The sequence below is a fragment of the Nocardia gamkensis NBRC 108242 genome (assembly GCF_001612985.1).
Lineage (GTDB): Bacteria > Actinomycetota > Actinomycetes > Mycobacteriales > Mycobacteriaceae > Nocardia > Nocardia gamkensis.
Map to the genome: position 1 here is coordinate 1 of NZ_BDBM01000037.1, position 57,671 is coordinate 57,671.

47 protein-coding genes (1 of these 47 running past the window's edge) are annotated in these 57,671 nt (G+C 67.6%); 18 read left to right on the forward strand and 29 right to left on the reverse strand.

What is annotated here, in order from left to right; all coding sequences use genetic code 11:
- Positions 1-47: 47 nt before the first annotated feature.
- A complete protein-coding gene (locus NG1_RS25725; protein WP_062974937.1) occupies positions 48-1,037 on the reverse strand; it encodes an alpha/beta hydrolase in 990 nt (329 codons plus the stop codon).
- A gap of 229 nt (positions 1,038-1,266) precedes the next feature.
- Between NG1_RS25725 and rfbA the strand changes: the two genes are divergently transcribed.
- Together rfbA and NG1_RS25735 are read left to right on the forward strand one after the other, a co-directional pair.
- Positions 1,267-2,139 (forward strand): glucose-1-phosphate thymidylyltransferase RfbA, encoded by an 873-nt coding sequence (rfbA, locus tag NG1_RS25730; RefSeq protein ID WP_062974939.1) that lies wholly within the window; start codon positions 1,267-1,269, stop codon positions 2,137-2,139.
- Between the two features lie 2 nt (positions 2,140-2,141).
- Positions 2,142-2,690, forward strand: coding sequence for a dTDP-4-dehydrorhamnose 3,5-epimerase family protein (locus NG1_RS25735; RefSeq protein ID WP_040864275.1), 549 nt, complete (start codon positions 2,142-2,144; stop codon positions 2,688-2,690).
- Positions 2,691-2,854: 164 nt separating this feature from the next.
- Here the strand turns inward: NG1_RS25735 and NG1_RS25740 are convergent, their stop codons facing one another.
- Positions 2,855-4,321, reverse strand: coding sequence for an MFS transporter (locus tag NG1_RS25740; RefSeq protein ID WP_062974940.1), 1,467 nt, complete (start codon positions 4,319-4,321; stop codon positions 2,855-2,857).
- Positions 4,322-4,406: 85 nt separating this feature from the next.
- Between NG1_RS25740 and NG1_RS25745 the strand changes: the two genes are divergently transcribed.
- Positions 4,407-4,835, forward strand: a complete 429-nt coding sequence (locus NG1_RS25745; protein WP_062974942.1) for a MarR family winged helix-turn-helix transcriptional regulator — start codon at positions 4,407-4,409, stop codon at positions 4,833-4,835.
- 20 nt (positions 4,836-4,855) lie between these two features.
- Here the strand turns inward: NG1_RS25745 and NG1_RS25750 are convergent, their stop codons facing one another.
- Together NG1_RS25750 and NG1_RS25755 are read right to left on the reverse strand one after the other, a co-directional pair.
- The gene (locus NG1_RS25750; protein WP_245660052.1) at positions 4,856-5,698 is read right to left on the reverse strand and encodes a helix-turn-helix domain-containing protein; all 843 of its coding nucleotides are present in this window, start codon (positions 5,696-5,698) and stop codon (positions 4,856-4,858) included.
- 241 nt (positions 5,699-5,939) lie between these two features.
- Positions 5,940-6,518, reverse strand: a complete 579-nt coding sequence (locus NG1_RS25755) for a DUF4282 domain-containing protein (RefSeq protein WP_062974946.1) — start codon at positions 6,516-6,518, stop codon at positions 5,940-5,942.
- Between the two features lie 292 nt (positions 6,519-6,810).
- Between NG1_RS25755 and NG1_RS25760 the strand changes: the two genes are divergently transcribed.
- The 3 genes from NG1_RS25760 to NG1_RS25770 all read left to right on the forward strand — a co-directional run bounded on the left by NG1_RS25760 (position 6,811) and on the right by NG1_RS25770 (position 10,584).
- A complete protein-coding gene (locus NG1_RS25760; RefSeq protein ID WP_245548778.1) occupies positions 6,811-7,329 on the forward strand; it encodes a hypothetical protein in 519 nt (172 codons plus the stop codon).
- A 203-nt stretch (positions 7,330-7,532) separates the two neighbouring features.
- Positions 7,533-9,719: a molybdopterin-dependent oxidoreductase gene (locus tag NG1_RS25765; protein ID WP_062974948.1), complete on the forward strand. Its 2,187-nt coding sequence runs from the start codon at positions 7,533-7,535 to the stop codon at positions 9,717-9,719.
- Between the two features lie 232 nt (positions 9,720-9,951).
- Positions 9,952-10,584 (forward strand): pyridoxamine 5'-phosphate oxidase family protein, encoded by a 633-nt coding sequence (locus tag NG1_RS25770; RefSeq protein WP_062974995.1) that lies wholly within the window; start codon positions 9,952-9,954, stop codon positions 10,582-10,584.
- Here the strand turns inward: NG1_RS25770 and NG1_RS25775 are convergent.
- Genes NG1_RS25775 through NG1_RS25785 form a run of 3 tightly spaced genes read right to left on the reverse strand, consistent with a single transcriptional unit; the run spans position 10,571 to position 12,059 of the window.
- Positions 10,571-11,494, reverse strand: a complete 924-nt coding sequence (locus NG1_RS25775; RefSeq protein WP_369691026.1) for an SAM-dependent methyltransferase — start codon at positions 11,492-11,494, stop codon at positions 10,571-10,573. The genes NG1_RS25770 and NG1_RS25775 overlap by 14 nt on opposite strands.
- Positions 11,428-11,634, reverse strand: a complete 207-nt coding sequence (locus tag NG1_RS37550; protein ID WP_062974952.1) for a hypothetical protein — start codon at positions 11,632-11,634, stop codon at positions 11,428-11,430. Before NG1_RS37550 ends, NG1_RS25775 begins: the two co-directional genes overlap by 67 nt.
- Complete coding sequence (locus NG1_RS25785; RefSeq protein ID WP_245660053.1) at positions 11,634-12,059, reverse strand: DNA-directed RNA polymerase subunit beta; 426 nt, start codon at positions 12,057-12,059, stop codon at positions 11,634-11,636. The genes NG1_RS37550 and NG1_RS25785 overlap by 1 nt, the downstream gene beginning before the upstream one ends.
- A 388-nt stretch (positions 12,060-12,447) precedes the next feature.
- Here NG1_RS25785 and NG1_RS25790 point away from each other — a divergent pair, with 388 nt between their 5' ends.
- On the forward strand, positions 12,448-13,341 hold the full coding sequence (locus NG1_RS25790; protein ID WP_063910435.1) for a helix-turn-helix domain-containing protein: 894 nt from the start codon (positions 12,448-12,450) through the stop codon (positions 13,339-13,341).
- On the forward strand, positions 13,338-13,544 hold the full coding sequence (locus NG1_RS25795; RefSeq protein WP_062974956.1) for a DUF397 domain-containing protein: 207 nt from the start codon (positions 13,338-13,340) through the stop codon (positions 13,542-13,544). Before NG1_RS25790 ends, NG1_RS25795 begins: the two co-directional genes overlap by 4 nt.
- Before the next feature lie 262 nt (positions 13,545-13,806).
- On the opposite strand, the gene NG1_RS25800 is transcribed toward NG1_RS25795, so the two are convergent.
- The 3 genes from NG1_RS25800 to NG1_RS35895 all read right to left on the reverse strand — a co-directional run bounded on the left by NG1_RS25800 (position 13,807) and on the right by NG1_RS35895 (position 16,019).
- The gene (locus tag NG1_RS25800; protein ID WP_062974958.1) at positions 13,807-14,430 is read right to left on the reverse strand and encodes an NAD(P)-dependent oxidoreductase; all 624 of its coding nucleotides are present in this window, start codon (positions 14,428-14,430) and stop codon (positions 13,807-13,809) included.
- A gap of 234 nt (positions 14,431-14,664) precedes the next feature.
- Positions 14,665-15,480 (reverse strand): SDR family NAD(P)-dependent oxidoreductase, encoded by an 816-nt coding sequence (locus NG1_RS25805; protein ID WP_369691025.1) that lies wholly within the window; start codon positions 15,478-15,480, stop codon positions 14,665-14,667.
- A complete protein-coding gene (locus NG1_RS35895) occupies positions 15,381-16,019 on the reverse strand; it encodes an SgcJ/EcaC family oxidoreductase (protein WP_084499189.1) in 639 nt (212 codons plus the stop codon). The genes NG1_RS25805 and NG1_RS35895 overlap by 100 nt, the downstream gene beginning before the upstream one ends.
- A gap of 456 nt (positions 16,020-16,475) precedes the next feature.
- On the opposite strand from NG1_RS35895, the gene eccB reads away from it, so the two are divergent.
- Complete coding sequence (gene eccB, locus NG1_RS25815; RefSeq protein ID WP_062974962.1) at positions 16,476-17,954, forward strand: type VII secretion protein EccB; 1,479 nt, start codon at positions 16,476-16,478, stop codon at positions 17,952-17,954.
- Between the two features lie 702 nt (positions 17,955-18,656).
- Here eccB and NG1_RS38875 read toward each other — a convergent pair.
- The 7 genes from NG1_RS38875 to NG1_RS25845 all read right to left on the reverse strand — a co-directional run bounded on the left by NG1_RS38875 (position 18,657) and on the right by NG1_RS25845 (position 25,168).
- Positions 18,657-19,004 carry a tyrosine-type recombinase/integrase gene (locus NG1_RS38875; RefSeq protein ID WP_281218324.1) on the reverse strand — a complete coding sequence of 116 codons (348 nt, stop codon included), beginning with the start codon at positions 19,002-19,004 and terminating at the stop codon, positions 18,657-18,659.
- 765 nt (positions 19,005-19,769) lie between these two features.
- Positions 19,770-20,285 carry a hypothetical protein gene (locus tag NG1_RS25825; RefSeq protein WP_062974965.1) on the reverse strand — a complete coding sequence of 172 codons (516 nt, stop codon included), beginning with the start codon at positions 20,283-20,285 and terminating at the stop codon, positions 19,770-19,772.
- 286 nt (positions 20,286-20,571) lie between these two features.
- Positions 20,572-21,195, reverse strand: coding sequence for a DUF3558 domain-containing protein (locus NG1_RS25830; RefSeq protein ID WP_168434192.1), 624 nt, complete (start codon positions 21,193-21,195; stop codon positions 20,572-20,574).
- 23 nt (positions 21,196-21,218) lie between these two features.
- Positions 21,219-21,686 carry a hypothetical protein gene (locus tag NG1_RS35905; RefSeq protein ID WP_245660054.1) on the reverse strand — a complete coding sequence of 156 codons (468 nt, stop codon included), beginning with the start codon at positions 21,684-21,686 and terminating at the stop codon, positions 21,219-21,221.
- Between the two features lie 17 nt (positions 21,687-21,703).
- On the reverse strand, positions 21,704-22,951 hold the full coding sequence (locus NG1_RS25835) for a hypothetical protein (RefSeq protein ID WP_062974969.1): 1,248 nt from the start codon (positions 22,949-22,951) through the stop codon (positions 21,704-21,706).
- 15 nt (positions 22,952-22,966) lie between these two features.
- Positions 22,967-23,794, reverse strand: a complete 828-nt coding sequence (locus tag NG1_RS25840; RefSeq protein ID WP_062974971.1) for a DUF8017 domain-containing protein — start codon at positions 23,792-23,794, stop codon at positions 22,967-22,969.
- A gap of 390 nt (positions 23,795-24,184) precedes the next feature.
- Complete coding sequence (locus tag NG1_RS25845; protein WP_168434191.1) at positions 24,185-25,168, reverse strand: AraC family transcriptional regulator; 984 nt, start codon at positions 25,166-25,168, stop codon at positions 24,185-24,187.
- Between the two features lie 217 nt (positions 25,169-25,385).
- On the opposite strand from NG1_RS25845, the gene NG1_RS25850 reads away from it, so the two are divergent.
- On the forward strand, positions 25,386-26,213 hold the full coding sequence (locus NG1_RS25850) for an alpha/beta fold hydrolase (protein WP_062974975.1): 828 nt from the start codon (positions 25,386-25,388) through the stop codon (positions 26,211-26,213).
- On the opposite strand, the gene NG1_RS25855 is transcribed toward NG1_RS25850, so the two are convergent.
- Positions 26,214-26,669 (reverse strand): GtrA family protein, encoded by a 456-nt coding sequence (locus tag NG1_RS25855; RefSeq protein WP_245660055.1) that lies wholly within the window; start codon positions 26,667-26,669, stop codon positions 26,214-26,216.
- A gap of 118 nt (positions 26,670-26,787) precedes the next feature.
- Here NG1_RS25855 and dprE1 point away from each other — a divergent pair, with 118 nt between their 5' ends.
- The 5 genes from dprE1 to NG1_RS25880 all read left to right on the forward strand — a co-directional run bounded on the left by dprE1 (position 26,788) and on the right by NG1_RS25880 (position 36,556).
- On the forward strand, positions 26,788-28,275 hold the full coding sequence (gene dprE1 / locus NG1_RS25860) for a decaprenylphosphoryl-beta-D-ribose oxidase (RefSeq protein WP_245660056.1): 1,488 nt from the start codon (positions 26,788-26,790) through the stop codon (positions 28,273-28,275).
- Positions 28,272-29,033, forward strand: coding sequence for a decaprenylphospho-beta-D-erythro-pentofuranosid-2-ulose 2-reductase (gene dprE2, locus NG1_RS25865; protein ID WP_040864261.1), 762 nt, complete (start codon positions 28,272-28,274; stop codon positions 29,031-29,033). The genes dprE1 and dprE2 overlap by 4 nt, the downstream gene beginning before the upstream one ends.
- 210 nt (positions 29,034-29,243) lie before the next feature.
- Positions 29,244-31,199 (forward strand): galactan 5-O-arabinofuranosyltransferase, encoded by a 1,956-nt coding sequence (locus NG1_RS25870; protein ID WP_062974977.1) that lies wholly within the window; start codon positions 29,244-29,246, stop codon positions 31,197-31,199.
- Positions 31,200-31,397: 198 nt separating this feature from the next.
- Entirely contained in the window at positions 31,398-33,164 is a 1,767-nt protein-coding gene (locus NG1_RS25875) for a DUF6541 family protein (protein ID WP_062974999.1), read from the forward strand.
- Positions 33,165-33,208: 44 nt separating this feature from the next.
- Entirely contained in the window at positions 33,209-36,556 is a 3,348-nt protein-coding gene (locus NG1_RS25880; RefSeq protein WP_062974979.1) for an arabinosyltransferase domain-containing protein, read from the forward strand.
- Between the two features lie 59 nt (positions 36,557-36,615).
- On the opposite strand, the gene NG1_RS25885 is transcribed toward NG1_RS25880, so the two are convergent.
- Positions 36,616-37,548 carry an NADP-dependent oxidoreductase gene (locus NG1_RS25885; RefSeq protein ID WP_062974980.1) on the reverse strand — a complete coding sequence of 311 codons (933 nt, stop codon included), beginning with the start codon at positions 37,546-37,548 and terminating at the stop codon, positions 36,616-36,618.
- A 99-nt stretch (positions 37,549-37,647) separates the two neighbouring features.
- Between NG1_RS25885 and NG1_RS25890 the strand changes: the two genes are divergently transcribed.
- On the forward strand, positions 37,648-38,049 hold the full coding sequence (locus NG1_RS25890) for a winged helix-turn-helix transcriptional regulator (protein ID WP_062974982.1): 402 nt from the start codon (positions 37,648-37,650) through the stop codon (positions 38,047-38,049).
- A gap of 85 nt (positions 38,050-38,134) precedes the next feature.
- Positions 38,135-38,293, forward strand: a complete 159-nt coding sequence (locus tag NG1_RS37555) for a hypothetical protein (protein ID WP_168434190.1) — start codon at positions 38,135-38,137, stop codon at positions 38,291-38,293.
- Positions 38,294-38,371: 78 nt separating this feature from the next.
- Here the strand turns inward: NG1_RS37555 and NG1_RS25895 are convergent, their stop codons facing one another.
- On the reverse strand, positions 38,372-38,959 hold the full coding sequence (locus tag NG1_RS25895) for a Uma2 family endonuclease (RefSeq protein WP_062974984.1): 588 nt from the start codon (positions 38,957-38,959) through the stop codon (positions 38,372-38,374).
- A 334-nt stretch (positions 38,960-39,293) separates the two neighbouring features.
- On the reverse strand, positions 39,294-42,659 hold the full coding sequence (locus NG1_RS25900; protein ID WP_062974986.1) for an arabinosyltransferase domain-containing protein: 3,366 nt from the start codon (positions 42,657-42,659) through the stop codon (positions 39,294-39,296).
- Positions 42,660-42,843: 184 nt separating this feature from the next.
- Between NG1_RS25900 and NG1_RS25905 the strand changes: the two genes are divergently transcribed.
- Positions 42,844-43,341: a peptidylprolyl isomerase gene (locus NG1_RS25905; RefSeq protein WP_062974988.1), complete on the forward strand. Its 498-nt coding sequence runs from the start codon at positions 42,844-42,846 to the stop codon at positions 43,339-43,341.
- A gap of 68 nt (positions 43,342-43,409) precedes the next feature.
- On the opposite strand, the gene NG1_RS25910 is transcribed toward NG1_RS25905, so the two are convergent.
- The 8 genes from NG1_RS25910 to NG1_RS25945 form a co-directional block, all read right to left on the reverse strand.
- Positions 43,410-44,954, reverse strand: a complete 1,545-nt coding sequence (locus NG1_RS25910; RefSeq protein WP_040864253.1) for an acyl-CoA carboxylase subunit beta — start codon at positions 44,952-44,954, stop codon at positions 43,410-43,412.
- Positions 44,951-50,182 (reverse strand): polyketide synthase Pks13, encoded by a 5,232-nt coding sequence (gene pks13, locus NG1_RS25915; protein ID WP_062975001.1) that lies wholly within the window; start codon positions 50,180-50,182, stop codon positions 44,951-44,953. Before pks13 ends, NG1_RS25910 begins: the two co-directional genes overlap by 4 nt.
- Before the next feature lie 221 nt (positions 50,183-50,403).
- Positions 50,404-52,317 carry a long-chain-fatty-acid--AMP ligase FadD32 gene (gene fadD32, locus NG1_RS25920; protein ID WP_062974990.1) on the reverse strand — a complete coding sequence of 638 codons (1,914 nt, stop codon included), beginning with the start codon at positions 52,315-52,317 and terminating at the stop codon, positions 50,404-50,406.
- Positions 52,318-52,506: 189 nt separating this feature from the next.
- Positions 52,507-53,550, reverse strand: a complete 1,044-nt coding sequence (locus NG1_RS25925) for an LLM class F420-dependent oxidoreductase (RefSeq protein ID WP_083863172.1) — start codon at positions 53,548-53,550, stop codon at positions 52,507-52,509.
- A gap of 170 nt (positions 53,551-53,720) precedes the next feature.
- Positions 53,721-54,656 (reverse strand): cutinase family protein, encoded by a 936-nt coding sequence (locus NG1_RS25930; RefSeq protein ID WP_062975003.1) that lies wholly within the window; start codon positions 54,654-54,656, stop codon positions 53,721-53,723.
- A gap of 47 nt (positions 54,657-54,703) precedes the next feature.
- Entirely contained in the window at positions 54,704-55,228 is a 525-nt protein-coding gene (locus NG1_RS25935; RefSeq protein WP_062974992.1) for a DUF732 domain-containing protein, read from the reverse strand.
- A 125-nt stretch (positions 55,229-55,353) separates the two neighbouring features.
- Positions 55,354-57,153, reverse strand: coding sequence for an alpha/beta hydrolase-fold protein (locus NG1_RS25940; protein WP_062974994.1), 1,800 nt, complete (start codon positions 57,151-57,153; stop codon positions 55,354-55,356).
- Positions 57,154-57,375: 222 nt separating this feature from the next.
- On the reverse strand, positions 57,376-57,671 hold the end of the coding sequence (locus tag NG1_RS25945) for an alpha/beta hydrolase (RefSeq protein ID WP_245548770.1). The gene runs 745 nt beyond the window's last position; the window shows 296 of its 1,041 coding nt (coding positions 746-1,041); its start codon lies off the right edge, out of view — the gene reads right to left on this strand; the stop codon is at positions 57,376-57,378.

Genomic DNA, 57,671 nt, shown 5'->3' on the forward strand with positions numbered 1-57,671 from the left:
GTCCCGTCTGAAACGCGGGGCGAGGCTCGCCTGGAAAGGCCGGGCGGTCAAGCCGTCCGTGCCTGCTGGTCGTCCTCGATGCGGGCCCGCACGAACCGCGAGACCCGCGCCAGCGCCGCCCTGCTCTCCGGCAGGCCCGGCGCGATGCTCATGAAGGCGTGCACCTGGCCGCGCCACAGTTCCAGCGCGTTCGGCACGCCCGCCGCGGTGAGCCGCTGTGCCATCAATTCGGAGTCGAAGCGCAGCACCTCGTCCTCGGCGGCGATCAGCAGCACGGGGGGCAGCGCGGACAGCACCGCGTTGACCGGCGACAGACTCGGATCCAGCGCCCCGTCGATCTCGGCGCCGATGCGCACCACCGCTTCCAGCGCCGACAGCGGGATATACGGATCCCGCGTCACATTCACATAGTCGCGCTTCGCCCCGTAGTCCAGGTCGAGCAGCGGGCTCAAGCCGACCAACCCGGCGGGCACGGGCAGACCCGAGTCCAAGGCGAGCAGCGCGGTCGCGAAGGTGAGGTATCCGCCCGCCGAGTCGCCCGCGAAGATGATCCGCCCCGGATCGGCGCCGTGCCGCAGCAGCCAGCGATACGCGGCCAGGCAGTCGCGCACCGAGTCGGTGATCCGCGTGCCGGGCAGTTGGCGGTACTCGACGTTGATCACGGGCAGACCGGTACGGCGGGCCAGGCTGGCCGCGACCGGGCGGTGGCTGCGGGTACTGCAGATCGCGAAGCCGCCGCCGTGCATATAGAGCACCGCGCCGTGGCGCAGCGCGCGCGACGCACCGGCCGGGCGGATGATCTCCAGGCGGATACCGTGCAGCGACACCTGCTCCCGATCGATGCCTTGCGGCCGAGGACGCAACCGCGCCAGCCCCTCCACGGTGGCGGCGCCGAGAGGAATGGTCGTCCTGGTGACCGGGAAGGTTCGCAGCACCGGCCGGACCACGCCCATACAGGTGGCCAGCAGCAGCCGCGATTGCGCGCTGGGGCCCTTCGGATTCATCACCACGCCGGGCTCGCCGTCTCTGGTCGCCATCGCGCACCTACCTCACAACTGGTGCGCCGAATCACGACCGGACCGAGGTCGCCCAGGCGAGCTGTCGGCGCTGACATCTCACGCGGTGTCTTTTCAGAACACCATGCGCATCGTGACCTACGCAACAGAATCGCTCGATCCGCACCGGTGGCGAAACAACCGTGACCGAATCGAGGACTACTCGGAACCTCACCGAATCCCGGCGTCGTGAAACTGGCAGACTCCATGCATGCGCGGAATCATCTTGGCGGGCGGCACCGGCTCCCGGTTGCACCCGATCACGCGCGGGGTGAGCAAGCAGCTGGTCCCGGTCTACGACAAACCCATGGTCTACTACCCCCTTTCCACGCTCATGCTCGCGGGGATCAGGGACATCCTGGTGATCACGACACCCGATGACGCCGCGGCGTTCCGGCGGCTGCTCGGCGACGGCACGCAGTTCGGCCTGTCGCTCGGCTACGTGGTCCAGCCCGAGCCGGACGGCCTGGCCAGGGCCTTCGTCCTCGGCGCCGACCATATCGGCGCGGATTGCGCCGCACTGGTGCTCGGCGACAACATCTTTCACGGCCCCGGCCTCGGCACCAGCCTGAATCGCTTCCACGGGATCGACGGCGGCGCGGTGTTCGCCTACTGGGTCTCCGATCCCACCGCCTACGGCGTGGTGGAGTTCACCGAGGGGCGGGCGGTGTCCATCGAGGAGAAGCCCAAGACGCCACGGTCGAACTACGCCATTCCGGGCCTGTACTTCTACGACAACGACGTGGTGGAGATCGCCCGGTCGCTGCGTCCCTCCGCGCGCGGCGAATACGAGATCACCGACATCAATCGCGCCTACCTGGAACAGGATCGCCTGAGCGTGGACGTACTCGCCCGCGGCACCGCGTGGCTGGACACCGGCACCTTCGATTCCCTGCTGGACGCGGCCAATTACGTGCGCACCATCGAAGAGCGGCAGGGGCTCAAGATCGGCGTCCCCGAAGAGGTGGCCTGGCGGATGGGCCTCATCGACGACGAGCAGCTGTGCCGACTGGCCGAACCGATGATCCGCTCCGGTTACGGCCGCTACCTGCTCGATCTGCTCGAACGCGGACGGGACTGGTGAGCATGGAGTTCCGGGAGCTCGCGGTGCCGGGAGCGTGGGTGGTCACGCCTCGCCAGCACGGCGACGATCGCGGCATGTTCCTCGAGGGCTTCAAGGCCTCGGAGTTCGAGAAGGCGACCGGGCGACCGTTCGACCTGCGGCAGGTGAACTGCTCGGTGTCGGCGGCCGGGGTGCTGCGCGGCATCCACTACACCGAGGACCCGCCGGGCCAGGCCAAGTACGTGACCTGCGTGCGCGGCGCGTTCCTCGACGTGGTAGTCGACCTGCGCCCCGGCTCGCCGACCTACGGTCGCTGGGACAGCGTGCTGCTCGACGACGTCGACCGGCGCTCGGTGTTCCTGTCCGAGGGACTCGGCCACGCGATCCTGTCGCTGGAGGACGGATCGACCGTCACCTACCTGTGCTCACTGGAGTACCAGCCGGAGTTCGACCACGACATGGACGCGTTCGATCCGACGCTGGGCATCGAATGGCCGCGCGTGGGGCGGGACGGCAGCGAACTCACCTTCGTCCGTTCGGCGAAAGATACTGCGGCCCCGCCGTTCTCCTGATCCGCGCGAAGAAGCGACGCCTGCCCTGACCGCGCGGTGCAGGACAGGCGCACGACGAGCGCAGGACGACGCAGCCGGTCCGAGGCTGGAGAGAAAGGCGACCTCCGCAACGCCGAGCGCCGCCACCCGGCGCGGGTGACGGCGCGATGCGGCCGGTACAGCGGTCAGGCCACGAGTTCCAGTTCCTTCGACTCGTCCACCACCCGCTCCCGGCCCCGGAACCGCGGCGCGAAGGCGAGCAGGGCGACGAGCGCGCCGACGGCGGACACGCCCGCGGCGAACTCCAGACCGGGACGGTAGGTGTCGAGCATCCCGGCGGCCGAGATGTCGGCGTGTGCGCCGGAGGAGATGATCGCGGTGGTCACCGCGAGCACGATGGCCGCGCCGACCTGCATGGAGGTTTGCAGCACGCCGGCCGCGAGACCCTGCTCCTCGTCCTCGATGCCGTTGGTGGCCTGGATGTTGATGGCGGGGAAGCCCACCCAGCCGATGCCGATGAGCAGCACCGCGGGCAGCAGCATCGTCAGGTAGGAGGGGGCGGTGTCCAGCCGCAGGAACAGCAGGTAACCGACGGCCATCACGACCATGGTCACCGCGATCACCGGCCCGGTGCCGAAACGATCCACGAGCTTGTCGGAGAAGAACGCCGACAGCACCACCAGCAGACCGACCGGCAGCAGCGCCATCGCCAGCTTCAGCGGGGACCAGTCGAGGGTGTCCTGCATGTACAGGGTCACGATGAACTGCCAGCTGAAGTAGGAGCCCGCCACCGCGACGATCGCGAGACTGGCGCGGACCAGCGAGGACTTGCGCAGGATGCCGAGACGCACCAGCGGGTAGCGCACTCGCTTCTCCACCGCGACGAACCCGGCGAACAGCGCGACGACCGCGAGGAACGAGCCGATGGTGCGTGCCGACGCCCAACCGGCTTCCGGCGCGGCCACCACGGTGTAGACCAGCAGCAGCATGGCGGTGGTGGACAGCAGCGCACCCAGCAGGTCGTGTCCGCCTTCCTCGGCGGGCTTGTCCTTGGGCACCAGCACGTACGCCGAGACCAGCGCGGCGAGCGCGATCGGCACCGGCAGCAGGAAGGTCCAGCGCCAGCCGACGCCGGTCATCAGGCCGCCGAACAGCAGGCCCATGGAGTAGCCGCCCGCGCCGAACACCGTGTAGATGGACAGCGCCTTGTTCCGGGCGGGGCCCTCGGCGAAGTTCGTGGTGATGATGGACAAGCCGGTCGGCGCGGTGAACGCGGCGGCGAGGCCCTTGACGAAGCGGGTGAGGATCAGCAGCGGACCCGAGCTGACCAGACCGCCGGCCAGCGACGCGACCGCGAAGACCGCGAGGGCGATCAGGAAGACCTTGCGGCGCCCGAGCAGGTCGGCGGTGCGGCCGCCGAGCAGCAGCAGCCCGCCGTAGCCGAGCACGTAACCGCTGACCAGCCATTGCAGGGTCGAGGTGGACAGATCGAGTTCCGCGCCGATGGACGGCAGGGCGACACCGATCATCGAAACGTCGAGGCCGTCGAGGAACAACACGATGCACAGCGTGATCAGCATGCCCCAGAGCCGGGCTGACCATCTGGCCGGATCGGTCGCCTGAGCGGCCGAGAGCGTCGCTGGTGAAGTCATGCGGGGAACATTACATGCGCGTGCATTAAATGCCAACACATTTAATGCGGTTGCATACACTCGCCGTGCCCACTAAGATGGGGCCATGTCGAAGCCGACCACCGTGAGCACAGTCCGGCGCGCTCCCGCGCAGGCCGGGCTGGTCGCCGAGTGGCGCGAGCTGCTCGACCGGCACGCGGCGGTGAGTTGCGCACTCGAGAAGGCGCTGCAGAACGGGCATCACATCGGGCTCAGCGAATTCGAGACGCTGGACCGGCTGGTCGACGCGAACTGCGGCGACTACCGCATGAGCGACCTGGCCAACGACATCTACCTCAGTCAGAGCGCGCTCTCGCGGGCCGTGGCCCGGCTGGAGCGCGACGGTCTCGTCCAGCGCACCATGTGCGCGCAAGACCGCCGCGCGGTGTTCGTGTGCCTCACCGAGAAGGGCCGCGAGGTCTACGAGCAGGCCCTGCCCACCCACCGGGAGGTCTTGAGCGACACCTGGGACATGCCGGGGCCGCCGAAGTGCTGATCAGCGCCGGATAGGCCTGGTCAGAGCGATTTCCGGGCGTCGTCGATGCGTGCTCGCGCGTCGACCGCCGTCGCCTCGATGCTCGCGAAGGCCGCCCGGAAGCGTGCGATCTCCTGTTCCTTGTCCACGTAGACCGGCCCGGCGAACGCCTCCAGGTAGACCACGGGCGGTTCGGACGGCTCGCCGGAGCGCACCTCGGGGAACTCCAGCAGCACGAACCGGCCCGACGTCATGCCGTCGTGGTAACCGCACTCGGTGGGCACCACCCGGAGCCGGACGTTCGGCAGTTCGGTCATGCGCAGCAGGTGGTCGAGCTGCCCTGCGGTTATCTCCGGGTCGCCGATGCGCCGCCGCAGGACGGCCTCATCGATCAGCGCGTCCAGCCGCAGCGGCGCGTCGGCGCGGGTGACCAGCGCCTGCCTGGCCTGCCGCAACCGCAGCCTGCGGTCGATCTCGCCGGCGGACAACTCCGGGCGCGCCGCCGTGAACACCGCGCGGGTGTAGCCCTCGGTCTGGAGCAGTCCGGGGACGAGCTCGTTCTCGTAGGTGAACAGCCGGGTGGCCGCCTCTTCCAGCCCGATGTAGACGTCGAAGCCCTCCGGGATCACGTCACCGTAGGCGGTCCACCAGCCTTTGGCCTTCGTGTCGCGCGCCAGCGCGCGCAGCGGTTCGAGCAGGTCGGGCGGCGCGCCGTAGACCTTGCACATCGCCTCGACATCGAGACCACGCAGCGAGGTCTGGCCGGTCTCGATCCGCCAGATCTTCGCCTCCGACCACTCCAGCTGCTGCGCGGCCACCCGCGTGGTCATCCCGGCACGGGTGCGCAGATCGCGCAAGTGCCTGCCGAGCTGCCGTCGCGGCATCGTCGATCCGGTCGTTCCCTGTGGTAAAGCCATGCTTCCCCCCTGTCCAGCCGCACACTGCCCGCACCGCGCGTTCGCGCGGTCTGCGGCGCGGCGCGCCCTCTCCGGAGACCCGTGGTGGATGTGCCGGGTATCCGAACAGCATTGTTGACAGTGAAACTCACAGCGGTCACGGCGCGCGTCTCAGCCAGGCCGATGGCTTCCGCGAGTCAAACCACTTCCGCACGCCGCGTTTTCGTCCCTACCTGCGCGGGTTGCGCTTGCGGAAGCGCCAGAACTGCACTGCTCGAACGTCTTCGGACAACTGGTTGACCGGCTCGGCCACGTCCGACAACGCCTGGAACAGGTCGTCGGCCAGCTCGCTGATGTGCTCCACCCTCGTCGCCAGGCGCGCGGCGTTCACAAGGAACTCGAGCATCAAGCGGACGGCGGCCGCGATGGTGAGGCCGAGCGGGACGCCCAGCAGCGCGGCGAGCACGCCGAGCGCCGCGGACACCCGCCACGCCGCCACCGTCAGCGTGATCGGCACAGCGAAGGCGAACACCAGCCCCAGGATGTAGGCCAGCGGCAGAAGCGTGCGGGTGGCCGGGCGGTGGAACTGCACATCGAGCAGGGCGCGCGCGGCGGCGGCGCTCCACTGTGCGAACGCGCGGGGGCTGCGGAACGGCTCGGCGGGTTCCTCTTCGTCGGACGCGGCCCCGGCGAGCCGCTTGGCCGCCGACTCCTTCCACGTGAGCCAGCGCGACTCGGCCTCGTACTCCTCGACGTCCGCGGTTTCGCGGTCCGCGGGCGATCCGGCGCCGTGGGGTTCGTCACTCATGCCGAGAATCCTCCTTGCCCGGGCCGCTCCGATCCAGCCGGAAACGCCCGCCACCGGTATGTTTTCGCACCCGCGACTCCCGGGGGGTCATCCACAGCGACCTCCCAGCTCCGGCGCAGCGAGCGGCCAGGTCCGGGGTCGAAAGTAGCTGCGTGGCAACCATGGCGAGCCACCTCGGGATGCCCGGCGAGACACGTACGAACCTCTCGGAAATGAGACGTAGGCGACACTCCGGAAATTTTCTCGAAGAACGCGTAACGCCCATGGCGGCCCCAGCCGATACGACCCATGAATGCAGGACCCAAAGATCTACCGGGGAATGGAGAAGACAGTGCGCACCACGTTTCCGACTTCCGTCACGGCGGCCGAACTGACCGCCGCTGCGCAGGACTACAACCAGCGCGGGTGGACGGTCGCCGAAACGGCCAACGGTCTGAGCCTGATCACCGACGACGACCTGTCCGGCATCGAGGTCACCGGCGAACTGGCCGGCGAGGTCCGCCGCTTCCTGCGCGCGAACAACCTGTCCGGCGCGGTGATCGAGATCCCGGGCCCGGAGCGTCGCGAGATCCACCTGGTCACCGGCGTCCGCAAGGCCGCGATGGCGTTGCAGGCGCTGCGCGAGGCCGGGGCCACCGTGTACACCGACGGCGCCGGCATCCCGCTGCCGCCCACCCAGCTCTCGGCCGGCTCGGCCTGCTGGGGCGTCGCGCCCGCCGAGGCCCGTTGGGTGCCGCCGGTCGTCGCCCTCGCCGCAGCCGTGCGCGCCGCCACCTCCGCGCGCCGCACCAAGCTGACCATCGCCTGCTGACCATCGTCTGCTGAGCAACGCCTCCCTGATCGGATGAACCTGCTGATCGCGGGCCGGGGCCGCGCTACCCGGCCGGTTTGCGACCGGTATCCGTCCTGACGCTCCGGATCCCCACCCCGGAGCGCCGCCGGGTACCGGTCGTTTGGCGTTGCCGATATCGAGCGTTCTCTTTTCAGTTCCACCGCCGGGCGACAAGATGGGGTATGGCCCCGATCACGCAAGCGCGCAATCTGCTGCGGACCTGCCCACTCTGTGAGGCGGTCTGCGGCTTGGACATCACCCTGGACGCCGACGACCACGTCACCTCGGTCCGCGGCGACCGCAGCGATCCCTTCAGCAAGGGCTTCATCTGCCCCAAGGGAGCCAGCTTCGGCCATCTCGACGAGGACCCGGACCGGGTGACCGAACCGCTGATCCGCGACCGCGCGACCGGCGCCTGGCGCGCCGCGACCTGGGACGAAGCTTTCGATTACATCACCGCGCGGTTCCCCGCCGTCGTGGCCGAGCACGGGAACCAGTCGGCCGCTGCCTACTTGGGCAATCCGAACGCGCACACCGTGGCCGGCGCGCTGTACGTGCCGATGCTGCTGCGCGCGCTGGGCACCAAGAACATCTACTCGGCCAGCACCGCCGACCAGATGCCAAAGCAGGTGGCCAGTGGGCTGATGTTCGGCGACCCGCTGACCGTGCCGGTGCCCGACCTGGACCGCACCGATTATCTGCTGATGCTCGGCGCCAATCCGCTGGAATCGAACGGTTCACTGTGCACGGCACCGGATTTCCCGGGCAGGCTGAAGGCCCTGCGCGCCAGGGGCGGCCGCTTCGTGGTGGTCGACCCTCGGGTGACCCGCACCGCGAAACTCGCCGACGAGCACCTGTTCATCCGGCCGGGCAGCGATGCCTACCTGCTGTTCGGCATCGTGCACACGCTCTTCGCCGAGCAATTGACCGATCTGCGCGTCGACGTCACCGGGGTGGACGAATTGCGCGCGACCGCCGCGGCGTTCGACCCGGACACGGTCGCGGCCCGCACCGGTGTGCCCGCGTCCACGATCGTGCGGCTCGCCCGCGAGCTCGCGGCGGCGCCGACCGCCGCGGTGTACGCCCGCATCGGCACCTGCACCGCCGAATTCGGCACGATCACGCAATGGCTGGTCGACGCGATCAACGCGCTGACCGGCAACCTCGACTCCCCGGGCGGAGCGATGTTCGCCACCGCTGCCGCCGGCGGCATCCCCCGGACCAAGCCGTTCCGTGCCGGGCGCTGGACCAGCCGGGTCCGCGAGCTACCCGAGGCGATGGGCGAGCTGCCCGTCGCGACGCTCGCCGACGAGATCACCACGCCCGGCGAGGGGCAGATCCGCGCCCTGGTGACGGTCGCGGGCAACCCCGTGCTGTCCGCGCCGAGCGGCGCCCGCCTGGACGAGGCATTCGCCCGGCTCGACTTCATGGTGAGCGTGGACCGCTACGTGAACGAGACCACCAGGCACGCCGATGTGATCCTGCCTCCCCCGCGTCCCACCCAATCCCCGCACTACGATTTCGCGCTGCTGCAATTCGCCGTGCGCAATTACACCCGCTACTCGCGCCCGCTGGTACCGCTGGGTGACCGGCCCTCCGAGCCCGCCGTCCTGGCACGTCTGGCCGCCGCGCTCACCGGCAGGCCGCACAACGGCTCCGACGGGATGGATCCGCTCACCGCCATGGACGAACTCGTCATCGCGGGCCTGCTGCACAAGGCCGGGCTCGCGGAGCGGCGCGGCGACCTGATCGGCGAGAACAGCACCGAGCAGCGTATCGACCTGATGCTGCGCCTCGGGCCGTACGGCGAATGGAACGGCGGCACGCTCAATCTGCAAGCGCTGCTGGACAACCCGCACGGCATCGACCTCGGCCCGTTGCGGCCGCGCCTGCCGGGCGTCCTGCGCACGGCGAGCGGCCGCGTGGACCTGGCCCCGCAGCCCCTGCTCGACGACGTGGCGCGGATGCGGGCGCGCCTGGCCGACGAGGCGCCGGAGATCGTGCTGATCGGGCGGCGGCAGCTGCGGTCCAACAACAGCTGGATGCACAACATCGCGCCGCTGGTGAGCGGGTCGAATCGCTGCACACTGCACATCAATCCGGCCGACGTGGCACGGCTGGGGCTCGGCGATCAAGCGGTGGTCAAGTCGGCCGCCGGGACCCTGACGGTTCCGCTGGAGCCGACCGAGGCCATCATGCCCGGCGTGGTGAGCCTGCCGCACGGATGGGGCCACGCCGACAGCGGCCAGACCGTGGCCCGCGCGCACGCGGGTGTCAACGCCAATGTGCTCACCGATGATTCGGTGGTCGACGCGCCCTCCGGCAACGCCGTGTTCAACGGGGTTCCGGTCACGCTGACCCCGGCCTGACCCACCGCGAACCACTCCCGCAAATGCCGACCGGCCGGAAACAGTTCCGGCCGGTCGGCTTTTAGCTAATCGCCCGAAATGCTTGGTACGTACGAAAATCGGCAGGATTTTCGATGCCGATTTCCAGGTTTTACCTAGCGATCCTCATCTAAAATCGACACGATCTCGGTACGACCGCGGTTCAATGTCGAGCCTGGTGAACCCCGGATTCCGGCGACCAGAGGGGGCGGCCATGCCCGGCATGCACGGTGGCAGCAGCGGCGAGCGTGAGCTGCAGGAACAGTACGGAACACAAGATCGAGCACAGCGGTTCTACGACGATCAGATGCTCGATCGACTCAACCCGACGATGATCGATTTCATCGGCCGGATGGATATGGCGTTCATCGCCACGGCGGACAAAAACGGCGAATGCGACTCGAGTTTCCGTGCCGGACCGCCCGGTTTTCTGCACGTCATCGATGAGCATACGATCGCCTATCCGGAATACCGTGGCAACGGCGTCATGGCCAGCCTCGGCAATATCCTGGAGAACGCGCACGTCGGGATACTGCTTCTCGATTTCGTGCGCGACCTCATCGGACTGCACATCAACGGTTCGGCACACATCGTCGCCGACCACGCCTTGCGCAACGTCGTTTCCGACCTGCCGGTCAACCACAAGGGCCGCGTGGCCGAACACTGGGTCGTGGTCCGCGTGGAAGAGGCCTATATCCACTGCCGCAAGCACATCCCGCACCTGGTACCCGCCCCACGCGAACAGCGTGAGTGGGGCACCGACAACGTGCGAGCCAAGGGCGGCGACTACTTCGGAGCGAAGGCGGAGAAGAACGAACTGGCCGAGTCGCTCCTCAGCGGGTCCTGAGGGTAGGTACGCGGCCCAGCGCGCCCAGCATCAGTCGCTCCTCGACTGATCGCGGGCGCGGTGCGGGACCGTAAGGCCACCAGTCGCCGAGTTCGACCAGACCGGGGTCGACAAGCTCCAGCCCGCCGAAGTAGGTGGCGATCTGTTCGCGGGTGCGAAACCAGCCTGAACCCAAGCCGTGGACGAAGCGGTGCTCGAGTTCGCGGGCGAGCCGGTGGGCAGCGGGATTGTCCGCGGGATCGAGGTAGTGACTGATCGCGAGGTACGAACCCGGCGGCAGGAACTCGGTGTACGCGCGGACGATCGCCGCGGGGTCGAACTCATCGGGCACGTGATGCAGGACGCCGGACAGAATGACTGTGAGCGGGCGACCGGGCACGATGTGGCCGGCGATTTCCGGCAGCAGGGTTCGCGGTTCCGTCAGATCACCTTGCACGTAACGGACGCCCGCATGCCGCTCGAGGAGGGCGCGGCCGTGAGTGCAGCAGAGCGGATCGTTGTCCACGTAGACCACCCGCGCTCCTCTGTTGTACTGGTGCGCGATCTCGTGAATGTTCGTAGCGGCGGGCAGCCCGGCCCCGAGGTCGACGATCTGGTCGATCCCGACCTCGCCTACGAGGTGGCGGACGACGCGATCCAGCCAAAGTCGCGTCATCGAAGGCACTTTTCGCATGTTCGGGGCGAGTTGGAGGATGTCATGGAAGAAGCGCCGGTCGACTTCGTAGTTGTCTTTGCCTCCGAGGCTGTAATCGTGTACCCGAGCGATGCTGGGGCGCGTCGGGTCCGGCCCGACCGGTGCATGCACACCGGTTCCGTGCGGGAGTTCCCCCGGCATACGGGCGTTCACGCCGATGCCCGGTTCGCGGCGACCAGCGGGCGGGTGGTCGGCAGTGTCTGTGCCCGCATCCATGCCACGGTGCCTGTGACCGTCGCCGGAAGAGGTTTGTAGCGCGGAACTTCGCGCCCGACGCGGCGTTCCAGAACCGCCATCGCGACCAGGAAGTTCGCCACGAACCACAGCACGACTCCAGCGATGACTATCGCGACCATCACCCGTGTACCTCGGCGATATCGAATGGCCGGTCACCATCGCGCGTCCGACGGCGGGGAATTTGATCGGCCCAAGCGCGGATCGCCTCTACCACGGCGACGCCGGACGGTCGAAAAGCATTGGCAGGCGGTTCGATCCACAGACGAATCGCACCCGCCGAGGCGGTGGGCGACGGCAGCGCGATCGCCGCACCCGCACGAGCGACGGACACATCCAGCCGAAACAGCTCTGCGAACAGCCGCATGTCATCGACCTCCCCGAGATCCGGCCGAATCAAGAACGTCCACCTGCCGGAGCGTGGATGGCCGATGATCGGCCCGACCGAATTCCCCTGTCCGTGCAGATGCGCCCGCACCGCCTGCCCCAACCGCGCAGGCATCGTGATCCCCCACACGCTGCCCGCATGCACGACGATCCGCCCCAATCCGGGCGGGTCGATGACAGCGGGTAGACCGCATGCGCGGCGGTAGAACTGGCACCGCGAGACCGGTGTGTCCTCGAACGGCTCATGGTCCATCTCGAAAGCCCCCTACTCGGATCGAAGGTCGTGCGAAGGGCGAGCCCCGGCCGGTTGGCGTCGGGAGCGACCGGGCGTGCGAACGAGAACGGAATATTCGCTGGATCAACAGCTCTCGTTGCCGGGCGCGTACTCAGTACACAGCAAATCGGCTCAACTGGACTGCCCAACAAGGACATTCCATCAATTACACTGGATGGCCAGTATGGGGCGGTCCAGCCGAAGGCGGTCCTCCACAGACCGGTCCAGCAAGTTTCGGTCCAGTACGGGTCACACCAGATAGCGAGGTTAAGCAATGGCAGGAGGGTCCACCCTTCCCCGGCGTGCGCTCGGACGCCGACTCCGCGAACTGCGCTCCAAAGCCAAGAAGAGCCAACTTGCGGCAGGGCTGGCGATCGAGGTGTCCAAGCAGGGCATCGGAAGATTAGAAGACGGGCAGGTAGTCAGGATCAGCACGGCGCAGCTTCGTGACTTGCTGGACTTCTACGAGGCGGATGGAGATGCCAAAGCTGAAGTGCTGGGCCTGCTCCAAGAAGTCAAAGCAGCCAAGGGCGACCCTTCCAATGGCTGGTGGCGCGCCTACGCCGATGTGGTCAACCCACACTTCGATCACTTCATGAGCTTGGAGCAAGCGTGCTCCCGCATGACCGCCTTCCAACTCACGCTGCTGCCTGGCCTGCTGCAAACCGCCGGGTATCGCAGATGGATTGCGCGGACGACCGATCCGGCCATGTCAGCTGTCGACGTGGAGCGACGACTCGAGTTGACCGCGCGGCGGCAGCGTCGGCTTGCTGAAGACCCGAACTTCTCGCTGGAAGTGCTGCTGTCCGAGTCCGTACTGCGGCACCAGGTCGGTGGGCGAGATGTGATGGCACAGCAGTTGCCCTACCTCCTCGATGTCGGAAGTCTTCCGAACGTCTCCATCCGCGTAGTCCCCTTCGATACCGGTGGACACCCGGGCTTGGTAGTTCAGTCGTTCACCCTGTTCGAATTTCCCGCCCTCCATCTGAGCCGAGCACCGGAGCCGCCGGTTGTCTTCGTGGAAGGCTTCACAGGTGCGTTGTTCCTGGAAGACGATTGGGTGATCGAGCGCCACAGGGCGACAGCGGCAAGCCTTCGCCAGGTAGCGTTGAGCGAAAGTGACACCAGAATCTTGGTGCAGCAGATCGCAGAGGAGTACGGCGCGTGACCAGGGAATTATCCAACGCGAGCTGGTTCAAGAGTAGTTACAGCCAGGCGGGCGGGGACTGCGTAGAGGTCGCTTATCTCGACGGAGGCTCGGTCGGCGTACGCGACTCGAAGAACCCGACCGGCCCTGCGCTGGTATTCACCCCCGGCGAATGGGACGCCTTCACCGCAGGCGTGACGGATGGCGAATTCCACCGCCACTGACCACATCGATCGACACGGCCCGGCCCACTGACTCGGAACGTCAGGAGCCGGGCCGATTCCGTATCAGTTGCCCTCTGCGATCGGGTTGTTATCCCGATATGACATCGCCTCACGGTCTCCCCAGCGCAGAGGCCGCGCCCCCTCCCACCTCCGGAAGTGCGACTTCATCATGGTCGACCCGCGAGTGGCACACCCTGGAGACCTCTTCTCGGAAAATGCCGCGACCATGTGCCACCCTCACCGGAAGGACGCCCACCGGCGATCACGAGGAGACGGCGACGGTGGTGCCGTAGGTGCGCTGGTCGTTGATGGCGTCGAGGAGATAGTCGGCCAGATCGGTTCGTGCGGTGTGTGGGCCTACCTTCGACTCGCCGCTGAGCGAGATGCGGGGGCGGGTGCTGGCGGGTGCGTCGGTCAATCGGGTGGGGCGGATCGCTGTCCAGCGCAGGTCGCTGTGTGCGAGCAGCTGTTCCATGCGCGCCATATCCGAGTAGGTATGCCGCATCACGCGGTGCAGGGCGCGGGCGAACAGGCGGGTGCCCGGTCCGGCATTCGCGGGGATGCTCAGACCTGCGGAGGAGATCACCAGGAGCCGTCCGGACGGGCGCATGGCAGCGATGATCTCGGCGGTGCTGGTGGAATAGACGGTGGTGTGGCCGCGCCCGGTGGCACCGAGTGCGGAGATCACCGCGTCGTGGCCGTCGAGTAGCCCCGTCAATCCGTTCGGTGTGCACGGATCGGCCGTCACCACGGTCACGCCCGGGGCGGGAACCGTATTCGCGGCCCGGCGAACGATCGCGGTGACGCGATGCCCACGAGCCAGCGCGCGATCCACGACGATGCGCCCGGTGCGGCCGGTGGCTCCGAGGACAGCGATGGCGGCCATCAGTGCGCACCCGGCCGAGACACGGATCGGGACAGTAAGGGAACGGCTCGCGGGAGCGGCTTGCGCTGTGCCTTTTGCCCGGCTGGGGTGCGCCGGCGTTTGTTCAACCGGACGCGATGAGCACGATCATCGCCATCGTGGTAGACGGTCTCGGCGGATGGGACGCGATTCCAGGCGCTTTCGATGCGCTCTCTCAGACCGCGGATGGTGGTGTGGTTGGTCATGGTTCTCTTCTCAGTCGGCCAGCAGCGCCATGGCGGCCCGTCGGGGTAGCAGCCGCAGCGCGGCGGCGAATGCGCGGTTGATTCGGCTGGAGTGGACGATGGGACCGGCATTGCCCGCCAGCGCTTTGCGGGTGCGGTCCGCGACCTGCTCAGGCGTGCGGATCAACCAGGACGGCACATCAGCCGCAGTCTGGGAGGCCGTGGCAGTGACCCCGGGGCACAGGGCCAGCACTCGCACGCCGCGTGCTTTCTGTTCGTGCCAGAGCGTTTCGGAGAACGCGGTGACGAAAGCTTTGGACGCGCTGTAGACAGCCATGCCGGGTTTGGGGGTGGAGCCGAGCGTCGAAGACACGTTCACCAGCGCACTCCCCGGTGTAGCGGCGGCGAGGAAAGCGTGGGACAGGACGACAACCGCTCGGCAGTTCAGATCCAGCGTGGCGAGCGCTGATTCGAGCGCGACTGCGGAGAAATCGCCGTGCCCGGCGGTGCCGGCATTGTTGACCAATAGTGTGTAGCCGCCGTGCCGGAGCCGTTCCGCGACGGAGCGCAGTCCGTCCTCGGTGCCGAGATCGGCGGCGAGATAGTCGTGGCCGCCGCCAAGTTCGGCCATCAGAGTTTCGAGGCCTTCCACACCGCGGGCCACAGCGGTCACCGCGTATCCGTCCTTCGCGAGAGAGACCGCGACAGCCCGTCCGATGCCCTCGCTGGCGCCGGTGACAAGCGCTCTCACCGCTCGGCCTGCGGCCGGGTTTCCGGGTCGAACAGGAACGAGACGCGTTCCATGATCGCCTGGCGTTTGGTGTTGTGGAAGCTCGCGATCCGCCACTTCCCGTCGCCTTCCCGCACCAACGTGTAGGTCTGGGTCTTGGACAGCTCCGCCGGGCGGTCACCTTCGTAGCGGTCGCCGCGGCTGGTGACTATCGCGACGTCGTCTCCGTAGAAGCGCACACCGAGGAACGAGTCGGCGAGCCGAGTGCCCTTCAGAAAACCCGAGAACAGGGCCCGATGCGCCTCGGCGAGATCGCGGCGTCCCGCGTAGTGGGTGCCGAGAAAGGTTGTGTAGGTGGCGTTCTCGGTGAAGGTCGCGCCGTAGGCGGCGGCGTCGCCCCGGCCCCACGCCGCCGTCATGTCGCTGATGGTGTCGCACACCGCACGCAGTTCGTCGGCGTCGCCGCCGTCCGGGGTGAGGCTCGTGCACTCGGCCACACCGACATTCCGGACGTCGGAGGTCCGGTCCAGCCAGACGTAGCCACCGGCGGCGGCGATGCCGAGGGCGAGCGTGGTGGCCCCCAGAACGCGTACGACGACGCGGCGACGCGGCTTGCGGCGGGTGGTCGATTCGGTATCTGTGCTGGTCGAGGTCATGGCGGAGTCCCTTCGGCGCTTATGTCTGCGTAGAAGAATTATCTTCTTAGACGCGTTCTCTTCGTTTAAGAAGAGATTAGGGCGGACGTTCGGGATTGTCAACAGATCCGCGCGACACCGGTCCCGGCCTGGGCTTTCGGCGAACTCCGAGTTGGGTTGTGTCACAACTACGCTCGGCGCGGGGCGTGGGCCGATGCGGGGCGACAGACCATTGAGCCGGCTATCGGAGCGCGCCGAATCCGGCCGGACATAGATGACGCCCGAACCGCGTCAGGTTGAGGTGGCGTTCGCGTGACTCGGACGCTGTCCGCCTGGACACCCTTTCTCTGCCGGTGGTGCGTCCTGCCATGAACGGCTTGGGGGCCAAGCCGCGATCGACCGCTGGATTAGCACTGGGAAGGTTTTGCAGGGCTAAGGTATGTCGGCAAGTTGTGAGCACTGGTCGGGGGAGCACTTATGCCTTCAAAACCCACTACTCGTTGGCAGGTCAGCGGTTACCGCTTCCTGGTTCGGCGGATGGAACACGCTTTGGTGCGCCGGGATGTGCGTATGTTGCATGATCCGATGCGCTCACAATCGCGCGCCTACGCGGCGGGGTTGATTCTGGCCTGCGTGGTGCTTGCGGGCTGTGGTGTGCTGGCGCTGATACGTCCGCAGAACAAGATCGACGACAACAAGATCCTCATCGGCAAGGATTCCGGTCAGGTGTACGTGATGCTCGATGGCGTAGTGCACCCGGCGCTGAATCTCGCATCAGCACGGTTGGCGGCCGGTGACCCCGCCAAGCCGGCCATCGTCAAGGAGTCGGAGCTGGCGAAGAGGCCACGCGGCACGCTCATCGGCATTCCCGGCGCACCCTCGGCCTTGAGCTTCGACGCCAAGGGCGAAGGCCGCGCATGGACGGTATGTGACGAGCTGAAAACAGATGGCTCGAACGCGCTGAGCAGTATCGTCATCGCCGGCAAACTCGACCTCGGTGAGAAGGTCGGTGCGCTGCCGCACGGACGGGCGCTGCTGGTGCAGGGCAAGGACTCGGCATACCTGCTCTACAACAGTCGTCGCGCCCGTGTGGACATGACAGATCGCACGGTGACCGACGCATTGAAGATCCGCGGCATGACTCCTCGCCCCATCAGCGAAGGTCTTTTGAACGCGGTCCCTGAAGTGGCACGAATCACCCCACCCAAGATCGATGATCCGGGCGGCTTTCCACTCGAGCCCGTCGACGGCCATCGCAACGGCGACGTGGTGCGTGTGCCGAGTGAGAATCAGTACTACGTGGTGTTGCGGACAGGGTTGCAGCCGATTTCGCCCTTGACTGCCGAGATCATCCGCAATTCCAATCCCACCGCTGGAAACTACGAGATCACGGCCTATACCCGCACGAACGCCGACATCGTGAACGAGCTGTCCGTGCAGGACTATCCCGACACGGCGCCGACCATCGTGGACACCAAGGACCATGCGGTGCAGTGCCTATCGTGGAAGCCGCTGGCGACCTCCGCGGCGGCCGAGGCCGATGGCGGCCGCCGCGCCGAGCTGTCGCTGATTACCGGTCGGGCACTACCCATCCCGGACGAGGCCCGTCCGGTGCGGCTGGCCCAAGCCGACGCCGCCAGCGGTAGAGTCGCCCAGTTCTACACCACTCCCGGCTCGGGAATGCTCGTGCAGACCACCGGAATCGAGCCGGATAGCCAGCGCAAAGACAGCGTGTTCTATGTTGCCGACACCGGAGTCCGCTACGGCATCAAGGACACCGAGGCGCAAAAGGCTCTCGGTATGGATTCCGAGCACGCCACCCCGGAGCGGGCGCCGTGGCCGATCGTCGGTCTACTGCCCGGCGGTCCAGTCCTCGGGCGTCAGGACGCGATGGTGGCCCACGACGGCGTAGCTCCCGACTCCAACCCAGCCAAACAACTGGTGCAGGCCAAGTAGACAGTCCTCACGCACTACGGGCTGTCACTGGGTGCTGCGAAATCTCAGTGGCCCGGGCTCCGAAGTAGTACTTCGGAGCCCGGGCCACCGCCTCATGAAGGGCTTGCTAAAACTCTTGAGTAACCAGGGGCACTGCCGACTCGCCAACGGCGGCAATCGTTTCCTGAAATAAGTGGTCATGATCTTGGACGCCGCGTCGATGCGCTCGGTTCCCGAAGAATTCGAAAATATCGATGATCACTCTAGGGTGCTGAGGACTTCAGGCCGGCAGCGGATGGCGACTGGGCTCGCCCTGCGAGCGGGAGGAGCGGAACCAGCTGAAGCCGTTCATGAATCCGCCGGGCTTCGCCGGCAGCATCCTCCCCGTGAGGTAGTTTCGTCTTCCCATTTCACCTTCGGAGGGCCGGGATTCAGGTGCCTGGTCAGATGTCCTTGATGCGAATGGTGGCGACAGTGACGTACCGCATCTGACAAGTGACGTCACCTCCGCCATCACGAACCAGCCGGACCTGCCACACCTGTAGACCTCACCTCCGACTGTTCCTTCAGAACGGGTCGGCGGCGTCCGGAGTAGAGACGAGGCGCTGGGGCGAACGAGGCAGACTGGCTGTCTCAGCGCGATGATTCGGGTTCGCCCCGGGGCCAAAAGCGATCGACACCTCCGGGGACTTCCAGGTATGAGCCGCCCCGGGGTTTCGTCATTCAAACCAGCGTGATCTTGCAGCGTTCCGACAGGGGCTTCGATCCGCTCACCGAGGTGTCGCGGCGTCGCCGGGCAGCGCGAATCTCGGTGTCTGCGATCTGGTCAGCGAGCAACGCGTACACCTGCGTGGTTTCGGTGGAGGCATGACCGAGACGTTTGCGCACCACCTCGATCGAGACGCCGGCGTTGATGAGTTCGGTGGCGCGGGAGTGGCGCAGCCTGACGGGCAGGACGGGCCATCTGCTTCCATTCCTGGTCGGACACGGCTCGTTCTTGCGCCTGCTCGAACAGGCTCGGCATCGTGTGCTCCACTTTTGTGGCAGCGTCGACCACCGAGGCCGACCCATGAACCCGCACAGCGATGAACGCGCTGTCAGACGCTTTTGAACCCGTCGGTCCGTGCCCGGCTGACTGTTTCGGCGAAGGTGTCGCTCGCGCGCTCCGCGAGAGCGATGGCACGAACCACCTCGAAGGCAGACTGAAACTCCTCCGCGTAACGCTGATACCTGGCAGTCTTCTGATCTCGACGCCACCTCGAGGACTCGGCCCGGGAGTCCCAAAGTCGACCGATCGCGATACCCAGGACTCCTGCCGTAGCGGCCAAAATTACTGGCGTCATACAACTTTCACACCCCAATGGGCCTCAGGTGCCGGGTGGTGAGCCTACCTGGTGGCGGCTCGGTTCCTGCCGACATCCGCCCCGAGTGGTTCCGCCGACCACGCTCGGTCAGCTCGGTCAGCGCAGAAGAGTGCGGTCTCCCGTCGGACAGGGCTGTGAGGGGGACGACCCGGTCAAGAGCACGCGCTACCACGACTCGCGTGCTGATACTCCTCGGTGAAGTCCGCCTGTGCAGAAGGGGCAAGAAGTGTGGCGGCGCCACGCTAGGAGTCTGCGGCTCGGACCAGAGGCCTACTCTCGACACCGTCTGCGCCACCTGACAATGAGAAATACCGCCACTTACGGCTGCGAGTCACAGATCAGGCGCTCACACTGGACGCGCGGCCGAGTAGGCACCGCCGAGCCGAACTCGGTCTCGGACGTCGGCGGCGTTTGGGGATGGGGACTACCCAGCACTCGCCGCGAAACGAGCGGTTGCGCGCTGCCCGTGACCTCAGTCGATGGCGAAGACGAACGAATACCAGTGTCCGGACAGCTTTTCGAATCGACGGGCGCCGCTCCCCACCGGCTCAGTGCTCGGGGAGTAGACCCAGCCGTGAACGGTCGAGCCCACGAACCCATCCGCGTCGTAGAAGTAGACCGAACCATCGGACCGGCGCTGCGCCGAACTGATGTCGAGCCCACCGAAGCTCAGATCTCGGCGGGTACTCGGCCCGGTCTCGCGCAGCATCTCGACCGCGACTTCTTCCATCTCCGGACGTGCGGCGTCGAAGCCATCGGGCCGAAAGACCAACCCCGCAACCAGCCCTGCGAGCACAACCACCGGCACCGCGGCGACCTTCCACGACCACCGATGCTCCCTGCCGACCAGATACAGCGTCTTGATCGCCCACACCAGCAGGGAAAGACCCAGCAGAATCCCGCCCACCACCGAACCGACGAGCCGATCCGGCCCGGTCGGGTCACCGACAAACGGCGCCCAATCCAGACGGACGCACAAGAGAACCACAACACCGAAGACTGCTCCCGCCAAGACCACGCCCCCCGGCGCGGTGGCGACGCCCTGCCCACCCTCGGTATGCCCATCAAGCGCACGGGATGTCTCGATCGGAGCCTCCTCGTCTCGACGACCCGTCCCAACGCCCGATCCGCGCTCGGCGATGCCCTCGGCCGAACTCTACCGGCGGGTCGGCCCTCGGAACCGGGCGGCAGGCAGCTCGATTGGATGCCCCAACTCGCGACAGCTGGTTACCGGGTTCCGATTGGGCCGCGAGCGACCGCATGGGCAGGTTGGCCTACTTGTCACCGAGAGATGTTGCGAAGATTGTTGCCACATCACGAATTTGGTCGCAGGATGCCGGAACGGGAACAGCGCCCGGAACGGCGGTCAAAGAAACCTCCAAGGTTCCGTCCGAGGACTTGATCGCCGCATAGCATGTTCCGGGAAGTGCGGACACCGTGTACAGCGCAGCCTCTCGTCCGTTTACGGCATCGGTATTGAAGACGGCGTACTTATCCGAACCCTTGACCTGCTCCAACGGCGAGTTCGTCGAATGCACCGTGACACTTCCGGTGATCGCCTTCTGGCCGTCCACGACCGCGATCCGACGGAAGGAGCATCCAATGGCCGTCAAAAGATCGGTGACGATCTCTCCCGATGATCGCTGGCGGGTAGCCGGATCGAGTCCGGCTTTGATGACCAGATCATCGTCCACTTCGAAGCACGGATCGAACCGCACCGGCTTCTTCGAGTCCGGTTGCACTGGTGCGGGCGGTACAGAAACGGCCATCGACCGGGTCGAAGTGACCGAAGTCGTTGAGGGCCGGCTCGCCGTCATGTCATCCGGGCCTTCAGCGGAACAGGCGGCAAGCGCTGTGGCCACGGCGATAAACATGCAGCCGGTGACCACTAGCTTCATCGGGCGCATCCCCCAATCCCTTATCAAACCAACCACGATTTCCCTCTCGGGTATTCGTCGAAGTCATCGGGCCAGTCGCTAGGGCCGACAACGTTGTCACGCGGAGAGGTTGGGCGCGGCGGTGGCGGCGGCGTAGTCGGTGGTGGCGGAACAGTCGGCGACGGTGGTTCAGGGTTCCACTTCCACTCGAATTGGGGAGAGTTCTTGAGTTCCGCAACCTCCGGCGGCACCGGTCTCGCGAGCTGTTCGATATCACACCAGCGGTATTCCCCCTCGCGGACGCGTTCGGCGTAATCTTGCAAAGCGGCGGATGCGCCCGGTGCGGCCGCGAGGTTCGACATGAACTCCTCGGTCACTTCGGTGACTTCGTGCAATAAAGCATGGACGTCGAGGTTCTCCAACTGGATACGCGCGGTTCGCAGGTCATCCACGGCACTCATGACGTCGCGGACGAGAGCCTCCACGGTGGCATCCAAGTTCGGCTCACGCATGCTTCCCCACCGCGATGTCATGCGTCCTCCCAAGGCTGCCCGCCAGAACCGACCTCGTAGGATTCCTTCGGACGATTCAACGTAGAGTCGACTTGAGCGATTTTCGATATATCGGTGGCGACGGCGGTCGCTTTGGACGCCTTCTCCAACTTTTCGGTGAACGGCGCAATGGTCTCTTTGAGTTTCTGTTCGGCGCCCTCCTTCAACTTTCCGACCGGATCTTTGATGTATTCGAGGAGCTTTTTGACCTGATCGACAAGTTTCTGAATCTCGACGACCAGATCGATCGCTTTCTTGACTATATCGAAGATCTTGATACCCAAATTAACGATCTCGTAGACCTGACCTACCACCGGAATTTTTCTGGCGATGGTCTTGAAGATCCCCTCGATACTCGTGAACTTGATCTGGTCGTTGAGGATGTCCCACAGCTTCGTCAGGATGGTTTTAACGGCTTGCCGGATCTCGTCGGCCACCACTCCGAGCACATCGCTGATGATCCGGCCCACCGGGCCTTCCCATCTCATCGCGGCGATCTGCCGGTTCGCCCAATCGTTAAAGGACAGCGCGGCTTTGCCGTTCCAGTGCGGATCGACCTTCTTCAGGCCTGCTTCCAGGTTGTCGCCGCAAGCCTCCATACCGTTTCCGGCCGCTTTGTACGCCTCGCCGATCCGCCGGACCTCACTCCAGTTACCGGGGATCGGCTCGAGGCATTTACCGAGTGGGTCGATTTCATTCCCAGCCGTGCGGGTGATGCTTTTGATCGACTCGTTGACCTCACCGAGGATGGGAGCCACCTCACCGATAAGGGCGACGGTATCCTCCTTGTTCGACTGCGGCTCCTGCAGCTCGAAGGCTTTCGACTTCGGGTACTCGGCTGGCGATACGTACGCGGCTGTGGATCCTTGGACCTCGGTATCGGCGTCAACCGGAGTACCCGCTGCCACCGGACCATTGAAGGTGTTCTGGTTCAGCGCGAGATAGTTCTTCTGGTCTCGGTCGTGATACATCCACGCCGCTTTGTTGAGCTCCGTACCGGTGGACGTCGTAGCGTTTGCTATTTCGGCCATACGCAGCTGCGTAGCCGTGGCCGCTCCTTTGACCGGCGAAATCAACTGATCGATAATAGGCCCCTGGAGCCAGTCGGCAGGCATGCATTGCTCGCCCGCGAACTTCGCGGCCTTCGAAGCGTCGTCACCGATATCCGCGACAAGCTTGCCGAGACCGGCGATTTCACCGGGTTCCGCCAGCAATTTGTCACCCATAGACTATCTCCTCACTCACTGTGCACTCGTCTTGCCGATCGACTTCATGATCTTCTCGATATCGTCGCGGCGTAGCGACTTCGCCGAGTCCGTATAGTTCTCGAACATGAATATCGCCACTTCAGCCGAGGCGTATGCCGGAGTCGCGACGATATCGAATTCTGCCGTAGCCGGATCACAGGAGGCCTTCTTCGGGATATCGGCAACCACTGCGGTGTAGCGCACCGCGGGACGGCCGGATATCTCGAACGTTAACGGGCCACGCAGCTCTACGGTAGGCATGCGACCGGCCCGCGCGTCACCGAAGATTCGCCTCGCCTTGTCGACTTCCTCGCGTGCTGCGGTGTTGATATCGACGCCGTTGCGGCCGTCGACTCCGACGCTTGCCAGGACCGATCCTTCGGTCTGGCGGCAGTAGTCGATCCCATAGCGACTTACCGCTTCGTAGGAGGCGATGCTCGTGTGATCGACCTCGTCACTCCACGCCATGATCGCATCGTTCGACGCATGCCAACCGTCCGACGGGACGGTGTAGGTGAGTCCGTATCGAGTGGGAACCGGCTGTGGCCGGCCCTTGCCTACTTTCACCAACGGTGGTGGGAACTCCATCGACGGGAAGCCGGGAGGCAGCGATGGTTCCGGTGGTTTAGTAGGTCCTGGTGGAGGCCGCCACGACGAGGCCGCTTGCTCAGGCGGTTCGACCTTGTCCTGGTACGGGTTCCCGATCCACACCGACAAGGTGAGCACCGCCGTCGCCGCGCAGAGCAGCAGTGCGATCTTTCCCAGTTGAGTCAGGATGCCGTATCGATAGAGCAGCCCGAGGACGCGCTTCAGCCGGTCCACGAATGCACACCCAGCCACGACCGGCGGTCGGAGAACACCGGAGCTGTTGCGCTGCAAGAACGTCTAGTAGAAAACTGTTTGCCCACCGCATGCGGCACAGTGATCACTCCCCTCCTGATACTCCCGGGCTGGGATGCTAGGGCGGCCGAAAACGACTGTCAATCGCTCCGTCGCCGCCGGACCCGTCCTTGGCCGATGAACACGGCGCGGTGAGTCGGCCAGTTGCCAATGCGCGCGGATCCAGGGAAACCACCTCGGCCGCAAGCCGGACAAGTCGACAAGAACGCTGGTTTCCCGCCCGCTGACCATGACAGACACGCTCCAAGCGGACGAGATAGACCTTTCAAGGGCTTGCGGGATCGAGCAGACTCACCTGAGAGATCTCGAAGATTACCGAGCGTTGAGCGACGAATCCGATGACGTTCGCGGCACCCGGGGAAAGTGCGGGCGTACTTCCTGCGGACTCACCCCGAACCGCGCTTTGAACGCGGCTCCGAAGGCGCTGAGCGAGCGGAAACCGCTGGCGTACGCGATGTCGACGACGGTGCGGTCGCGTGGGGCTTCGCGGAGGCGGCGGTGCGCGCGGTCGAGGCGTTCGGCGCGGATCAGGTCGCTCGGTGTCGTACCGGTGTGATGCAAGGCCAGTTGGACCTGGCGCAGGGACCAGCCGAGGCTTCGCGCGATCGCGGTCGGCGTCAGGCTCGGGTCGTCGGCGTGGCGGCGGACGTGATCGCGGACCGCGGTGTCCACGGTGGCCAGTACGGTGGGCATCGCGTCGCGGCGGCGCAGGCAGAGGCCGAGTAGATCGACGATCGTGTCACAGGCGGAGGCGAACTCGGGACCATCGACGGCCGCGCGCTGCTTGCCGAGTTCGGTGATCATGCCTGTGACAACCGATCCCAGTCCCTCCCGCAGGTCGATCAGTGCGGGTCCCGCGCCGAGTTCGAGGGGCAGCGCGCCCGCCGGGACGTTCAACACCCAGCCGCGCGCGGCCATGGGCTGACGGAATTCCACGGGACGCGTCTTGGTGACCACCGCGCCGTGCCCCGGGACCACCTGTGCGGTGATGTCGTCCTGCCGAAGACGCAATGCGCCCGCGACCGGGATCATCACCCGCAGGCTCTCATCGCCGTCGTGCCGGATGTCCGCACGGGTTCTGGCGTAGACGATGCTGTCGGACCAGAAATCGATCAGCTGATAACCCGCGTATCGCTGCACGGCCGTAGCGCCACGAAACGACGCCGGACTGGCGAAGCGGCACTGCAACGTGCCCTGGTTACGACAGACGTGCTCGGCCCAGAAGTCGGCCGACTCGCGGGGCGGTACTTCGCCGGTATCGACTCGTTCCACGCGATATGGCTCTGCGATCGACACGAGCATCCTCCAGACCGGCGTGCGCGCTTCCGTAAGACCCGTGCACGGATCAGGTCGAGCGCGCATGGGTCCACCGCCTAACGTGAGAGTCCGATCGTACAGATCACAGCCCAGAACATCGGCGCGTCGCAGCCGGCGGCGGGACCCGTTCGACGTAGCGGGAAGACGACCCGGCCGGGCACCGGCCCGCCGCTCACCGCGAGGAATGAGCACTGTCATGGACCGCAGGCATATCCACATACAGACTCGGCTCGGGTTGCTGCACGTCGTGCTGACCGGCAGCGGCCATCCGATCGTGATGTGGCCGAGCCTTCTGATGGACGCCGCTCTCTGGGACGCTCAGGTCGCGCACTTCGCACGGAATTTCCTGACCATCGCGGTGGACCCGCCCGGCCACGGCGGGTCCAGTCGTCTCGAGCGGCCCTTCACCTTCGACGAGTGCGCGGGCTGTGTGGTCGACATCCTCGATCAGCTCGGATTACCTCGGACGCATTTCATCGGGAACTCCTGGGGCGCGATGATCGGCGGCACCCTCGCCGCCGAATTCCCTGATCGCGTCGAGTCCGCCGTTCTGATGAACGGCACGGCGTCATCGGCACCGCCCGGTCAGCGGTTGCAGTACCGGACGCTGCTGCTGATGATCCGGATCCTCGGCGGGATTCGCCCACCGCTCACCGGATCGGTGGTTCGCGCGTTTCTCGGCCCGACAACCGAACGCACCCGCCCGCAGGTGGTCCGGCAGGTCGTCGACGTGGCGCGTCGCAATGATCCGGCATCGGTCGCTCACGCCGTGCGATCGGTGGTGATCGACCGCCCGGACCAAAGAGGCCGCTTCGCCTCGATCACCTGTCCCACACTGATCGTCGGAGGCCGCGAGGATCGCACGTTCCCCGTACCCGAACTCGAGGTCATGGCGAAGTCCATCCCCGGCGCGGAACTCGTGGTCGTCGACGGTGCCGCACACCTCGCGGCAGCGGAGGTCCCCGAGGAGGTCAACCGATTGGTCGAGACCTTTCTGACCCATCGCGGCGCGACGAGCGCATAGTCAGCGGATCTTGAAGATCACCAAGCGCTGGACGACGAAGTTTATGACGGTCGCGGTGCCCTGGGCGATGACGAAGGCCAGCGGCTGGCGCCACCACTCGCCCGGGAGGGTGAAGTAGAACAGGTTGTTGATGCCCACCTGCACCGCGAAGGTCACCGCGTAGAGCGCGACGACCGCGAGGAAGCGGGCGCGGCTGGGCGGGGCCTGGAAGGTCCAGCGGCGATTGATCAGGTAGGCGGTTGTGGTGCCCGCCACGAAACTGATCGACTTGGCGACGATGACCGGCAGGCCCACCAGGTTGAGCAGCAGGCTGTAGAGCCCGTAGTCGACGACGGCCGAGAACCCGCCGGTGAGGGTGAACCGGATGATCTGCGTCTTGAGGTCGACATCGCTGCCGCCGGGCTCGTCGACCAGCGGCAACTCCGCCGGAAGCGGCAGGTGGGGTTCGGCTTGCACGCCGACGAGCGTAGCGTCGAACCGGCGATGACCGGGATTCGGCGTTGATCCGACGTGTGCGCCACTACCCATGGGTAGAGCGACCCCGTTCCCATCTGGCGTCATACCTGTAGCCTCTATGCCGATGTCCACGAAAGCTCCGACCGCCACCAAGACAACCGGGAACGACAAGGGCGCCGGCGTCACGAACGACGGCCCGGCCGCGGGGAACGCGTTCGACCTTCCGACGCGCACCCGTACGTTGACCGGGTGGGGTCGCACCGCACCCACCTCTTCCGAAGTGCTCTCGACCAGCGATCCCGAACTGATCGCCAAGGCAGTCGCCATGGTCGCCGAGGACAACGACGGCAAGCCCGCCCACCTGCGGCGCGGCGTGATCGCCCGCGGTCTCGGCCGCTCCTACGGCGACCACGCGCAGAACGCGGGCGGCCTGGTCGTCGACATGACCGCGCTGAACAACATCCATCGGATCGACCGCGACACCCGCATCGTGGACGTGGACGGCGGCGTCAGCCTGGACCAGCTCATGAAGGCCGCGCTGCCGTTCGGGCTCTGGGTGCCGGTGCTGCCCGGCACCCGCCAGGTGACGATCGGGGGCGCGATCGCCTCCGACATCCACGGCAAGAACCACCACAGCGAGGGCAGCTTCGGCAATCACGTGCGCTCGATCGATCTGCTCACCGCCGACGGGCAGGTGCAGCACATCACGCCGAAGCGCAACGCCAAGCTGTTCTGGGCGACCGTCGGCGGCAACGGGCTCACCGGCATCATCCTGCGCGCGACCATCGAGATGGTGCCCACGGAGACGGCCTACTTCCTCAACGACGGCGTGAAGACCACGACCCTCGACGAGACCATCGCCGCGCACAGCGACGGCAGCGAGGCGAACTACACCTACTCGAGCGCCTGGTTCGACGTGATCAGCCCGCTGCCCAAGCTGGGCCGCGCCACGATCACCCGGGGCAGGCTGGCCAAGCTCGACGAGCTGCCCAAGCGGCTGCGCAGCAAGCCGCTGAAGTTCGACGCGCCGCAGCTGATGACCGTCCCGGACATCTTCCCGAACTGGACGATGAACAAGGTCACGCTGATGTCCATCGGCGAGGCGTACTACCGGATGGGCGGCAACTACACCGGTAAGGTGCAGAACCTGACGCAGTTCTATCACCCGCTGGACATGATCGCGGAGTGGAACCGCGGCTACGGCTCCAACGGCTTCCTCCAGTACCAGTTCGTGGTGCCCACCGAGGCGGTCGAGGAGTTCAAGCGGATCATCATCGACATCCAGGCGTCCGGGCACTACTCGGCGCTGAACGTGTTCAAGCTGTTCGGCCCGGGCAACCAGGCCCCGCTGAGCTTCCCGATGCCGGGCTGGAACATCTGCGTCGACTTCCCGATCAAGCCGGGCCTCAACGAGCTGGTCGGCGAACTGGACCGGCGGGTGCTCGAGTTCGGCGGGCGGCTGTACACCGCGAAGGACTCGCGGACCACCGCCGAGACCTTCCACAAGATGTATCCCCGGATCGACGAGTGGATCAAGGTCCGCCGCAGCGTCGACCCCACAGGCGTGTTCATGTCCGATATGGCGAGAAGGCTGGAGCTGCAGTGATCAATGCCGTTGGCAACCCGCAGTCGATTCTGCTGCTGGGTGGCACCTCGGAGATCGGCTTGGCAATCTGCGCGGAGTACCTGAAGAAGGGGCCCGCGCGCATCACCCTCGCGGCGCTGCCCGGTGATCCGCTGCGGGAGGGCGCGGTCGCCCAGATGAAGGCCGCGGGCGCGAGCCAGGTCGACGTCATCGACTTCGACGCGCTCGACACCGAGAGCCACCCCAAGGTTATCGATGCCGCGTGGGACGCGGGTGACGTGGACGTCGCGATCGTCGCCTTCGCCCTCGACGGCGATCCCGAGGAGCTGTGGCAGAACCAGAGCAAGGCCGTGCGGGTCGCCCAGATCAACTACACCGCCTCGGTCTCCGTCGGCGTGCTGGTGGGCGAGAAGATGAAGGCGCAGGGCTTCGGCCGGATCATCGCGATGTCGTCGGTCGCCGGTGAGCGGGTGCGGCGCTCGAACTTCGTCTACGGGTCGACCAAAGCCGGCCTGGACGGCTTCTACCTCGGGCTCGGCGAAGCGCTGCGGCCGCACGGCCCGCGCGTGCTGGTGATCCGGCCCGGCATGGTGCGCACCAAGTTCTCGGCCCACGTCAAAGAGGCTCCGCTCACCGTCGACAAGGAAGATGTCGCGGCCCTGGCGGTCGCGGCCTCGCAGCGGGGGAAGGAACTGGTCTGGGCGCCGGGCGGCTTCCGCTACGTGATGATGGTGCTGCGGCACGTCCCGCGCGCGATCTTCCGCAGACTGCCGATCTGACCCTCGGCGAACGAACTCGGTGCCCGCGTGATCGGTGATCGCGCGGGCACCTATCGTCTGACGGAGTGGACCCTGTGAACCCGGAGGCGCCATGCGAGTAATCCAGTGCGACGAGCGCGGAGCGGTCCGTTGAGCACGGTGACCGCAACGGACGAAGCACCGCCGCGGCCCGCCGATCCGGCCCCGGCGCCTGGGCGGAGGTCGCTCGCGATGCGGCAGATCGCCTCGGGCGTCGGTGAGGCCGCGCTCGCGGCGATCGTCGCCGCGGTGGTGGCCGCCGTCGGGCTCGTCGCGTTCTCGCTGGTGCAGTGGCCCGCCTTCAACGCCTCGAACGTGACGCGGGCGCTGACCACGGTCGGGCAGGTCGCCGCCGCGATCATGCTCGCGGTCGCGATCGCGCTGCTGCGGCTGCGCAAATGGCCCTGGGTAGCGAAACCGCTGTCCTGGATCGGTCTTTCGACGTTCGTCACGTTCACGCTCGGCATGCCGCTGGCGGCGACGAAGCTGTATCTGTTCGGCGTCTCGGTGGATCAGGAGTTCCGCACCGAGTTCCTCACGCGGCTCACCGATTCCGCCGCGCTGCGCGATATGACGTACGCGGATCTGCCGTCCTTCTACCCCGCGGGCTGGTTCTGGATCGGCGGGCGGGTCGCGAATCTGCTCGGGATGGACGGCTGGGAGGTGTTCAAGCCGTACGCGATCGGCTTCCTCGCGGTGGCCGCCGTCGTCGCGCTGGTGCTGTGGTCGAAGCTGATCCGCGCGGATTGGGCGGTGGGCGTCGCTGCGGCGAGCACGGCGGTCACCTTGGCCTACGCCGCGCCCGAGGCGTACAGCGCCGTCATCGTGCTGCTGCTTCCGCCCGCCCTCGTGCTCGCTTGGGGGGCGCTGTATCGACCCCTGGAGGACGTGCAGGCGGACGACACCGAGCATCGCACCGCCGGTGGGTGGGGCGCGGTCGTCGGTACCGGATTGTTCCTGGGCTGGGCGGCCACGTTCTACACCCTCTACTTCCTCGTGGCCGCCTTCGCGGTCGCTCTGATGGGGCTGCTGGCGGCCTTCCTGGCGGTGCGCGCGCGCCGCGCCGCCGACCAGCCGCGTCGCGCTCGCGTGGCGACGGCCTCGGCGCGCCGCCCTTGGCGCGCGGCGGTGCCGCCGCTGGCGCGGCTGGTGGTGATCGCGGCGATCGCCGGACTGATCGCGCTCGTCGTGTGGGCCCCGTACCTGGCGAAGGCGCTGCGCGGCACGACCGCGAGCTCCGGAACCGCCCTGCACTACCTGCCGGAGGCGGGAGCCGAACTGCCCCTGCCGATGTTCCAGTTCTCGCTGCTCGGAGCGCTGTGCCTGATCGGCACCATATGGCTGGTGCTGCGCGGGGCGTCGTCGCGAAGGGCGCAGGCGCTGGGTATCGGGGTGGCGGCGATCTACCTGTGGACGCTGCTGTCCATGGTGGCGACCGCCGCGGGCACCACGCTGCTGTCGTTCCGGCTGGAGCCGGTGCTGCTGGTGTTGCTGTCGGTCGCGGGCGCGTTCGGGTTCGTGGAGGGCGCGCGGGCGATCTACCAGGCGTTGAACGAGCCCGCCCGGTTCCGGCTGGTGGCGATCGTCGTCGCGACGATCGGCGCGCTGGCTTTCGCTCAGGACATCCCGCATGTGCTGACCGCCGAGATCACCACCGCCTATACCGACACCGACGGTGACGGAAACCGGGCCGACCAGCGAGCCGCCTCAGCGGTTGCGCACTACCGCAAGGTGGACCAGGCGCTCATCGCGCAGACCGGGCGACCCCGCTCGGACACGGTGGTGCTCACCGCCGACACCAGTTTCCTTTCCTTCTACCCCTACTTCGGCTTCCAGGCGCTCACCTCGCACTACGCCAATCCGCTCGCCGATTTCGCAGAGCGCGGAGCCACCATCAAGCGCTGGAGCGAACTGAAGACGTCGCAGGAGTTGCTCGACGCGCTGGCGGCGAGCCCGTGGCGTGCGCCGGACGCGTTCCTGTTCCGGCGCAGCGGCGACAGCTACACCTTGCGGCTGGCCGAGGACGTCTACCCGAACGACCCGAACGTGGCGCGCTACTCGGTGAGCTTCCCCAAGGAACTGTTCGCTGATTCGCGTTTCACCAGCACGGATGTCGGGCCGTTCACGCTGGTCACCGTCCGCCGCTGACCGATGCGGCGAATTCGCCACGGTTGAACTCGCGCGAAATGGATACCCCTCCCGTTTGTCGGTCCACGCACAGCGTGGTTGGTACGGAGGGCGCTGTCGAGGAGTGATGCGCAGGTGACACGTGCACAAGACGTCGAAACCGGCGCGGAGACGGAATCGGCGGAGGTCGCGGTCGCGACGGAAGCGACAGCGGCCGGAGTGCTCACCAGTCCCGCGCGAACCCGGCTCCCCCGCCTCCGGGCCGGTGGCGCCGATCTGCTCGTCGGTCTCGGCTACCTGGCACTGGCCGCGGCGGTGCTGTCGGGTCAGTGGCGCGACACCGACAGCGGGTACCTGATCAAGAGCGGTCAGGACCAGACGATGTGGGAGTGGTTCTTCGCCGTCACCGCGCACTCGGTTGCCAACTGGCAGAACCCGCTCGGCACCGACCTGCAGAACTTTCCGGCCGGGGTGAACATGATGGCCAATACGGCCATGTTCGGCGTCGGCGTGCCGCTGACGCCGGTCACCTTGCTCTTCGGGCCCACCGTCACGTTCGTGCTCGTGCTCACCATCGGCCTGGCCGGTACGGCGTTCGCCTGGTATCACCTGTTCTCCCGCGAACTCGTCCGATCCAGGGCCGCCGCGGTGATCGGCGGCCTGTTCTGCGGTTTCGCGCCCGGGATGATCTCGCACGCCAACGCGCACCCGAATTTCGTCGTGCTGCCGCTGCTTCCGATCATCGCGAGCCTGCTGATCCGGATGACGCGGCGAGCAGCGCAGCCGCGCAGGCGGGGGCGCGATGCCGTCATCCTGGGCCTTCTGGTCGCGATGCAGATCGCGCTCGGCGAGGAACCGCTGCTGATCTTCGCACTCGCGTTCGGCCTGTTCGCGCTCGTCTACTACCTGCATGCGCCACGGGCCGGGCTGCGCGTGGCGCGGACGATCGCCCCCACCCTCGTGCTGGGCGCGGTGATCACCCTGGCGCTCGCCGAGATCCCGCTGTGGTGGCAGTTCTTCGGCCCGCAGAGCTATCGCTCGATCGACCACGGCCCGATGGGCAACGACCTCGAAGCGCTGGTGCAGTTCCCGTCCGAGTCGCTGGGTGGCGTGTTCGCTCCCGGCCAGAACGTGGCGATCAACCCGACCGAGCAGAACGCGTACTTCGGCTGGCCGCTACTGCTCCTCGTGGTGTTCACCGTGGGACTGCTGTGGCGCGACCGGGTGGTGCGGGCCGCGGCTGTTGTGATCGCGGTCTTCGGAGTGCTGTCGCTGGGCGCGGTCGCCACGATCGGCAAGCGGCCGACCGGCATCGCGCTGCCGTGGCGCTGGGCCGAACAGGTCCCGCTGCTGAACACGGTGCTGGAGAGCAGGCTCAGCATGGCCGCGATCCCGGCCATCGCGGTCGTGCTCGCGCTGGCCAGCGATCGGGCGGTACGGACCTGGACGCTATCGGCGGTGGACTGGAAGCCGCTCGCGTGGTTCGGCGCTCTCGCCTGCGCGCTGCTGCCGTTGATCCCGACAATCCTGCCGGTGGTCGAACGGACGCCGACGCCGGATTTCTTCGCCGACGGCACCGTACGCCGCTACGTCGGCGACGGATCAGTGGTTCTGGTACCCCCGCCCCGGCCACCCGACGCGCGGGCGCTGCGCTGGCAGGCCGACGCCGAGTTCAGCTTCCCGCTCGCGGGGGGATACTTCGTCGGCCCGACCGGTACGACCAAGAAAGGGATCTACGGCCCCGAGGCCCGTCCGACCACCGCCTTGCTGGTGCAGGCGCAGGACACCGGGGTGGTGCCGCGGATCGACGCCGACGTGCGCGCCCGCGCGCTGGATGATCTGCGGTTCTGGCGCGCCGACGTCCTGGTGCTGCCCGCGACGAGGAACGGCGAGGTACTGCGTGAGACGGTCACGCAGCTGCTCGGATTCACGCCGACGCGCGTCGAGGACGTCTGGCTGTGGGACGTTCATACGCTGCGTGCGTAAGGGGCAGTCGGAATCACACCGGACGGTAGCTAGCATCAACCACCGTGCGACCGGACCGATCTTCTCGAGCGTTCACCCGTATCCGCTTGATCGCCCTCCTCTCCGGGCTTCTCGGATTCCTGCTGGCGTTGCTGACCCCGATCCTGCCGGTGCGGCAGGATCGGGCGAGCGTGGACTGGCCCGAGCCGGGCGCCGCGAGCGTGGCGGCGCCGCTGGTGTCCTACGAACCGCTGCGGTTGCGCGCGACGCTGCCCTGCTCGCTGGTGAGCGAGCTCGCAGCGGGCGGCACCGTGCTGTCCACCGTCCCGGTGGCCTCCGGCCAGGCGGCGACCAAAGGTCTGGTGGTCTCGGTCGCCGACGGCGTCCTCTCGGCGGTGCTGCGGGACATCCCGCTGCTGTCCGCGCCGCTGGCGGAGGTCGGGTCCTGCGCGACGATCGGCATCGAGTCGAACGCCGCCGCGACGACCCTCGAACTCACCGGCGTCACCCGACAGGACGGCACGCCGTTCCGGACCACGATCGGCCGGGACGTGCGGCCGCAGCTGGTCGGCATGTTCACCGATCTGGATGCCGGTCGGCTCGCCGGAGCGCAGGTGCACGCGGACATCGACTCGCGTTTCTCCTCGACACCGACGCCGCTGAAGCTGGCCGCCATGCTCGCCGCCGCTGTGTTCACGCTGATCGCACTCGTCGCACTGCATCTGCTGGACACCACCGACGGGCGCAAAGCGCGGCGGTTCCTGCCCGCGCACTGGTGGCGCGTCACCCCGGCGGACGGCGTCGTGCTGGGCATCCTGGCGCTGTGGCACGTCATCGGGGCGAACACCTCCGACGACGGCTACATCCTGAACATGGCGCGAGCCTCCGAGCACGCGGGCTACATGGCGAACTATTACCGCTGGTTCGCGGTCCCCGAGGCTCCGTTCGGCTGGTCCTACGAGGTGCTGGCCTGGATGGCCCGGATCTCCGACGCGAGCCTGTGGATGCGACTGCCCACCTTGCTCGCGGGCGTCGTCTGCTGGCTGGTGATCAGCCGTGAGGTGCTGCCCCGCCTCGGCGCCCGGGCGCGCCGCAACAAGGTGGCGCTGTGGACGGCCGGGTTGGTGTTCCTCGCGTTCTGGCTGCCCTACGACAACGGGCTGCGCCCCGAACCGCTGATCGCGGCGGGGGCGCTGCTCACCTGGTGCTCGATCGAACGCGCCATCGCGACCGGCCGGTTGCTGCCCGCGGCGGTGGCCGTGCTGATCGCCGCGTTCTCCCTTGCGGCGGGGCCGACCGGTCTGATCTGCATCGCGGCGCTGATCGCCGGGTCGCGACCGGTGCTGCTGATCATCGTCAAGCGTGCGCGCGGTGTGATCCCGGCCCGCACCGGACCCGACGCGGACGCGGCCGCCGCGGGTTCCGCCGAGGCCGCGGCAGCGGTGAACGCTCCCGGGACCGTGCGCAAGACCTCCAGGGCGGCGACGGTCTTCCGGTTCGCCGCGCTGCTCGCCCCCGGCCTGGCCGCGGGCACGCTGGTGCTGGTGGTGATATTCGCCGACCAGACGCTTTCGACGGTGCTGGAAGCCACCCGGGTCCGCACGATCGTCGGCCCGAACGTCGCCTGGTTCGACGAGCGCACCCGCTGGGATTCGCTGCTCATGCTCTCGCCGGACGGTTCACTGGCGCGGCGGTTCGGCGTGCTGGTGATGCTGCTGTGCCTGCTGGTGTGTGTGCTGCAAGTGCTGCGCAAGGGCCGGATTCCGGGCACATCGCGCGGTCCTTCGGTGCGCATTCTCGGCATCGTGTTCGCGTCGCTGTTCTTGATGATGTTCACCCCCACCAAGTGGACGCACCACTTCGGTGTGTACGCCGGACTGGCCGGATCGCTGGCCGCGCTAGCGGCGGTCGCGGTGGGCACCACCGGCATTCGTTCGCCGCGCAACCGCGCGCTGTTCGCCGCCGCCGTGCTGTTCCTGCTCGCCGTGACCTTCACCGGCTCCAACGGGTGGTGGTATGTGTCCAGCTACGGTGTCCCGTGGTGGGACAAGGCGCCGCTGATCGCGGGCAAGGGACTGTCCACGTTGTTCCTCGGACTCAGCGGCGTCGCGTTGCTGATCGCCATCTGGCTGCACTACCGGGAACCGTATCGGCGCGAGCGGGCGATGGCGCCACGGCGTTTCGACCGGTGGGCGTCTGCGCCGCTGACCGTCGCCGCCGCGCTGCTGGTGGTATTCGAGGTCGCCTCGCTCGCCAAGGCCGCGGCCACGCAGTACCCCGCGTACTCGATCACCAAGTCGAACGTGGAGTCGGTGGGCGGGGATTCGTGTGCGCTGGCCAACGAGGTGCTGGTGGAGACCGACACCGCCGATTCGCTGCTGCAACCCTTCACCGGATCGCCCGCGGACGGATTGGTTGCGCAGAACAAGGGTTTCACTCCGAACGGGGTGGCGAGCGACCTCACCGCCGACGCCGAGGAGACGGTCTCCGGCGGTGCGAACTCGGTGGACAAGGATTCCGAGAACAAGACCAGCAAGACCACCGGCGCCGGCACCGGAGGCGGCACCACCGCGCAGGCGGGCATCAACGGCAGTACCGTCGCGCTGCCGTTCGGCCTGGACGCGGCGAAGACCCCGGTGCTGGGCAGCTACCAGGACGGCGAGCAGCAGCAGGCGAAGCTGACCACCCAGTGGTACCGGCTCGATCTGACCGACAGCATGCGCCACGACCCGGCCTACCAGGTGCTCGCGATCACCGCGGCGGGCCGGATCCGGTCGGTGGACGCCGACGGCGTGCTCACCTACGGACAGGAACTGCACTTGGAGTACGGCGTCCGCGGCGCGGACGGCGAAGTGCGCACGCTCGGCTCGATCGATCCGCTCGACATCGGCCCCGCGCCGTCCTGGCGCAACCTGCGAGTGCCGCTGGATCGACTGCCGGGAGAAGTGAACGCGGTGCGGCTGGTCGCGATCGACAACGACATCACGCCCAAGCAGTGGCTGGCCGTCACCCCGCCCCGGCTGCCCAAGCTGGCCACGCTGAATTCCGTAGTCGGCTCGCAGGATCCGGTGCTGCTCGACTGGCATGTGGGCCTGGCCTTCCCGTGCCAGCGGCCGTTCGACCACAAGGACGGCGTCGGCGAGATCCCGCGGTGGCGCATCCTGCCCGACCGGGTCGGCTCCGACGCCTCCAACGCCTGGCAGGACGACATCGGCGGCGGCCCCCTCGGCTGGACCGGCCTGCTACTGAAGTCCCAAACCGTCCCCGCCTACCTCGACCACGACTGGGGCCGCGACTGGGGCTCCCTCGAGAAATTCACCCTCTACGCCCCCGACGCCACCCCCGCCACCATCCACATCTCTCCCCGAACCCGCACCGGCCTCGACACCGACGACCCCATCCGCATCCGCTGACCGGCATCGGAGTCCGCCATCCACGGGTGGCACGGGACATGTGCCACCCGTGGTCGAGGTCACGGGATGAGGACGAGCCGGCCGCGTAGGCCGCCGGAGGCGAGGCGCTTGTGGGCGGCTTCGACGGAGGTGAGGGGAAGGGTTTCGGCAACGCGGAGGGTGAGTTCGCCCGCGTCGACGTGGGCGACCAGTTGGTCGAGTTGTGCGCGATCGGCGCGGACCAGCACCGTGCGGACCACGGTTGCGCGCAACGGGATCGGGGTGTTCGGGACGCTGATGGACACGAACCGTCCGCCGCCGCGCACCGCCGCGAGCGTCGTGGGGCCGAGTGCGGCCGCGTCGAGGGCGGCGTCCACTCCGCCGGGGACGAGGGCGCGGACGGCATCCGGAAGGGCCGCATGGCGCGGCACGAAATCGGTGGCGCCCAACGCGCGGACCGTGCCCTCGTCGGCGGGTGAGGCCGACGCGATCACCCGCACGCCTCGCGCGGCGGCGAGTTCGACGGCGAAGCCGCCGACCGCGCCCGCCGCGCCGGTCACCAGCAGCGTGTCGGTGGAGGTGAGATCCAGCGCGTCGAGTGCCTGGATCGCGGTGAGGCCGTTGAGCGGGATGGTGGCCGCTTGCACCGGAGGCACGGAAACCGGAGCGGGCGCGACGTTTCCGGCCTCCAGGACCACATAGTCGGCCTGCGCGCCGAGCGAGACGTCGAGCCGGTCGCTGATGCCGATCACCGCCTGCCCCACCGTGAACCCCGTGACGCCGGCACCGAGCGCGTCCACCGTGCCCGCGACGTCCCAGCCGACGCCCCATCGGTCGCGCGGCGCGGCGAAGGGCGTGCCGCCCACGCCCGCACGCACCATCAGGTCGACCGGATTAACCGTCGCCGCCGCGACCGCGATCCGGATCGCGCCCGGACCCGGTTGCGGCGTCGGCACTTCCACGATCTCCACCTCGGCTTCCGGTCCCGGCCGGTGAACCACTACTGCGCGCATGACGTTCCTTCCTCTCGGCTGTCGACCAACTTACGAGGCGTTACTATCTGCTGGGTAGTAGTTACCCGAGAGTGCGTTAGAGGTGGCGAGGTATCCCCGATGGCGACGAAGACCGCGGCGCAGCGCCGTGAACTGGCCAAACAGCATTACGACGCGTATATCGCCGAGTGCCCGACCCGGCAACTGCTGGACCGGATCAGCGATAAATGGGTTAGCCTCGTGCTCGCTGCGCTCGCCGAGGGCCCTTTGCGCTACGCCGAACTGAACCGGATCATCGCGGGCGTGAGCCCCAAGATGCTCACCCAGACGCTGCGCGGACTGGAGCGCGACGGCTTGGTGGAGCGGCGGATCACCGCCGAGGTGCCGGTCCGCGTCGACTACGAACTCACCCCGCTCGGGCACAGCCTCCAGCCGGTCATGAGCGCGGTCAAAGCCTGGGCGGAGGAGCGCATGGACGACGTCATCGCCGCGCGGGCACGCTACGACGACATCGGTAAATAAACCGGTTGTCCGGTCTGAAAAAGTGCTCCCACCTGTGGCTAAACATCGCAGGACGAATCGGTTCGATGGCCTTAATCTGATTGCCATGACAACGGCATTCGATGAAATGGATCTGCGCGATCTTGTCGGACTGCTCAGCGAAGAGGAACAACGGGAGCTGCGGCCTGCGGTGCTGCGCGTGCTCGGCCGCCTCCCTTCGCAAGAGGTGCTCCGGCGCGAGCTCGGTCTTCGATTGAAGGTCTGAGCGCCCGGTTCGCACCGGCGAAATACGGCAGGGCCGCCGCGCAGGGTTCACCTGCGCGGCGGCCCTGTGTTCGGGTACCTATCCCGTAGCCAGCTCGCCGAAAGCGACATCGACGGGTATCGGCACGTCCACGGTCAGTCGACGGGTGTGCAAGCACACGAGGTGATACCGGCCTTCGGACAGGCGGTACTCCTCGATCTGCTCGATGCCATCGCCGGGCTCGGTGAGAAAGACGATGAGGTAGACCGGGATACCGGCCGCGGCGTATCCGGCTTTCTTCTCCACCGTGTCGGTGTGGTGAGAACTATCGGGAGAAACGATCTCCACTACGAGCACAGTGTCATCGGCATACAACCGTGCGTCGTCGTCCAGACAGCGATACACGACGACATCCGGTCGACGGAGGCTGAGCGGAACATCGCTGAGCCGGACGTCCACGTCGGTCTCGACCATCAAGCACGGCTCCGGCTTCCGCGCCGCTTCCATCTGCGCGGCCATTCGCCGCGCCACGCGATTGTGCAGACGTGACGGACTTTCGCACTTCACGATATGGCCGTCGATTACCTCGATGGTTCGGCAGAACTCAGCGGGCAGCAGTTCGTAGTCCCGCGCAGTGATCTGGTCGGGGATCCAGCGGTACCAGTCGCTGGGTGCACCGCTCGTCATGCCCTGAGACTACCGGCAGGCTTGGGCAGATCACGGTACGGATTGCACCGCTCACTGTCCGATGTCGGTCCCTCCGTCCGACTCGTCCCGCGCGGAGTCGATCGCGGCGGCGATGGCGTGGTGTGGGACGTCGGGGCAATCGTCGCCGAACTCGGCCAGCCAAGCCGAGTCGCAGTCTTTCCGAGCCGAGCCATACGAGGAGTATGCCCACCGGAATGTGTACACGCGCCCGGGTGGGGTGGCGCGGGCGCCACGCGGCCGCGCCAGGAGAGGACAGGGCCGCCGCGCAGGATCAGCGTCCTACGCGGCGGCCCTGTCAAGGTGGTCTGCGCGATCAGAACACCCGCAAACTCCCCGGCGACCAGAACCCGGAACGAGTGGTCGTACCGGTCTCCAGCTTCGCCGGGACGGCGTTGCGGTCGTACTGGTCGTAGCGCTCCAGCGAGCCCCAGTCGCGCGCCCAGTCGTCCTTCAGGTAGGTGGGCACGGTGACCGACTTGGCCAGCATCTGGGAGAAGCCGAGCGGGCCGCCGAATTCCTCGGCCTGCCAGGTGTTCGTCGAGCTGATGGCCAGCGGGCGGTCCGGCAGGATGCGGTAGCCGGGCACCTCGGCCACGCCGTTCTCGTGGTCGAACGGACGCTGGCACGGGAACTGCAGGCCAACCGCCCAGTCCAGCAGGATCGGCTGCTGGGAGCCCAGCAGGCTGTTGAGCGTCTGCAACTTCGGCATCCGCGGCGGCGTGAACGCCAGCCACTGGTCCCCGATCAGGATCGGGTCGTTGGCGACGATGCGCACCGCGTCGGCCTCGGGCGCGATCTCGTCCAACGGCACCCGCAGGTTGCGCCAGGACGGGAACGGGCCGATGTCGCGCGGCAGGTAGGTGCCGAGCTTCTGCACGCTGCCGTCGGGCAGGTGCTTGCCGTAGTCGACGGTCAGCGATTGGCCGTACTTCATCGCGCCGGTGTCGTCGAAGGAGAGGATGCGGCCGGCGGCCGAGATCACCACCAGCGGCCTGTCCGCCGAACGAGCGGGCAGCCCATACCAGCTCGAGGTGACGTTCGCAGGCTGCTGCACACCGTTCTGGTAGCTGCCGAGGATCGGCGTGGTGGCCGGGTCGAGGCCGAACGGGAGGGCGACGGTGGAGCCGTTGACGCCGAGCGCGCCCTGACCGCCGCCGGTGCCCGCGCTCTGCCCCTCCGCGAACGCCGCGCCGACCGACTGGGTGGAGGTGTTGCCGGTGCCCGGCTTCACCTCGACACTGTCGGCGGACAGATCGTTGGGCACGCCGTTCGGAGCGAAGCCGACCGGATCGACGCCGGCCAGCGGGTCGGCCGGATCGGTCGGCGGATGCGCCGGATCGATGATGGGCGCGAGCCTGCCGCCGTTCGGGTCCGGCTCGACCAGCACGTCGTTGGCCAGACCACAGGTGCTGCCGCCGAGCGCGTCGAAGTTCGACCGCGCCAGCGAGTACGCCGGATACTGCGAGACGGCGCCCTTGACCAGCGAGAGCACTTCGAGCGCGACCATCAGCGCGGCGACCACGGTCAGCGGGATCGCGGCGAACCGGCGGATCCGCCTGCCGCGCGCCGTCTTCGCCGACGGCTGCGGCGCGGTGTAGTCCTCCCGCAGCGTGTACCAGCCGACCAGCGCCAGTGCCAGGCCGAACAGCATGAGCATGACCGTGTTCGACTGGTAGCCGTGTAGCGAGATGCGCTTGTCGAACCAGGGCACGCCGAAGCTGGACACGTACCAGTAGCCGTTGATGCCGGAGAACGCGATCGCGAGCACGAACAGCAATCCGGCCAGGAAGATCGCCCGGTTCTTGCGGGCCCGCAGGGCGCTCGCCGAGACCGCGACGGCGGTGACCGCCGCCAGCGAGCCCGCGATGCCCGCGTACGCGCCGAAGTGGTGGGTCCACTTGGTCGGGTTGAACATCATGAAGAAGATGGTTCCGAAGACCACGCCCATCAGCCGCCAGGTCGGCCCGCTCGCGATACCCGGCACCTGCCTGCGCCGCAGCAGCACGAGCATGGTGGTGAACAGGCACAGCAGCATCACCAGGAAGGCGAAGCGGCGCGACAGCGAACCGTCGACGGTCTCCACGAACAGGTAGTAGTAGCGCAGGTAGTCCTCGTACCAGGCCAGGTTCGGCCCGGTCACCTGACGCACCCGGTTGGCCTCCTGGATGCCGGCGAAGGTCTGGTCGCTGTAGACCACGGTGAGCACGAGCACGCCCGCCGCGGCGATCGGCGCGAGCAACGGGAGCGTCGAGCCCCACCGCCCGGCCCCGAGCGCGGCAAAGTGCCGGTGCTTGCGCACCACGATGCGCACCATCGGACGGATACCGGCCAGCAGCGCCGCCACGCACATCAGTCCGGTCGGCGCGGCCGCCAGGGTGAACGCGGCCACCAGGATGGCCACCGCGGCGGGCAGCAACCGTCCGGTCGCGATGGCCCGCTCGATCGACACCCAGGTCAGCAGCGCGCCGAGCGCGACGACCGGCTCGGAGCGCAATCCGTTGTCGAACGGCAGCCAGAACGCCAGGAACACCAGTCCGCCGGTCCACAGCGCCACCTTGCTGGTGCGCACACCGCGGCCGAGGCGGGGCACCACCTCGCGGCTGATCACGAGCCAGCAGAGGATCGCGCAGGCCAGGGCCGGCAACCGCACCCAGGGGCTGGCCGTGGATATCTCCGAGAAGACCTGGATCACGTAGTAGTACCAGCCGAACGGCGCCTCCGGCACGCCGTACCAGCGGAAGTAGTTGGCCATATAGCCCGCATGCGGCGCCACCCGCACCATGCTGAGGATGTAGCCGTCGTCGGAAGTGTTGGCGCCCGCGAAATGCCACAGCAGCAGCGTGCCGATCACCGCGCCGTCCGCCCAGGTCGGCTTCAGCCAGTTCGCCGGAAGGAACCGGCGGTGCCCGCGCCCGTCACTGCTGTCCAGCCGGGCCAGCGCCGCCAGGGCGATCAGCGTGCACAACACCGCCGAGATCATCGCGATCAGCTTGATCGCGGTTGGGCTGGACGAGAAACGGGTGTCCACCGTCATGTCGAACGACAACCCCGCGGGCGCCGCGCCCTTGAGGTCGGAGAACACACCCACCACCTGAGGCCGCAGATCGCCGCCGAGCTGCCCCTCCACCGGCACGGTGACCAGCTCGGTCGTCCCGGGCGCCGCACCCTCGACCGGCCGCTCCACCTGCTTGGTGAGCCCGGCGAACGCGGCGTAGGTGCGCTCGCTGTCCGAGCTGATGGTCAGCGACGTGCACTCGCCCATGCGGCTGCGGTCGGCCGACACCACCACAGCGTTGCGATCGATCACGTCGACCGAGGACTCCGAGACCCGCACGAACATCGCCTCCAGCGCCGCCCGGTCGCCCTGCGGCGGCGCGGTGGCCAGCAGCATGCCGCCCCGCTCGGGCAGCTGGGCGATGGTCTCGCACGGGATCGTCGCCTTCAGGTCGATCGGGACCTGCGACATCAGCGGCGCCTGCACGTTGCCGAGCGTCCCGCTCTGCGGCCACTTCAGCACCGCGGTCGTCTGCGTGACCGGCAGGAACGGAGTCGCCAGCGCGAACAGCGCGCCGAGCAGACCGGCGAGCAATGCGATGAGCCGAGCGGTCCGGAAATCGTTCGGAGTCACCGCCGGGGCGGCGGGGGGTTTCGTGAGAACAGCGGTTGCGGCGTCGGGCACGGTTGGCAATGCTATCTGCCCGTCTGTCCGCGCGGGCGTCGCGCCGCCGGGAGAAATCACGGGTCCTCAGTATGTTCGGAGCCGACTGCCAGAATGTTGTGCCGACGGGCCGGAGAAATGGCGCCCGACGACCAATCGACCCCGTCCTGCTGACCGCTACCGACCACAATGGAAAGGTGGGCCTATGACCAAGGTGAATCTCTCGACGAACTACGGACCGATCGTCCTCGAACTCGACGACCAGAAAGCGCCGAACACGGTGCGCAATTTCGTGGACTACGTGAACGCGGGCCACTACAACGGCACGATCTTCCACCGCGTCATTCCCGGCTTCATGATCCAGGGCGGCGGCTTCGAGCCCGGCCTGCGCCAGAAGGGCACGCAAGCGCCCATCCAGAACGAGGCGAACAACGGCCTGAAGAACAACAAGTACACCGTCGCGATGGCCCGCACCAACGACCCGCACTCGGCCACCGCGCAGTTCTTCATCAACGTCTCCGACAACGACTTCCTCAACCACTCCGCGCCCACCGCGGCGGGCTGGGGCTACACCGTCTTCGGCGCGGTGACCGAAGGCACCGACGTGGTCGACAAGATCGCGGGCGTCGCCACCGGCTCGGCCGGCGGGCACCAGGACGTCCCGGTGAGCGACGTCGTCATCGAAACCGCCACCGTCAGCTGATCATTCGGCGCCCATGACGCGAATCGGGCCGCGCCCCAGAGGGGTGCGGCCCGATCGTGTTCCACAGCCTACAGCGGCAGCAGGTGATGCTTGCGCGGGTTGCGGGCAATAGCCTTGTCCCGCAACAGTTGGAGCGCACGACGGATTTCCAGCCGGGTCGTCGCGGGCTCGATGACCGCGTCGACGTATCCGCGCTCGGCGGCCACCCACGGGGTCGCCACGGTGGCGTTGTAGAAGTCGATCATCTGCTGGCGGATCGCGGCGCGCTGGTCCTCGGGCGCGGCCTCGATCTGCTTGGCTCCGATCAGGCTGACCGCGCTCTCCGCGCCCATGACGGCGATCCGCGCGGTGGGCCAGGCCAGGTTCACATCGGCGCCCAGCTGCTTGGAGCCCATCACGGCGTAGCCGCCGCCGTAGGACTTGCGGATCACCACGGTGACCTTCGGGACCGACGCCTCCACGTAGGAGAACAGGAACCGTCCACCACGCTTGATGACGCCGATCTTCTCCTGTTCCACACCGGGCAGGAACCCGGGCGTGTCGACGACGAACACCAGCGGGATCTCGAACGCGTCGCACAGCCGCACGAAATGCGCGGCCTTGTCCGAGGCGCGGGCGTCCAGCGCTCCCGCGTACACCATCGGCTGGTTGGCCACCACGCCGACGCTGCGCCCGTCCACCCGGGCGAATCCGGTGATGACGTTGCGGCCCGCCGACGCGCCGACCTCGTGGAAGGCGCCGTCGTCGAAGATGCGCAACAGGATCTCGTGCATGTCGTACCCGGAGTTGTCGGAGTCCGGGACGATCGAGTTCAGTTCCAGGTCGCTGTCGGTGGTCTCCGGCTCCAGGCCGGGATTCACGACCGGCGCCAGCTCCTGGCAGCTGGTCGGCAGGTAGCCCAGGTAATCGCGCACCCACTCGAACGCGGCCGCCTCGTCCTTGGCCACGTGGTGGATGTTGCCGTACTCCGCCTGGCTGCGCGCCCCGCCGAGTTCCTCGAGGCTGACGTCCTCACCGGTGACCTCCCGGATCACCTTCGGGCCGGTGACGAACATGTACGCCTCTTCGGTCGCCACCACCACGTCGGTGTTGATCGGGGCGTAGACGGCGCCACCCGCGCACTTGCCGAGGATCATCGAGATCTGCGGAACCAGGCCGGACAGCGGCTCCTGGCGGCGGCCCAGCTCGGCGTACCACGCCAGCGAGGTCACCGCTTCCTGCACGCGGGCGCCGCCGGAGTCGTTGATACCGACCACCGGGCAGCCGACCTTGGCCGCGTACTCCAGGATCCCGGCGACCTTGCGGCCGAACATCTCGCCGACCGAACCGCCGTACACGGTCTGGTCGTGCGAGAACACCGCCACGGGCCTGCCTTCGACCAAGCCGTGCCCGGTGACCACACCGTCGCCGTAGAGCGCGGCGGGATCGCCCGGTTTGCGTACCAGCGCGCCGATCTCCACGAAGGTTCCCGGATCGAGCAGCATGTTGATCCGGTCGCGGGCGCTGGGGATGCCTTTCTTCGCCCGCTTGGCGATCCCCGCTTCACCCGCGGGCTCCTGCGCCAAATCCAGGCGCTTGCGCAGGTCGGCGAGTTTTTCGGCAGTCGTGCTCACTTGGCCCCTTTCACCTCGATCGCGGCGAGCTTCGCGGTCAGGTCGGCCCCGATCTTCCCGATCCGCGGTTCGTCGATGATCTGCAGGTGGTCGCCGGCGATGTGGACGACCTCCAAATTCGGGATGTACTCGTCCCAGCCGCCGTTCGGCACCCGGTCGGCGAAGCGCGGCTCGAGCTCGATCATCCCGTCGTGGTAGCGATCGGCGAGGTACAGCACCACATTGCCGTCATAGTGCGACGGTTGCATTTTCGCGAGCTGACGGCTATCGATCCACGAGGTGCGCTGGTGTTCGAGCACGCCGCCGGGGATCTTCGCGCCGCTTATCTTGATCAGATCACTGATCATCTTGAACTGCTCGTCGTCGGATGCCGCGGCCAGTGTCTCCAGCTGTTCGCGGTCCAATTCACCGTCGACGCCATAGGTCTTCTTGGCGAACACCTGGTAGCGCTCGATCCGCCGCACGCGCTCCTCGGGACTGTTGTCCTCGCCCTGAGTCGGAATGGCCAGATCGATCAGGCCGACCGTGCGCACGTCCGCGCCCTCGGCGCGGAGCAACTGGGCGGTCTGCATGGCCAGCACCGCACCCAGCGACCAGCCGTACAGCACGAACGGACCGTCGCCCTGGATCTTGCGCAGCTCGGGCAGGTACTGGCGCGCCCGCTCCTCGATCGAACCGTCGACCCGCTCGAGGCCGTACATCGGCGTCTCGGCGGGCAGCCGCTTCAACAGGGGCTCATACACCAGTGTGTTGCCGCCCGAGGGGTGGAACACGAAGACGGGCACGGCGTTCGAGCCCTCCGCGCGCGGCCGCAGCGGACGGACGAAACCGTCCACATCCGCGCCGCTGTCCTGCAGGTCGCGGACGATGTCGGAGAGCTGCTCGATGGTCTCGCAGTCGAGGACGTCGTCGACGGTGACCTCGGCCTTGACCCGTTCGGTCAGGCGCGCGGCCAGTTTCTCCGCGGTGTCCTCGTCCAGGATCGGCAGCGTGTTGAAGATGCCTCCGGCCGATTTCCCGGTGACCACCGCCCAGGTGGCGAAGGTCAGGCGCTCGGCGGCGTCGCGCGGCGGAACGTCGTCCTCGTCGGCGGGTTGCTGCGCGCCGCCGAAGACGGCCGCGGGGGTTGCCACAACCGCAGCGACCGGTTGCGCGGCGGGAGCGTCACCTTCGACAGCTTTCTCCGGGCTCGCGGTAGTCACTGGTGCGGGGGCCGAAGCGACCTCGGTCGCAGCGGTTTCCGGTGTGGCGGTGGACTCACCGGCCATACCGGTGTCCGGCGCAGCGCCCGCCACCGCGGCGACCGGGTCGGCGCCGGTGGCCAGGGCCGCACGGGCCGTAGCGATGAAATCGGCGTCTACAGCCATCTCGCCCGTGCCGCCCGCTGCCTTGTCGGCAGCCTGCTGGTCGGCCATCGCCTGCACCTCGTCGCGGTGCTCGATCGCGTACCGCAGCACCTTGCCGACCTCGTGCAGGCTCGCGTCCCGCACGGCCTGCACCTGCAGCTGCGGGATGTCGAACTCGTACTCGACCCGGTTCTTGATGCGCATCGCCATCAGCGAGTCCAAGCCGAGTTCCATCAGCGGGATCTCCATCGGAAGATCCTCGACCGCGTAACCCATGGACTCCGCGACGATCAGCGCGAGCCGCTCTTCGACGGTCTGCGTGCCGTTCGGATCCCACCGGTCACCGAAGGTCTCCACGACCTCGAGGTCGGCGTCGCTCTGTGTCTGCGCGGCGATCGCCGGGACCGGCTCGGCCGCCACGGGTTCCGGCAGCGGAGCGCCGGAGGTCACCACGGCGTCGAACACCAGGCGGAAGGCGTTGCCCTCCTTGGCGTGGACCTGCACCGAGGCGCCGCCGGGATGCGGGGTGAGCGTGGTGGTGAGCGTGCCCGCCGCCGGGATCGGCGCGTGCGGAATCGACGCGCCCAGCGCGACGTCGCTGAGCACCTGCGCCGACGCGGCACGCACCAGTCCGGCGAGATCGGTCACCGAGGACGCCTGGACCTCCCAGACGTGCCTGCCGTCCGGCAGCGCGACGTGCGCGCCGGGCAACCGGCCGTTGCCGCCCGTGACCAGCCGAACCTTCGGCCAGTACTCCTTGCGCACGAACGTGGTGCGCGGAACGTCGGCGTACTCACCCGGGCCGAGCAGCGAGGACAGATCGACCTTGTGCCCGTGCACGTAGAGCTGGGCGAGCGCGGCGATCACGCCCGCGGACTCGTCCTCCTTGCGCTTGAGCGTGGGGATGAGCTGCGCGTCGTGCACGCCTGCGGCGAAGGTGGTGCCCAGCACCTGCATCAACGCGACGGAATTCGGCGCCAGCTCCAGGAACGTGGTGTGGCCCGCGTCCACCGCGAGCTTCACCGCGTTGGTGAAGTACACGCTGTGGCGCATGTTCTTGACCCAGTAGTCCTCGTCGTGGATCGGGTCGTTGCCCGCGCGGAAGAACTCTTCCTTGTGCACCGTCGAGTACAAGCCGGTCTTCAGCTTGGTGGGCTCGATGCCGGCCAGTTCCGCGGCAAGCTCGCCGAGCAGCGGGTCCATCTGCGAGGTGTGGCCCGCGCCGCGGGTCTGCAGCACCCGGGCGAACTTGCCCGCCGCCTCCACCTGCGCCACGATCGCCGCCACCTGATCCTGCGGGCCGCCGATCACCGTGTTGGTCGGCGCCGCGTACACGGCGACCTCGACGTCCGGGTAGTCCGGCAGCAGGCTCGCGACGTCCTCGGCGCTGTACTCGATGAGCGCCATGTTGCGCACATCGTCGTCGCTGATCATCTGCTCGCCCTCGCCCATCAGGCGGGAACGGGCGCAGATCACGCGCACCGCGTCTTCGAGCGAGAGACCACCGGCGATGTACGCGCCCGCGACCTCGCCCATGGAATGTCCGACCACCGCGTCGGGTTCGGCGCCGTGCGCGCGCAGCAGCGCGGCCAGGCCGATCTGGATGGTGAAGATGCCGACCTGCGAGGTGCCGACGTTGTAGTCCTGGCTGTCGTCCAGGAACAGCTCGCGCACCGAGTATCCGGCCTCGTCCTGCACCAGCTCGTCGACCTCGTCGACGGCCCCCGCGAAGATCGAGTTCTCCAGGTAGAGCTGCTTGCCCATCTTGCGGTGCTGCGCGCCGAAACCGGCGAGCACCCACATCGGGCCCATGGCCGCGGGCGCGTCGGCGGTGAAGACGCCCGTACCCGGCTTGCCCGCCGCGATGGCGCGCAGTCCGGCGACCGCCTCCTCGTGCGTCTTGGCCAGCACCACGCCGCGCGAACGCCAGTGGCTGCGCTTGGCCAGCGACCGCGCCACGTCGGCGAGCGGGGTCTTCGCGCCCGCCTCGGACTCCAGCCAGTCGGCCAGCTCGGCGGCGGCCCGGCGGCGGCGCGAGGGCAGGTAACCCGACACCGGCAAGATCTGCGGCAGCGGCTCGATGCGCTCGGCGGTCCACTCGGAGACCGGCGTGGCGGCTTCGGCGGCCACGGATGCCTCGGCGACGGCGGCGATCTCGGCCTCCGCGACCACGGCATCGGCTTCCGCGACCACGTCCGTGGTCTCCTCGTCCAGCACGTCCTCGTTCAGCTGCGACTCGAGTTCGGCGAACGGCGCTTGCGTAGCGGCCCGCACGTATTCCTGGACGACGACGTGCGCGTTGGTGCCGCCGAAACCGAAGCCGGAGACGCCGATGGTCGCCGTGCCGCTGTAGCGCGGGAACTCGGTGGGCTCGTCGACGACCTTCAGGTGCGCCTGGTCCCACGGAATGTACGGGTTCGGACCGGCATAGCCGATGTTCGGCGGAATGACGTTGTGCTGCAACGACATGACCACCTTCGCCAGGCTCGCCGCACCGGCGCCCGACTCCAGGTGACCGAAGTTGGTCTTGGCCGAACCGAGCAGCGCGGGCTTGTCGGCGTCGCGGCCGCGGCCGACCACCCGGCCGAGCGCGTCCGCCTCGATCGGGTCGCCGAGCAGAGTGCCGGTGCCATGGGCCTCGACGTAGTCGACCGAGGACGGCGCGATGCCCGCGTCGCGGTAGGCGCGGCGCAGCACCTCGGCCTGAGCGTCGGGGTTCGGGGCGAGCAGGCCGTTGGACCGCCCGTCGTTGTTGACCGCCGAGCCCTTGATCACGGCGTAGATCGTGTCGCCGTCGCGCTCGGCGTCGGCGAGGCGCTTCAGCACCACCAGACCGCCGCCCTCGGAGCGGACCATGCCATCGGCGTCCTTGGAGAACGCCTTGATATGCCCGTCCTTGGCGATACCGCCGTTGGCGTCGAAACCGAGCGTGGCCATCGGCGCGAGCAGCATGTTCACGCCACCGGCCAGCGCCAGGTCGGCCTCGCCGCCGCGCAGTGCCTGCACCGCCTCGTGCACCGCGACCAGGGTCGAGGAGCAGGCGGTGTCGATGGACACCGACGGGCCACGGAAGTCGAAGAAGTAGGAGACCCGGTTCGGGATGATCGAGCTGACGCTGCCCATGATCGCGTACGCCTCGGCCGACGCCGGCACGTTCGGATCGCGCTCGCTGCCCAGCCCGAGCGCCGCGAGCAGCATGAAGTCGTTGCCCGAGGAGCCGATGAACACGCCGACCGGCTCGCCCTTGAGATCGCTGGCCGGAATCCGCGCGTGCTCCAGCGCCTCCCAGGTCAGCTCCATCGCCAGGCGCTGCTGCGGATCCACCCGCTCGACCTCGACCGGCGACATGGCGAAGAACTCGGCGTCGAAGCCTTTGACGACCGCTTGGTCGAGGTAGCCGCCCTTGGTGTTGGCCTTCTCGATCGCCTCGGCCAGCTGCGGCTCGTCCAGGAACTCCGACCAGCGTCCCTCGGGCAGCTCCCGGATGCCGTCACCGCGGCCGATGAGGAAATCCCAGGTCGACTCGGGGGTGTCACCCGCGCCGGGCAGCCGGGTCGACAAACCGACGATGGCGATGTCGTGCGCCTCGCCGGGACGGTAGCCCGCGGTGTAGAAGGCGTCGTCCGCGGCTTCCTCCGGCGCGTCCGGCTCGCCGTTGACGATCCGCTCGGCCAGCGAGGCGATGGTCGGGTGCTGGTACACGACCGTCGCGTTCAGCATCACGCCGGTCAGTTCCTCGATGTCCCCACCGAGGGCGAGGGCATCGCGCGAGGCGAGCCCGAACTCCTCCATCGGCCGGTCCACGGTGATCTGCTCGATCGGTTGCCCGGTCGCCTCGGAGACCCAGCGCCGCAGCCATTCACGCAGCTCCGCCACCGACATGTCGGTCTGCGCGCCACCCTTCGCGGACTCGGCCGGGGCCGCCGCGTCGGTGCCGGTCTCGACGGGCGGGGTGTCGGTCGTCTGGGTGGGCGTGCCCTCGTTGTCAGCCATCAATTCCTCAAGCTACCTGTGTCCGTACCGGGCGTACCGTGAATTGACGCCCGGCGCGTGGGAAGGTCGGCGCCGAGCGTCGATGGTCGGTCCGAGGCCGCCCCTGGCAATTACTCTTCCGGTGCATCGGGGAAAGCCTGCTGGGTGTAACCACCCCGCAGCGTTCCCTCCAGATAGGCCGCCCGGCACGCGCGGCGGGCGATCTTGCCACTGGACGTGCGCGGGATCGACCCCGCGGGCACCAGCAGCACGTCTCGAACGGTCACGCCGTGGCGCTGGGAGATCGCCGCGCGCACCGCGTCGGCGATGGGCAGCGGATCGGCCTTGCCCGCCCCAGGACCACGCTCGCCGACGACCACCAGTTGCTCGGAGGCGTCGTCGGCGTCGAACGCCAGGCCGGAGTGGCTGCCCTGCTCGAACACCTCGGCCGGGAGCTGGTTGGCCGGCACCGAGAACGCCGCGACGAAGCCGGGCCGCAGCGCGGTGCTGGCTTCCTGCGCGGAGAACTCCAGGTCCTGCGGGTAGTGGTTGCGGCCGTCCACGATCACCAGGTCCTTCACCCGGCCGGTGATGTAGAGCTCGCCTTCGAAGTACACGCCGTAGTCGCCGGTGCGCATCCAGTTCGCGTCCGGCTCGGTGCCCTCGGCGTGGCTCCCCTGCGACAGACGCTCGGTGACCTTGTTCTGGAACGTCGCCGCGGTCTCGTCGGGACGACCCCAGTAGCCGATGCCCATGTTGTTGCCGTGCAGCCAGATCTCGCCGACGTGCCCGTCGGGCATCTCACGACCGCCACCGGACTCGACGGACTCCGGATCGACGATCGTGGCCCACTGCGAGAGCGCGACATAACCGCAGGACACCTGCGCTATCGCGTCCTCGTGACTCGGATCGACCTTCACCATGCGCCCCGCGTTGAGCTCCTTGCGGTCGACGTAGGTGACCTTCGCCTCGTCCTCGTGCTTGGTCGCGGAGACGAACAGCGTCGCCTCGGCCATGCCGTAGCAGGGCTTGATGGCGGTCTTGGGCAGGCCGTACGGGGCGAACGCCTCGTTGAACTTCTTCATCGACGAGGTGGTCACCGGCTCGCTGCCATTGATCAGGCCGATGACGTTCGACAGGTCCAGCGACTCGCCGTTCTTCGGCAGACCACGCGCCGCAGCGTGCTCGAACGCGAAGTTCGGTGCTGCGGCGAAGGTTCCAGCGCCGTCGGACACCGCGGCCAGTTCCTTGATCCAACGGTACGGACGCCGGACGAACGCGCTCGGCGACATGATGGTGATGTACTTGCCGCCCACCGCGGGCAGGATCACCGTCAGCAAGCCCATGTCGTGGAACAGCGGCAGCCAGGTGACGCCGCGCGAGTTCCAGTCCAGCTTGATCGCATCGACCATCTGCAGCAGGTTGGTGCCCACCGCGCGGTGGGTGATCTCCACACCGGCGGGCACTCGGGTCGACCCCGAGGTGTACTGCAAGTAGGCGATGTCGTCGATCGCGATGTCCGGGCGCACCCAGCTCTCGCCGACGCTGTCGGGGATCGCGTCCACCGCGATGATGCGCGGGCGCTGGGCTGCGGGCAGCGAGCGGAAGAACTGCCGGACCCCGGCAGCGGAGGAGCTCGCGGTCAGGATCGCCGAGGGCTCACAGTCGCCGAGCACGGCGTGCAGGCGATCGGTGTGACCGGGCTCGTCCGGGTCGAACAGCGGGACCGAGATGGTGCCCGCGTAGATCGCGGCGAAGAAGGAGATCACGTAATCCAAGCCCTGCGGCGCGAGGATCGCGACCCGGTCGCCCGGGTTGGTCACCTGCTGCAGTCGAGCGGCCACCGCGCGCAGCCGAATACCGAACTCACGCCACGTCAGCTCCTGCGCCTCGCCGTCGCGCTCGCGCGAGTAGTCGATGTAGCGATACGCCAGGGTGTTCGCGTCGTTCCGGGTGTGCTTCTCGACGTGATCAACCAGGGTGTGATCCTCGGGAATACGGATGTTCCCGGTTTCGTCCAGGTAGTCGTCGAAAGTCTCTTCCATTCCTTCTTCTCCTCCGAGGCACACGCAGCAAGACGGCGAATCGCCGCTATTACCTGTGAGGCCCCGACTCGCTTTCGCCCGCGGGTGCTCCAAGTGCAGAGCCAGCCTGCAGATTTTGTGCGGTCTGCGCGGTGACCGCTTATCGGCTAGATGTACTCAAACCAGAGTCATGTTACAGAGAAGACCGGCTCACTCGTCCCGCAGCAGGGGAATAACGGGGGCGAACGCGTCCATCTGGGTGGGGAATACACCGACGTAGGACATCGAGGTGAGCTGCCGCACACGGCGGATCTGCTCGGCGATCTCCTCGAATGTGCCGATCGCCACGTAGGGCGAGTTCAGGATGTCCTCCACGGACAGCTGAACATCGACTTCCAGGTTCGGGTGCAGTCCCCGGTCCAACGCCGACAGCGCCATCTCCGCGGTCTTCTCGCGATCGTCGGTGATCACGACCGCGGTGACGGCCCAGTTCAGTTCGATGTCGGCGAACCGGTCACCGGCGGCCTCCTTGATCAGATTCACCTTTTCCACGGCCTTCTCGATGGTGATGCCGGAGAGCAGGCCCTTGCCGTTCTTGGTGGTCACCGGAACGACGGAGATGATGTCGGCGTGCTTGGCGGCCAGGCGCAGCATCTTCGGACCGCCACCGCCGGTGCAGATCGGCGGGCGCGGGCCCTGCCGCGGCCTCGGGGTGCCTTTGATGCCCCGGACCTGGTAGTGCTTGCCCTCGAAGGTGCACTCCTGGCCGCGCAGCAGCACGTCGAGAATGGTCAGCGCCTCGTCCAGCTTCTCCAGCCGGACACCGGGCGATTCGTAGGCGATACCCGCGTTGTCGAACTCCTCCTTGATCCAGCCCGCGCCGAGGCCGACCTCGAGTCGGCCCTTGGACAGCACGTCGATGGTCGCCAGGTCCTTGGCCAGCACGACGGGGTGGCGGAAACCGTTCGCCAGCACCGAGGTGCCGAGCCGGATCTTCTCGGTGGCCTGGGTCAGCGCGCCGAGCGCGGCGATCGGCCCGATCTGCTCACCGAGGTGATCGGGCACCACGAAGGTGTCGAAGCCGTATTCCTCGGCCTGCTGAGCGGTCTGCACGAACTTGCGCGCTCCGCCCTCCTGCTTGTTTCCCTCGCCGGCCGCCGCGAAGCGGAACGGACGCAACGGAGTGCCCAGCGCGGACAACGCAGCATCCGCGTCACGGCTCGCCGTGGTGGCCGGTGCGGCGGCTTCTGTCATGAACTCATGCTCCTGGCTGTAAGGAAAATACGGGCGCGACGCCCGCCCGGGGTCTGCGCTGCGGTGGTGCCCGGCGTCGCGATCACCAGCGCACTTTACAGCGTGCTACCCAACTCGAGTTGCGCTTGTCACGCCAAGGGGGTGCGGGGTATCTCACGGGCTGTGAATTCTCACGAATGGGCCGGATGCGGCGCTGCCTCGATGAGGCCCGCCGCCCAGTTGGTGGTCCACTGCGTCGCGGTGGTGCCGTCGCCGTCGACGACGTAACTGTTGTAGAGGGTGTGCACCGGGTTGCCCGCCGCCCGGACCAGCGTGTTCACGCTGCCGAGGACGTTCCACGGACTCAGTGCCTCCCGTGGCGCATCGCAGATCAGATCCCCGGGCGCGCACATGGTGTAGGTGCGGTCGGCCAGCGCGCCGAAGCCCCCTTGACGCGGACCGGTCATCGTGATGCCGGGCACGTTCAACCCCTTCAGCGCGACTTCGGCACCCACGCCGGGCACCGGTGTGCCGATCTGGATCGCCTGACCCGGGCCACTCTCGCCGGTGCGGCGTCCGTCGGCGATCAACGTCACGCCGAGCACCAGATCGGCGGGCACCGGGCCGTCGCCAGCGCCGATCCGCGCGGCGACGTCACCCACGATCACCGCACCTTGGGAGAACCCGGCGAGCACGTAGGTGGTCAACGGGCACTCCTGATGCCGTGCGGCCATGGCATCGACCATCCGCGCCGTGCCCTCGGACCGGCTGTTGTTGTAGGACTGCTGGCCGTCCGGCGGGATCGCGATTGGATTGGAGAACTGCGCGACGTAGGGAACGGTGTACACGTCCACCCGCTCGCTGGGGAACCGCTGGGTGATCGGACCGGAGACGTTGAGCATCAGCGACACCGGGTTCGCGGTGGGATTGTGCGGATCGTCGAAGCTGTTCGACTCCCAGGTGCCGGGCACCGAGATCATCTGCACGTCGGGACAACTGGCCGGCTGCGAAGTCGGCCGCTCCGGCGGCTTCGGACCGGGGCCGGGCGGGCGCAGACGCCCCGCCAGCAGATACCACAGCAGCAGGACCACCAGGACGATCAGCAGCACGACGCCGATCACGACCAGACATCCCGCCGGCCTGAACCGGCGGGAGGTCGAACGGGAACGCGAACTCACTGGCAGTACGTGGCGCGAGCGGTGGTGATGTAGATCTGCCCGGCCTTCTCCACCGGCATCTTGGCCGGGTCGAAGGACGGATCGGAACCTGCCATGGCGTTGACGAAGGTCATCAGATCCTGATCGGACGCACCGGCGGCGGTGCCCTGGCAGACGTACGCGCCGATGCTCAGCGCGATGTCCGGGGTGGACGGGGTGACACCCTGCTTGGCCAGCTCGTCCAGGAACCGCTTGTCCTTGTCGGTGAGCTTCGAGGTGTCCGCGGGCGGGACGGCTTCGGTCGGCACCGGCTGCGGACGCTCGGGGGCCACCGTCGTCGTGGGCTGCTCCGGCGCGGGAGCGGGCTGACCGGTGTCGGCGGGCGTCGATGCGGCCGGCGACGTCGTCGTCGCCGTCGTGGTGCGGGCAGGCGTCGACGGAGTGCTCGTCGCGGTCGAATCATTGTCGCCGCACGCGGCGAGCAGGCCGGTCGCGGCGAGCGCCACGACTACGCCGACTACCTTTCCACGGGTCCGATGCATGAATTCTTGTCCTCGATCTGTCGCTGAGCGGGGGTCGGGTCGCCCACCAGGCTAGCTGTGTTCGATTTGCCGCGCCTTCGCGCGGCGTGTTCGCGGCCCTCTTTCATCGAGTAGACCGGTCCTTCTCACAGGCTGTGGACTTCCGGTTTACCGTCGCGCACCGTGATGAAGCCGCCTTGGAAGTTCTGCTGCATGCCGTCCGAGATGGGGAACTCGTCGCCGGTGGGGTAGCCGAGTTTGCCGTTCTCGTAGCCGGTCTCGCGCCAGGCGTCCAGCACCGGGCCGTTACGCACCGCCCAAGCGCCGGAGACGGGGCTCCAGTAGATGTTGCCGCCTTCGAATCGGCTGAACCGGCCCAGTTCCTTCAGCGCCTGTTCCTCGTCGACCGGGAAGCCGAGCGGACTGTTCTCGAAGCCGAGCTGGGCGTACTTGCCGAGGATCAGACCTTGGACGCGGTGCACGCCGGTGGCTCCGCTGTAGTAGAACGGGCCGTTCTCGAAGGCTTGCACGACGCCGTCGCGGCTCGGTGTCTTGATCTCCGGCGCGACCGGATAACCGGCGGGGCCGCGTTCGAACCCCTGCTTGCCCCATTCCTCCAGGATCGCGCCGCGGACCACCTGGGCACCGGTCTGCGGCGTCCAGTACAGCGAGCCGTTCTGGAAGGGCTGGTACTTGCCTCGACCATCCTCCAGCGCGCGCTCCTCGCCGGTCGGCAGGCCGAGCGGTCCGGTGGGCCCCCCTGCCGCCTGGTAACCCGCACCGAACAGACCGCCGACCGGATACGCGCCGCTGCCCGGCGTGTGGAATACCCGGCCGCCCGCGAAGTCCTGAGCGGTGCCTCCCGCCACCGCGTACTCCCCGGTGAGGCATTGGCGGAGCCACCCCGCCGCGGCGGCCACCGGGCCGATCGCACCGCCCGGCTGACAGTCCGGCTTGCCTTGGTCGACGCCCAGCGCGGAGGCGGCCTGGGCCCAGGACTGGCGCATCTCGAAATCCCAGTACGGCCAGGAGTGGGTGCCGGACGGGCGATAGTTCACCTGCGCCGGGATGGCCAGCTTGGACAGTTTGGTCACGAAGTTCTGCGAGGTGAGCCGCGCGAGGATCTCCAAACCCATGCCCGCGATATTCGTGCTCACCCCGGGTATGCCGAGGGCCTGGTCGAAGGGGCCGATCGCGCCACTGCCGCTGGAGATGTAGAGGCTGACGCCCCGCAGCTTGTCGGCCAGCATGTACGGGTCGTGTGCCTCCCACTCCGGTCCGGTCTGCGGACCCCACATGGCGGCGGAGTCGAACCCGCCCGCGTCGCGCATCGCGAACTCGATGGCCTGGGGCATGCCCAGCGTCGTGGTGGTCAAGAAGCCGGAGTACGAGGCGGCGTGCCGCACGAAGCCGGGGTTGCGGGCGGCCAGGAGCATCGCGGCCGTGCCGCCCATCGACAGCCCTTCCATGCCCCGCACGCTCGTCGCCCGCCAATGGCTCTCCAGCAGCGGCGGAAGCTCCTTGGTCAGGAAGGTTTCCCACTTGTAGGTGCGGCCGTTGTCCGGCTCCAGCCAATCGGTGTAGAAGCTGGACTGCCCGCCGATGGGCAGCACGACGGTGACGTTCTTGTCGGCGAAGAAATCGACCGCCCCCGCCTCCTTCGTCCAGCCGTTCTCGTCGTCGGTCGCGCGCAGGCCGTCGAGCAGGTACAGGACGGGGAACCGGGCCTCAGGGCGGGCGTTCCAGTCCCTGGCCAGCAGCAACTGCACCTGGATCGGCGCACCCATGGACGGCGAGGTCACCCACAGCGCGACGCGACGGTCGCTGAGCCACTGGACCTTCTCCAGCACGGGCGCGGCCACGGCCACCGTGGGTTCCGCGGCCGCGGGCGCCTCCACGGACGTGCCCGCGGCTAGGGGGATCACCAGCGCGGTGGCGAGCAGCATCAGCCGCTCGCGTGCCGAACGAGCGACGAGACGCCCGCGTATGCCACAGCTACCGCGCGTAATCCCTGCCACAGAAGCTTTGTACTCCCGTTATAGCGACGTTTACGGGAGACACGCGCTTCCTAGCAAACTATGTTCGCTGCCCCGCGATGAGCACTGGCCCCGAACGCAATTCAGGCCGCACCGAAACGGTGCGGCCTGAATGCGAGAAGGTGGATCAGATCACCAGGCGCCGGTGGCGTCCAGGATCATGTTGCGGGAGGCGAACAGCTGACCCTCCCAGTACTTCCAGGAGTGGGTGCCCGCGGCCGGGAAGTCGAACCGGGCCGGGATACCCAGCGAGCTCAGGCGAGCCTGGAACGCGCGGGTGTTGACCAGCGAAAGGGCTTCCAGCGCCATCGCGTTACCGGTGTTGAACACGCCGACCGCCGAGTTCGGCTGGTCGAACTGACCCGGCAGACCGCTGGCGGCCGAGATGTACATCGGCAGGCCCTTCAGCTGCGGCGCGAACACGAACG

Excerpts from the sequence above, each read along its gene's own strand:
- NG1_RS35895 (WP_084499189.1), bottom strand. The coding sequence starts at position 16,019 with ATGACCTCGACCAGCACAGATACCGAATCGACCACCCGCCGCAAGCCG.
- NG1_RS25760 (WP_245548778.1), top strand. The coding sequence starts at position 6,811 with ATGCAGGACCCAAAGATCTACCGGGGAATGGAGAAGACAGTGCGCACC.
- fadD32 (WP_062974990.1), bottom strand. The coding sequence starts at position 52,317 with ATGGAAGAGACTTTCGACGACTACCTGGACGAAACCGGGAACATCCGT.
- NG1_RS25765 (WP_062974948.1), top strand. The coding sequence starts at position 7,533 with ATGGCCCCGATCACGCAAGCGCGCAATCTGCTGCGGACCTGCCCACTC.
- NG1_RS25830 (WP_168434192.1), bottom strand. The coding sequence starts at position 21,195 with ATGAAGCTAGTGGTCACCGGCTGCATGTTTATCGCCGTGGCCACAGCG.
- NG1_RS25770 (WP_062974995.1), top strand. The coding sequence starts at position 9,952 with ATGCCCGGCATGCACGGTGGCAGCAGCGGCGAGCGTGAGCTGCAGGAA.
- NG1_RS25750 (WP_245660052.1), bottom strand. The coding sequence starts at position 5,698 with ATGCCGCGACGGCAGCTCGGCAGGCACTTGCGCGATCTGCGCACCCGT.
- NG1_RS25745 (WP_062974942.1), top strand. The coding sequence starts at position 4,407 with ATGTCGAAGCCGACCACCGTGAGCACAGTCCGGCGCGCTCCCGCGCAG.
- NG1_RS25800 (WP_062974958.1), bottom strand. The coding sequence starts at position 14,430 with ATGGCCGCCATCGCTGTCCTCGGAGCCACCGGCCGCACCGGGCGCATC.
- NG1_RS25935 (WP_062974992.1), bottom strand. The coding sequence starts at position 55,228 with ATGCATCGGACCCGTGGAAAGGTAGTCGGCGTAGTCGTGGCGCTCGCC.
- NG1_RS25735 (WP_040864275.1), top strand. The coding sequence starts at position 2,142 with ATGGAGTTCCGGGAGCTCGCGGTGCCGGGAGCGTGGGTGGTCACGCCT.
- pks13 (WP_062975001.1), bottom strand. The coding sequence starts at position 50,182 with ATGTCGGTGGCGGAGCTGCGTGAATGGCTGCGGCGCTGGGTCTCCGAG.
- NG1_RS25740 (WP_062974940.1), bottom strand. The coding sequence starts at position 4,321 with ATGACTTCACCAGCGACGCTCTCGGCCGCTCAGGCGACCGATCCGGCC.
- dprE1 (WP_245660056.1), top strand. The coding sequence starts at position 26,788 with ATGCCGATGTCCACGAAAGCTCCGACCGCCACCAAGACAACCGGGAAC.
- NG1_RS25890 (WP_062974982.1), top strand. The coding sequence starts at position 37,648 with ATGGCGACGAAGACCGCGGCGCAGCGCCGTGAACTGGCCAAACAGCAT.
- NG1_RS25850 (WP_062974975.1), top strand. The coding sequence starts at position 25,386 with ATGGACCGCAGGCATATCCACATACAGACTCGGCTCGGGTTGCTGCAC.
- NG1_RS25790 (WP_063910435.1), top strand. The coding sequence starts at position 12,448 with ATGGCAGGAGGGTCCACCCTTCCCCGGCGTGCGCTCGGACGCCGACTC.
- NG1_RS37550 (WP_062974952.1), bottom strand. The coding sequence starts at position 11,634 with ATGGTCGCGATAGTCATCGCTGGAGTCGTGCTGTGGTTCGTGGCGAAC.
- NG1_RS25755 (WP_062974946.1), bottom strand. The coding sequence starts at position 6,518 with ATGAGTGACGAACCCCACGGCGCCGGATCGCCCGCGGACCGCGAAACC.
- NG1_RS38875 (WP_281218324.1), bottom strand. The coding sequence starts at position 19,004 with ATGGGTCGGCCTCGGTGGTCGACGCTGCCACAAAAGTGGAGCACACGA.
- NG1_RS25940 (WP_062974994.1), bottom strand. The coding sequence starts at position 57,153 with ATGCTGCTCGCCACCGCGCTGGTGATCCCCCTAGCCGCGGGCACGTCC.
- NG1_RS25905 (WP_062974988.1), top strand. The coding sequence starts at position 42,844 with ATGACCAAGGTGAATCTCTCGACGAACTACGGACCGATCGTCCTCGAA.
- rfbA (WP_062974939.1), top strand. The coding sequence starts at position 1,267 with ATGCGCGGAATCATCTTGGCGGGCGGCACCGGCTCCCGGTTGCACCCG.
- NG1_RS25725 (WP_062974937.1), bottom strand. The coding sequence starts at position 1,037 with ATGGCGACCAGAGACGGCGAGCCCGGCGTGGTGATGAATCCGAAGGGC.
- NG1_RS25835 (WP_062974969.1), bottom strand. The coding sequence starts at position 22,951 with ATGGGTGACAAATTGCTGGCGGAACCCGGTGAAATCGCCGGTCTCGGC.
- NG1_RS25885 (WP_062974980.1), bottom strand. The coding sequence starts at position 37,548 with ATGCGCGCAGTAGTGGTTCACCGGCCGGGACCGGAAGCCGAGGTGGAG.
- NG1_RS25895 (WP_062974984.1), bottom strand. The coding sequence starts at position 38,959 with ATGACGAGCGGTGCACCCAGCGACTGGTACCGCTGGATCCCCGACCAG.
- NG1_RS35905 (WP_245660054.1), bottom strand. The coding sequence starts at position 21,686 with ATGCGTGAGCCGAACTTGGATGCCACCGTGGAGGCTCTCGTCCGCGAC.
- NG1_RS25870 (WP_062974977.1), top strand. The coding sequence starts at position 29,244 with ATGCGGCAGATCGCCTCGGGCGTCGGTGAGGCCGCGCTCGCGGCGATC.
- eccB (WP_062974962.1), top strand. The coding sequence starts at position 16,476 with ATGCCTTCAAAACCCACTACTCGTTGGCAGGTCAGCGGTTACCGCTTC.
- NG1_RS25775 (WP_369691026.1), bottom strand. The coding sequence starts at position 11,494 with ATGGATGCGGGCACAGACACTGCCGACCACCCGCCCGCTGGTCGCCGC.
- NG1_RS25925 (WP_083863172.1), bottom strand. The coding sequence starts at position 53,550 with ATGACAGAAGCCGCCGCACCGGCCACCACGGCGAGCCGTGACGCGGAT.
- NG1_RS37555 (WP_168434190.1), top strand. The coding sequence starts at position 38,135 with ATGACAACGGCATTCGATGAAATGGATCTGCGCGATCTTGTCGGACTG.